The organism is Streptomyces sp. NPDC047028, assembly GCF_040644095.1.
Lineage (GTDB): Bacteria > Actinomycetota > Actinomycetes > Streptomycetales > Streptomycetaceae > Streptomyces.
On sequence record NZ_JBEYVS010000025.1, the window covers coordinates 57672 to 112925 of the forward strand.

53 protein-coding genes and 1 pseudogene (1 of these 54 cut by a window edge) are annotated in these 55254 nt (G+C 73.3%); 22 read left to right on the forward strand and 32 right to left on the reverse strand.

Annotated features, from left to right (window positions below):
- Nucleotides 1–105 precede the first annotated feature (105 nt).
- From ABZ854_RS22330 to ABZ854_RS22340, 3 genes are all read left to right on the forward strand, one after another.
- A complete protein-coding gene (locus ABZ854_RS22330; RefSeq protein WP_361213634.1) occupies nucleotides 106–1347 on the forward strand; it encodes a hypothetical protein in 1242 nt (413 codons plus the stop codon).
- A gap of 71 nt (nucleotides 1348–1418) precedes the next feature.
- The gene (locus ABZ854_RS22335) at nucleotides 1419–2672 is read left to right on the forward strand and encodes an SLC13 family permease (protein ID WP_361213769.1); all 1254 of its coding nucleotides are present in this window, start codon (nucleotides 1419–1421) and stop codon (nucleotides 2670–2672) included.
- A 46-nt stretch (nucleotides 2673–2718) separates the two neighbouring features.
- Nucleotides 2719–3321 carry a universal stress protein gene (locus ABZ854_RS22340; protein ID WP_361213637.1) on the forward strand — a complete coding sequence of 201 codons (603 nt, stop codon included), beginning with the start codon at nucleotides 2719–2721 and terminating at the stop codon, nucleotides 3319–3321.
- 5 nt (nucleotides 3322–3326) lie between these two features.
- Here the strand turns inward: ABZ854_RS22340 and ABZ854_RS22345 are convergent, their stop codons facing one another.
- A complete protein-coding gene (locus ABZ854_RS22345; protein WP_361213640.1) occupies nucleotides 3327–5171 on the reverse strand; it encodes an RICIN domain-containing protein in 1845 nt (614 codons plus the stop codon).
- 307 nt (nucleotides 5172–5478) lie between these two features.
- The gene (locus ABZ854_RS22350; protein WP_361213643.1) at nucleotides 5479–6447 is read right to left on the reverse strand and encodes an aldo/keto reductase; all 969 of its coding nucleotides are present in this window, start codon (nucleotides 6445–6447) and stop codon (nucleotides 5479–5481) included.
- Nucleotides 6448–6650: 203 nt separating this feature from the next.
- Between ABZ854_RS22350 and ABZ854_RS22355 the strand changes: the two genes are divergently transcribed.
- Nucleotides 6651–7445, forward strand: coding sequence for an endo alpha-1,4 polygalactosaminidase (locus tag ABZ854_RS22355; protein WP_361213770.1), 795 nt, complete (start codon nucleotides 6651–6653; stop codon nucleotides 7443–7445).
- Between the two features lie 130 nt (nucleotides 7446–7575).
- Here the strand turns inward: ABZ854_RS22355 and ABZ854_RS22360 are convergent, their stop codons facing one another.
- From ABZ854_RS22360 to ABZ854_RS22370, 3 genes are read right to left on the reverse strand one after another with little or no spacing between them, the layout of a single operon-like run.
- Entirely contained in the window at nucleotides 7576–8070 is a 495-nt protein-coding gene (locus ABZ854_RS22360; RefSeq protein ID WP_361213646.1) for a flavoprotein, read from the reverse strand.
- A 55-nt stretch (nucleotides 8071–8125) separates the two neighbouring features.
- Nucleotides 8126–8326: a ferredoxin gene (locus ABZ854_RS22365; RefSeq protein ID WP_361213648.1), complete on the reverse strand. Its 201-nt coding sequence runs from the start codon at nucleotides 8324–8326 to the stop codon at nucleotides 8126–8128.
- A 12-nt stretch (nucleotides 8327–8338) separates the two neighbouring features.
- Complete coding sequence (locus tag ABZ854_RS22370) at nucleotides 8339–9568, reverse strand: cytochrome P450 (protein WP_361213651.1); 1230 nt, start codon at nucleotides 9566–9568, stop codon at nucleotides 8339–8341.
- A gap of 305 nt (nucleotides 9569–9873) precedes the next feature.
- Between ABZ854_RS22370 and ABZ854_RS22375 the strand changes: the two genes are divergently transcribed.
- Together ABZ854_RS22375 and ABZ854_RS22380 are read left to right on the forward strand one after the other, a co-directional pair.
- The gene (locus ABZ854_RS22375) at nucleotides 9874–10506 is read left to right on the forward strand and encodes a LysE family transporter (protein ID WP_361213654.1); all 633 of its coding nucleotides are present in this window, start codon (nucleotides 9874–9876) and stop codon (nucleotides 10504–10506) included.
- Nucleotides 10507–10606: 100 nt separating this feature from the next.
- A complete protein-coding gene (locus ABZ854_RS22380; protein WP_361213657.1) occupies nucleotides 10607–11056 on the forward strand; it encodes a nitroreductase family deazaflavin-dependent oxidoreductase in 450 nt (149 codons plus the stop codon).
- Nucleotides 11057–11136: 80 nt separating this feature from the next.
- On the opposite strand, the gene ABZ854_RS22385 is transcribed toward ABZ854_RS22380, so the two are convergent.
- The gene (locus ABZ854_RS22385; RefSeq protein ID WP_361213660.1) at nucleotides 11137–12162 is read right to left on the reverse strand and encodes a cation diffusion facilitator family transporter; all 1026 of its coding nucleotides are present in this window, start codon (nucleotides 12160–12162) and stop codon (nucleotides 11137–11139) included.
- Nucleotides 12163–12271: 109 nt separating this feature from the next.
- Between ABZ854_RS22385 and ABZ854_RS22390 the strand changes: the two genes are divergently transcribed.
- The 3 genes from ABZ854_RS22390 (at nucleotide 12272) to ABZ854_RS22400 (ending at nucleotide 14952) form a co-directional block, all read left to right on the forward strand.
- Nucleotides 12272–13285 (forward strand): glutathione S-transferase C-terminal domain-containing protein, encoded by a 1014-nt coding sequence (locus ABZ854_RS22390; RefSeq protein ID WP_361213663.1) that lies wholly within the window; start codon nucleotides 12272–12274, stop codon nucleotides 13283–13285.
- Between the two features lie 72 nt (nucleotides 13286–13357).
- Entirely contained in the window at nucleotides 13358–13663 is a 306-nt protein-coding gene (locus ABZ854_RS22395; RefSeq protein ID WP_361213666.1) for a DUF4235 domain-containing protein, read from the forward strand.
- 257 nt (nucleotides 13664–13920) lie between these two features.
- Nucleotides 13921–14952, forward strand: a complete 1032-nt coding sequence (locus ABZ854_RS22400) for a 7-epi-alpha-eudesmol synthase (protein ID WP_361213669.1) — start codon at nucleotides 13921–13923, stop codon at nucleotides 14950–14952.
- A gap of 75 nt (nucleotides 14953–15027) precedes the next feature.
- On the opposite strand, the gene ABZ854_RS22405 is transcribed toward ABZ854_RS22400, so the two are convergent.
- The 7 genes from ABZ854_RS22405 to ABZ854_RS22435 form a co-directional block, all read right to left on the reverse strand.
- Nucleotides 15028–16266 (reverse strand): cytochrome P450, encoded by a 1239-nt coding sequence (locus tag ABZ854_RS22405; RefSeq protein ID WP_361213672.1) that lies wholly within the window; start codon nucleotides 16264–16266, stop codon nucleotides 15028–15030.
- Nucleotides 16263–16868 (reverse strand): ATP/GTP-binding protein, encoded by a 606-nt coding sequence (locus ABZ854_RS22410; protein ID WP_241740760.1) that lies wholly within the window; start codon nucleotides 16866–16868, stop codon nucleotides 16263–16265. Before ABZ854_RS22410 ends, ABZ854_RS22405 begins: the two co-directional genes overlap by 4 nt.
- Entirely contained in the window at nucleotides 16849–17220 is a 372-nt protein-coding gene (locus ABZ854_RS22415) for a DUF742 domain-containing protein (RefSeq protein WP_129305221.1), read from the reverse strand. The genes ABZ854_RS22410 and ABZ854_RS22415 overlap by 20 nt, the downstream gene beginning before the upstream one ends.
- On the reverse strand, nucleotides 17217–17627 hold the full coding sequence (locus tag ABZ854_RS22420; RefSeq protein ID WP_361213676.1) for a roadblock/LC7 domain-containing protein: 411 nt from the start codon (nucleotides 17625–17627) through the stop codon (nucleotides 17217–17219). Before ABZ854_RS22420 ends, ABZ854_RS22415 begins: the two co-directional genes overlap by 4 nt.
- 5 nt (nucleotides 17628–17632) lie before the next feature.
- Entirely contained in the window at nucleotides 17633–19696 is a 2064-nt protein-coding gene (locus ABZ854_RS22425; protein ID WP_361213679.1) for an ATP-binding protein, read from the reverse strand.
- A 233-nt stretch (nucleotides 19697–19929) separates the two neighbouring features.
- Nucleotides 19930–20778 carry a hypothetical protein gene (locus tag ABZ854_RS22430; RefSeq protein ID WP_361213682.1) on the reverse strand — a complete coding sequence of 283 codons (849 nt, stop codon included), beginning with the start codon at nucleotides 20776–20778 and terminating at the stop codon, nucleotides 19930–19932.
- Nucleotides 20779–20866: 88 nt separating this feature from the next.
- Entirely contained in the window at nucleotides 20867–21814 is a 948-nt protein-coding gene (locus ABZ854_RS22435; RefSeq protein ID WP_361213685.1) for a helix-turn-helix domain-containing protein, read from the reverse strand.
- Between the two features lie 71 nt (nucleotides 21815–21885).
- Between ABZ854_RS22435 and ABZ854_RS22440 the strand changes: the two genes are divergently transcribed.
- Entirely contained in the window at nucleotides 21886–22836 is a 951-nt protein-coding gene (locus tag ABZ854_RS22440; protein WP_361213688.1) for an NADP-dependent oxidoreductase, read from the forward strand.
- A 196-nt stretch (nucleotides 22837–23032) separates the two neighbouring features.
- Complete coding sequence (locus tag ABZ854_RS22445) at nucleotides 23033–23413, forward strand: anti-sigma factor antagonist (protein WP_361213691.1); 381 nt, start codon at nucleotides 23033–23035, stop codon at nucleotides 23411–23413.
- Nucleotides 23414–23444: 31 nt separating this feature from the next.
- Here ABZ854_RS22445 and ABZ854_RS22450 read toward each other — a convergent pair whose 3' ends face one another.
- The 7 genes from ABZ854_RS22450 to ABZ854_RS22480 all read right to left on the reverse strand — a co-directional run bounded on the left by ABZ854_RS22450 (nucleotide 23445) and on the right by ABZ854_RS22480 (nucleotide 28313).
- Entirely contained in the window at nucleotides 23445–24398 is a 954-nt protein-coding gene (locus ABZ854_RS22450; protein ID WP_361213694.1) for a ribose-phosphate pyrophosphokinase, read from the reverse strand.
- 93 nt (nucleotides 24399–24491) lie between these two features.
- Nucleotides 24492–26264: a complex I subunit 5 family protein gene (locus ABZ854_RS22455; RefSeq protein ID WP_361213696.1), complete on the reverse strand. Its 1773-nt coding sequence runs from the start codon at nucleotides 26262–26264 to the stop codon at nucleotides 24492–24494.
- A complete protein-coding gene (locus ABZ854_RS22460; protein WP_361213772.1) occupies nucleotides 26264–26614 on the reverse strand; it encodes a sodium:proton antiporter in 351 nt (116 codons plus the stop codon). Before ABZ854_RS22460 ends, ABZ854_RS22455 begins: the two co-directional genes overlap by 1 nt.
- A gap of 5 nt (nucleotides 26615–26619) precedes the next feature.
- A complete protein-coding gene (locus tag ABZ854_RS22465) occupies nucleotides 26620–27360 on the reverse strand; it encodes an MnhB domain-containing protein (RefSeq protein WP_361213698.1) in 741 nt (246 codons plus the stop codon).
- The gene (locus ABZ854_RS22470) at nucleotides 27357–27617 is read right to left on the reverse strand and encodes a hydrogenase subunit MbhD domain-containing protein (protein WP_361213774.1); all 261 of its coding nucleotides are present in this window, start codon (nucleotides 27615–27617) and stop codon (nucleotides 27357–27359) included. Before ABZ854_RS22470 ends, ABZ854_RS22465 begins: the two co-directional genes overlap by 4 nt.
- 52 nt (nucleotides 27618–27669) lie before the next feature.
- On the reverse strand, nucleotides 27670–28122 hold the full coding sequence (locus tag ABZ854_RS22475; RefSeq protein WP_361213700.1) for an MrpF/PhaF family protein: 453 nt from the start codon (nucleotides 28120–28122) through the stop codon (nucleotides 27670–27672).
- A complete protein-coding gene (locus tag ABZ854_RS22480; protein ID WP_361213702.1) occupies nucleotides 28119–28313 on the reverse strand; it encodes a hypothetical protein in 195 nt (64 codons plus the stop codon). The genes ABZ854_RS22475 and ABZ854_RS22480 overlap by 4 nt, the downstream gene beginning before the upstream one ends.
- Nucleotides 28314–28584: 271 nt before the next feature.
- On the opposite strand from ABZ854_RS22480, the gene ABZ854_RS22485 reads away from it, so the two are divergent.
- Complete coding sequence (locus ABZ854_RS22485; protein ID WP_361213704.1) at nucleotides 28585–29844, forward strand: family 16 glycosylhydrolase; 1260 nt, start codon at nucleotides 28585–28587, stop codon at nucleotides 29842–29844.
- 40 nt (nucleotides 29845–29884) lie between these two features.
- Here ABZ854_RS22485 and ABZ854_RS22490 read toward each other — a convergent pair.
- A pseudogene (locus ABZ854_RS22490) lies at nucleotides 29885–30606 on the reverse strand (DNA topoisomerase IB).
- A gap of 173 nt (nucleotides 30607–30779) precedes the next feature.
- Between ABZ854_RS22490 and ABZ854_RS22495 the strand changes: the two are divergent.
- Together ABZ854_RS22495 and ABZ854_RS22500 are read left to right on the forward strand one after the other, a co-directional pair.
- Nucleotides 30780–31820 (forward strand): PHP domain-containing protein, encoded by a 1041-nt coding sequence (locus ABZ854_RS22495; RefSeq protein WP_361213706.1) that lies wholly within the window; start codon nucleotides 30780–30782, stop codon nucleotides 31818–31820.
- A gap of 40 nt (nucleotides 31821–31860) precedes the next feature.
- Complete coding sequence (locus ABZ854_RS22500) at nucleotides 31861–32517, forward strand: HAD family hydrolase (RefSeq protein ID WP_361213708.1); 657 nt, start codon at nucleotides 31861–31863, stop codon at nucleotides 32515–32517.
- A 293-nt stretch (nucleotides 32518–32810) separates the two neighbouring features.
- Here ABZ854_RS22500 and ABZ854_RS22505 read toward each other — a convergent pair whose 3' ends face one another.
- Nucleotides 32811–33674, reverse strand: a complete 864-nt coding sequence (locus ABZ854_RS22505; protein ID WP_361213710.1) for an alpha/beta fold hydrolase — start codon at nucleotides 33672–33674, stop codon at nucleotides 32811–32813.
- Nucleotides 33675–33872: 198 nt separating this feature from the next.
- Here ABZ854_RS22505 and ABZ854_RS22510 point away from each other — a divergent pair, with 198 nt between their 5' ends.
- Entirely contained in the window at nucleotides 33873–34904 is a 1032-nt protein-coding gene (locus ABZ854_RS22510; protein ID WP_361213712.1) for an SDR family oxidoreductase, read from the forward strand.
- Nucleotides 34905–34963: 59 nt separating this feature from the next.
- Nucleotides 34964–35296 (forward strand): hypothetical protein, encoded by a 333-nt coding sequence (locus tag ABZ854_RS22515; RefSeq protein WP_361213714.1) that lies wholly within the window; start codon nucleotides 34964–34966, stop codon nucleotides 35294–35296.
- Between the two features lie 36 nt (nucleotides 35297–35332).
- Here the strand turns inward: ABZ854_RS22515 and ABZ854_RS22520 are convergent, their stop codons facing one another.
- Nucleotides 35333–36622 (reverse strand): ROK family transcriptional regulator, encoded by a 1290-nt coding sequence (locus tag ABZ854_RS22520; protein ID WP_361213715.1) that lies wholly within the window; start codon nucleotides 36620–36622, stop codon nucleotides 35333–35335.
- Between the two features lie 132 nt (nucleotides 36623–36754).
- Nucleotides 36755–39973, reverse strand: coding sequence for a cytochrome P450 (locus ABZ854_RS22525; RefSeq protein ID WP_361213717.1), 3219 nt, complete (start codon nucleotides 39971–39973; stop codon nucleotides 36755–36757).
- A gap of 209 nt (nucleotides 39974–40182) precedes the next feature.
- On the opposite strand from ABZ854_RS22525, the gene ABZ854_RS22530 reads away from it, so the two are divergent.
- The 5 genes from ABZ854_RS22530 to ABZ854_RS22550 all read left to right on the forward strand — a co-directional run bounded on the left by ABZ854_RS22530 (nucleotide 40183) and on the right by ABZ854_RS22550 (nucleotide 45345).
- A complete protein-coding gene (locus tag ABZ854_RS22530; protein ID WP_361213719.1) occupies nucleotides 40183–40827 on the forward strand; it encodes a PAS domain S-box protein in 645 nt (214 codons plus the stop codon).
- A gap of 127 nt (nucleotides 40828–40954) precedes the next feature.
- Nucleotides 40955–41449, forward strand: coding sequence for an FBP domain-containing protein (locus ABZ854_RS22535; protein WP_361213721.1), 495 nt, complete (start codon nucleotides 40955–40957; stop codon nucleotides 41447–41449).
- A gap of 109 nt (nucleotides 41450–41558) precedes the next feature.
- Nucleotides 41559–42812: an aromatic acid exporter family protein gene (locus ABZ854_RS22540; protein ID WP_361213723.1), complete on the forward strand. Its 1254-nt coding sequence runs from the start codon at nucleotides 41559–41561 to the stop codon at nucleotides 42810–42812.
- Nucleotides 42813–42859: 47 nt separating this feature from the next.
- On the forward strand, nucleotides 42860–43993 hold the full coding sequence (locus tag ABZ854_RS22545; protein ID WP_361213725.1) for a hypothetical protein: 1134 nt from the start codon (nucleotides 42860–42862) through the stop codon (nucleotides 43991–43993).
- A 134-nt stretch (nucleotides 43994–44127) separates the two neighbouring features.
- Nucleotides 44128–45345 (forward strand): lactonase family protein, encoded by a 1218-nt coding sequence (locus ABZ854_RS22550; RefSeq protein WP_361213727.1) that lies wholly within the window; start codon nucleotides 44128–44130, stop codon nucleotides 45343–45345.
- A 115-nt stretch (nucleotides 45346–45460) separates the two neighbouring features.
- On the opposite strand, the gene ABZ854_RS22555 is transcribed toward ABZ854_RS22550, so the two are convergent.
- The gene (locus tag ABZ854_RS22555; RefSeq protein WP_361213729.1) at nucleotides 45461–46066 is read right to left on the reverse strand and encodes a TetR/AcrR family transcriptional regulator; all 606 of its coding nucleotides are present in this window, start codon (nucleotides 46064–46066) and stop codon (nucleotides 45461–45463) included.
- A 121-nt stretch (nucleotides 46067–46187) separates the two neighbouring features.
- On the opposite strand from ABZ854_RS22555, the gene ABZ854_RS22560 reads away from it, so the two are divergent.
- Entirely contained in the window at nucleotides 46188–47759 is a 1572-nt protein-coding gene (locus ABZ854_RS22560) for a cytochrome P450 (RefSeq protein WP_361213731.1), read from the forward strand.
- On the opposite strand, the gene ABZ854_RS22565 is transcribed toward ABZ854_RS22560, so the two are convergent.
- From ABZ854_RS22565 to ABZ854_RS22595, 7 genes are all read right to left on the reverse strand, one after another.
- A complete protein-coding gene (locus ABZ854_RS22565; RefSeq protein WP_361213733.1) occupies nucleotides 47721–48560 on the reverse strand; it encodes a pentapeptide repeat-containing protein in 840 nt (279 codons plus the stop codon). The genes ABZ854_RS22560 and ABZ854_RS22565 overlap by 39 nt on opposite strands.
- Before the next feature lie 82 nt (nucleotides 48561–48642).
- The gene (locus tag ABZ854_RS22570; RefSeq protein WP_361213734.1) at nucleotides 48643–49386 is read right to left on the reverse strand and encodes a PIG-L deacetylase family protein; all 744 of its coding nucleotides are present in this window, start codon (nucleotides 49384–49386) and stop codon (nucleotides 48643–48645) included.
- A 115-nt stretch (nucleotides 49387–49501) separates the two neighbouring features.
- Nucleotides 49502–50527, reverse strand: a complete 1026-nt coding sequence (locus ABZ854_RS22575; RefSeq protein ID WP_361213736.1) for a LacI family DNA-binding transcriptional regulator — start codon at nucleotides 50525–50527, stop codon at nucleotides 49502–49504.
- A gap of 139 nt (nucleotides 50528–50666) precedes the next feature.
- The gene (rhaS, locus tag ABZ854_RS22580) at nucleotides 50667–51746 is read right to left on the reverse strand and encodes a rhamnose ABC transporter substrate-binding protein (RefSeq protein ID WP_361213738.1); all 1080 of its coding nucleotides are present in this window, start codon (nucleotides 51744–51746) and stop codon (nucleotides 50667–50669) included.
- 123 nt (nucleotides 51747–51869) lie between these two features.
- Nucleotides 51870–52829: an ABC transporter permease gene (locus ABZ854_RS22585; protein WP_361213739.1), complete on the reverse strand. Its 960-nt coding sequence runs from the start codon at nucleotides 52827–52829 to the stop codon at nucleotides 51870–51872.
- A complete protein-coding gene (locus tag ABZ854_RS22590) occupies nucleotides 52822–53862 on the reverse strand; it encodes an ABC transporter permease (protein WP_361213741.1) in 1041 nt (346 codons plus the stop codon). The genes ABZ854_RS22585 and ABZ854_RS22590 overlap by 8 nt, the downstream gene beginning before the upstream one ends.
- Nucleotides 53859–55254 carry the 3' portion of a sugar ABC transporter ATP-binding protein gene (locus ABZ854_RS22595; protein WP_361213743.1) on the reverse strand. 176 nt of this gene lie beyond the right edge of the window, so 1396 of the gene's 1572 nt are visible here — the last part of the coding sequence; the start codon falls outside the window, past its right edge; the stop codon is at nucleotides 53859–53861. Before ABZ854_RS22595 ends, ABZ854_RS22590 begins: the two co-directional genes overlap by 4 nt.

Below are 55254 nucleotides of genomic sequence, written 5' to 3' on the forward strand. Positions count from 1 at the left end.
ACACGTCCCGCCGGCCGCGATCTTTCCGCCGTGACGGCTCATCGAACCCCTCGACCACACAGCGAGCGGGCCTCGCGGGGCCTTGACGAGGAGTTCGGGGACAAGATGAGCGGGATTTCACGCAGGCGTGTGCTGACGGCGGGGGCGGCGGCCGGTGTGCTGGGCGCCCTGTCCGCGTGCTCGTCCGGGGGCGGGCTGTCCGTGGGCGCGAAGGACCCGGCGTACGGCCGGGGCACCACGCAGGCGCGGCCGGTCAGGAAGATAGGCGACGGCTCCACCGCGGACACCGGCGCGCAGCCGAACCAGCCGAAGCCGGTCCGGCTGAAGCCGGGCCGGAAGCCGCCGCAGTTCGTGGTGTTCTCCTGGGACGGGGCCGGCGAGCTGAGCAACAAGCTGTTCTCCCGGTTCCGCAAGGTGGCCGCCGACCACCACGCCACGATGACGTTCTTCCTCAGCGGCATCTACACGCTGCCGGAGTCCAAGAAGCACCTGTACCACCCGCCTCAGCACCCGGTCGGCGCGTCCGCGATCGGCTACCTCGCCGACCGGCACATCCACGCCACCCTCCAGCAGGTGCGCGCCGCCTGGCTGGAGGGCCACGAGATCGGCACCCACTTCAACGGGCACTTCTGCGGTGCGACCGGCGTGGGCAGGTGGTCGCCGGCCGACTGGCGCAGCGAGATCGACCAGGCCGTCGACTTCGTCACGCACTGGCGGACCAACACCGGCTTCACCGACCTCGAACCCCTCCCCTTCGACTACCGCAAGGAGCTGACCGGCGGCCGCACCCCCTGCCTGGAGGGGCAGAAGAACCTGCTGCCCACGGCGGCCGCGCTCGGCTGGACGTACGACGCCAGCTCCCCGGGCGGGCTGCAGATCTGGCCGCAGAAGGTGCAGGGCGGCCGGATCTGGGACTTCCCGCTGCAGTCGATCCCGTTCTCCGGGCACTCCTTCCAAGTCCTGTCGATGGACTACAATATGATGTTCAACCAGTCCGGCGGCGACCCGCTCGGCGATCCGGCGAAGTTCGCCTCGTGGCGCTCGCAGGCCCGCGACACCTACCTGGCCGGCTTCCACCGCGCCTACACCACCAACCGGGCGCCGTTCTTCGTCGGCAACCACTTCGAACGCTGGAACGGCGGCATCTACATGGACGCCGTCGAGGAGGCGATCGGCCGGATGGCCGCATACGACGACGTCCGCTTCGTGTCCTTCAAGCAGCTCGTGGCCTGGCTGGAGGCGCAGGACCCGGCGGTGCTGCGCACCCTGCGGACGCTGTCGCCGGGCCAGGCCCCGACGGGCGGCTGGGCGGAGTTCCTGGGCGCGGCGGGCGCCGGGGCGTCGTAGGCGGGTTTCCGGAGTCTGTTTTCATGGGCGGCACCATGAGATCGACCTGATCGACCGGGGAAGGACCCGTCCTGAACAGCTCTGCCGCCGAGGCCCTCTCCGCCGTTCTGCTGGTCGCGGTGCTCGTCTGGGCCGTCGTACGGCCGTTCGGGTGGCCGGAGGCGGTGGCGGCCGCGCCCGCCGCCGGTCTCGTGGTCGCCACCGGCGCGATCTCGCCGGCCCACGCGGGGGCCGAGGCCGCGCGGCTCGGCCCGGTGGTCGGGTTCCTGGCGGCGGTGCTGGTGCTCGCCCACTTCTGCGATGTGGCGGGGCTGTTCCAGTGGTGCGGGGCGTGGACGGCCCGCTGGGCGGCGGGGAGGCCGGTGCGGCTGCTGACGGCGGTGTTCGCGCTGGCGTCGGCGATCACCGCCGTCCTCAGCCTGGACGCCACGGTCGTACTGCTCACGCCGGTGGTCTTCGCCACCGCCGCGCGGACCGGTGTACGGCCCAAGCCGCACGTGTACGCGTGCACGCATCTGTCGAACACGGCGTCGCTGCTGCTGCCGGTGTCCAATCTGACGAACCTGCTCGCGTTCGCGGCGAGCGGGCTGAGCTTCACCCGGTTCGCGGGGCTGATGGTCCTGCCGTGGCTGGCCGCGATCGGCGTGGAGTACGTGGTCTTCCGGCGGTTCTTCGCCCACGACCTGACGGCGGCCGCGCCGGTCGCGAAGGACGCGGGCGAGCCGCCCGCGCCGCCGCTGTTCGCGCTGGTGACCGTCGGCTGCGTGCTGGCCGGTTTCGTGGTGGCGTCGGTGTTCGGGGTGGAGCCGGTGTGGGTCGCGGCGGCGGGCGCGCTGGTGCTGGCCGGGCGGGCGCTGCTGCGAGGGCGGGCGACACCGCTGACGGTGGTGCGGGCGGCGGCGCCGGCCTTCCTGGTGTTCGTCCTGGCGCTGGGCGTCGTGGTGCGGGCCGTCGTCGACAACGGGCTCGCCGGCGTGCTCGGGCATGTGCTGCCGGGCGGCACGGGGCTGCCCGCGCTGCTGGGGACCGCCGCGCTGGCCGCGGTGCTGGCGAACGTCATCAACAATCTGCCGGCCGTGCTGGTGCTGCTGCCGCTGGCGGCGGCGTCCGGGCCGGGCGCGGTGCTCGCGGTGCTGCTCGGGGTGAACATCGGCCCGAACCTGACGTACGCCGGTTCGCTGGCCACGCTGCTGTGGCGGCGGATCGTGCACCAGCACGAACACGGCGTGAACCTCGGGGAGTTCACCCGGCTGGGGCTGGTCGCGGTGCCGTCGTCGCTGGCCGTGGCGGTGGTGGCGCTGTGGGGGTCGCTGCGGGTTTTCTGAGGGGCGGGACTTCGGTGGTGCGAGGCAATTGAGGGAGGCCGACGGGATGCGTGTGATCGCCTGGCTGGTGGAGGGCACCTGGCCCGCCTGTGTGGACGCCGTGCGCGCCCATGCCCGGGACGCGTCCGAGGTGGTGCTGCTGCATGTGACCGGGCCGGAGGTGCCCGGGGTGGCGCACGGGGCGTTCGCGGGGCTGCTCGGCCGCGCGCATCCCGGCGGGCACGCCCCGGGTGAGGGCTGGGGCCGGGATCCCGGGGACCGGCTGGAGGCGCTCGGCGACAGCTCGGCCGCCGACCTGCTGGCGGCGGCGGCCGAGCGGCTGGGGCGGCCGTGCACCCGGCAGGAGCGGTCCGGGCGGGTCGAGCGCGAGGTGGTGGCCGCCGCCGAGGGTGCCGATCTGCTGGTGCTGGCCCGGGACGGCGACCGCTCCCGGCTGGGCCCGCGCAGCCTGGGGCCGGCCGTGCGGTTCGCCGTGGACCACGCGCCCTGTCCGGTGCTGCTGGTCTGGCCCGAACCGGCGCCCGCCCTGGGCACGATCCCGCCCCCGCCGCCGCACCACCCCGGCGAGCGGCCTCCCCACCCCGGTGAGCGACCTCCCCACCCCGGCCGGCCGCCGCACCCACCCGGGCCCCCGCCGCAGCACCCCTGAACCGGTCAGCGGCCCCAGTGTCCGCCGTGACCGCCGCCGAAACCTCCGGTGCCTCCCGAGCCGTCCTGGCCGCCCGGGTAGCAGTAGGCGGGGTAGGTGGCGCAGAAGCCGGAGAGGGAGGGGGACGGTGCCGGCCGCGGGGCCCGGCGGGTCGCCGTCGGGGCGGGCGTCGAGGGTGACGGGCTCGCCGACGGCCGGGGAGCGGCCTTCGGAGTCGGCGTCCGCGACGCCGTAGATCCGCTGTCGGTGTCCCAGTTGACGATCTGCATCCGCAGGTCGGGCTGGGCGGTGTCGACGGTCCAGTGCTGGACGGAGGTGTTGGCGCGGTTCTTCAGGACGAGGGAACCCGAGCCGTCGGTGGCGGCCGGCGTGAGCGCCAGGTCCTGGTCCCAGCGGGGCACGAGGGCGCCCTGCAGCGTGAAGTCGTAGCGGACGCTCCTGACGGCGTGGCCGCTGTCCGCGCAGTCGGCCAGCACGACCGAGTACCCGAGGTGGGAGTCCAGGCACAGGGCGGGTGCGGCGGCGCTGCGCAGACGTCCGTCGGGCTCGTAGACCCACTGCTGGTCCGACGCGGAGGAGCAGGTGGCCAGTTCGGTCTCCGCGCCCTTGACGGCCTTCTTGCCGACGACGGCGACGCACAGCCCGGAGGCGACGTTGTGCAGCCGGCCGCGCAGGGCGCCCTTCGCGGTGCCGTTCGCGCCGGCCCAGGACGGGCCCGGACTGGCCGTGTCCTTGCCGGGCGCCCGGGAGGGCGTGCCGCCGGGGCCTGGTGCGGGGCCGTCGCCGGAGCCCAGCACCGACCACAGGACCAGCGGAAGCACGACGAGGCCGCTGACGGTGGCGACGGCCAGCGCGAGGTTGCGGCGCCGGGGACGGGGGGCGGCCCGACGTGCCGAGCGGTGCGAGGGGCGGGGGGTGGACGCGCCGGGCGGGGCGCCGGGCGCAGCCGGTGACGTGGTCGCCGCTTCTGCCAGGGGCGCGAACGCTTCGCCTCCCCAAGGCAAGGGGACTTCGGGGGCCGGCTCGGGCCGCGGGTCCGGTCCGGCGCTCTCGCCGGCCCGGCCGGGCCGGGACTCCAGGTAGGCGCCGGCGCCCCAGCCGAGGACGGCCTCGGCGAGCGCGAGACCGAGCCCCGACTCGAACCGCGCGAGCTGGTCCCCGGTCCGCCGGCAGTGCCGGCAGCGGGCCAGGTGGTCGTTCAGGTCCGGATCGATGTCGACGCCGCCGCGCCGGAAGGTCACGTCCAGCATGCGCAGATAGCGCAGGCACTCCTGCTCGGGGGCGAGTTCGCGGTGCGCCTGCAGGCATTCCTCGCGCAGCCGTTCCCGGGCCCGCCGCAGTTCGGCCAGGGTGTCCTCCTCGTCCAGGCCCAGCAGTGCGGCGGGGGCGGACAGGGGTTCGGCCTCGACCTCGGTGTGCCAGAGCACGGCGCGGGCGGTCTGCGGCAGCCGCTGGAAGGCCCGGGAGAGCATGCGCCGGCCGGCGGGCGGGAGCAGCCGGGCGGCGGCCCGCTCCCCGGCGGCGGTGGGACGCAGCGCCGGGTGGAGGAGGTTCTGTCGGCCGTCGCCGTCCCATTCGGCGGCGATACGGCGGACGGTGACCAGCAGATGGGGCCGCCAGGCCGCGGACGGCCCGGAATACCTGAGGGACTCGCCGAACAGGCGGGTGAAGGCGGCCGTGGTGAGCATTCCGGCGGCACGGGTGCCGTCGGTGCAGAGCCGGGCGTAGGCGAAGGCCGCCTCCCAGTGCCGGTCGAGGAGTTCGCCGACCGGATGCAGGGCGGGTGCCGTTCCCGTCCACTTCTTCAGCGCGGCACTCAGTTGCTCGTCCGAGGCATCTGCGTCTTTCACGGCTGCATTCCTCCGGGCGCGATACGAATTGGTCCATACCGAGGGGTATGCGACCCGATATTCGGCATCTCTGACGTCCGCCGTCGGCAGCTCTTTCGAGGCGTGGGGGGTGGCGTACGGGAGCGCGATCGCGCACACCTTTGCACAGGCCGGCAGCTTGGAACAAGAGATCCATCGCTTTTCCACAAAACAAACCGCCCGCGTATGTTCGACTAATTGTCAATTAACGCGGTGAGTATGGCGAGCGGTGAATTGCGGACCGGTCCGCGCGGCACCCGGCGTGTGCCGCACGGACCTGGTGAACCGCTCAGTGGCCGCTGACGGCGTGCGGCGTGTACGGCTCCTGGAGTTCCTCGATCTCCTTGTCGCTCAGCTCCAGTTCGACGGCGGCCACCGCGTCCTCGATGTGCTGCGGCCGGGCCGCGCCGACGATCGGGGCGGTCACCGTGGACTGGTGCAGCAGCCAGGCGAGCGCCACCTGGGCCCGCGCCACGCCCCGGTCTCCCGCGATGCGGGTGACCGCTTCCACAATCGCGCGGTCACCCTCCTGGTAGAGCCGTCCGCCGAAGTCGTCGTTGCTGCTGCGGCCGGTGACGGTTCCCCAGTCCCGGGTGAGGCGGCCGCGGGCCAGCGGGCTCCAGGGCAGCACGCCGACGCCCTGGTCCGCGCAGAGCGGCAGCATCTCGCGCTCCTCCTCGCGGTAGAGCAGGTTGTAGTGGTTCTGCATGGAGACGAACTTCGTCCAGCCGTGCCGCTCCGCCGTGTACTGCGCCTTGGAGAATTCCCACGCGTACATCGAACTCGCGCCGATGTAACGCACCTTGCCCGCCTTGACCAGGTCGTGCAGCGCCTCCATGGTCTCCTCGACCGGGGTGACGTGGTCGTAGCGGTGGATCTGGTAGAGGTCGACGTAGTCGGTGCCGAGGCGGCGCAGGCTGTGGTCGATCTCCGTCATGACGGCCTTGCGGGACAGCCCGGCCCCGTTGGGTCCCGGCCGCATCCGGCCGTGCACCTTGGTGGCCAGCACGATCTCGTCGCGGTTCGCGTACTCGCGCAGCGCCTTGCCGACGATCTCCTCGCTGGTCCCGTCGGAGTAGACGTTGGCGGTGTCGAAGAAGGTGATGCCCGCCTCCAGCGCCTGCCGGATCAGCGGGCTGGACGCCGCCTCGTCGAGGGTCCACTCGTGCGTGCCGCGGTCGGGCAGTCCGTAGGTCATGCAGCCCAGACAGATCCGCGAGACGTCCAGGCCCGTCGAACCGAGCTTCACATACTGCATCGTTGCTGCTCCTGCCTTCCAGGCGATGGTCAGTCAGGAGCGTACGTGGTGGCGTGGGGCGGGCTTGACGACGACCGCGCGGGAACGCTTGGATCCGGGGTGTGAGGGAGGAAACGGGCGTCGCCGAACATGTTGCGCGCGGCGGTGGCCGTGTCTCCCGGAGGACCGTCCGCTCCGCGGCGGCCGCCCTGGCCGCGTCCGTCCTGGCCCTCTCCGTCCTGGCCGGCTGTGCCGGGGACGGCGGGGACGGCGCTGGCAGCGGACGCGGCAGTGCCTCGCCGACGCACGCCGCCGTGCGGCTGCCGCCCCGGCACGCCGGGTTCGACTACCAGATCGGCGGCGCCTACTCCCCGCCCCCGGGCGTCCGGATCGTCAGCCGCGACCGCTCCGACTCCCCCGCGCCCGGCCTCTACAACATCTGCTACGTCAACGCCTTCCAGGCCCAGCCAGCCGAGCGGTCCTCCTGGCCGGCCGACCTGCTGCTGCGCGACGCCCACGGCGAGGTCGTCATCGACGAGGACTGGAACGAGCCGCTGCTCGACCTGCGCACCCCGGCCAAGCGCCGGCGCGTGGCAGCACGCGTCGACCGGTGGATCGACGGCTGCGCGGCCAAGGGCTTCGACGCGATCGAGCCGGACAACTACGACAGTTACACCCGCTCCCGTCATCTGCTCACCGCCGCCGACGCGACCGCCCTCATGAGGCTGCTCGTCCGGCACGCGCACGCCCGGCACCTCGCCGTCGGGCAGAAGAACACGGCCGAACTGGCGGGCCGGGCCCGGCGGATCGGGCTGGACTTCGCGGTGACGGAGCAGTGCGGGGCGTACGAGGAGTGCGGGGTGTACGCCGGGGCGTTCGACGATCGGGTGGTGGATGTCGAGTACACCGACGCGGGGTTGCGGAAGGCGCTTCGCTGGGGGGCGCGGATCAGTGTGGTGCGGCGGGATGTGGGCGTTTCCACGCCGGGGAGTTCGGGGTACGTCCGTAGGACTCGGTGAGGTTTCCTCCGGTCGGGCACCGTTGTTCCTTGGGTGCGGCGCCGTTGTGGCATGTCGCGCCCACGCGGCGGAGCCGCATGTCGACACAGCCCCGCGCCCCTTCAGGGCGCTGCCCCGAGGCGGCGTTCCGTCAGTTCAGTAGGTCCAGTGCTTCCTTCCAGGTGGAGTCCGGGTCTTCGGCTATGCGGATGCCCATGGCGCGGAGGCGGGTCAGGGCGGCCTGGTAGGCGGGGTGGGTGGTCAGGGCTTCTGTCACTCGGGGGAGGACGGCGGTCGGGATGTTCAGGCCGGCGGTCTCGCAGAGGGTGGCGACGGCGAGGGTGTCGGCTATGCCCGCCGCCCATTTGTTGATGGTGTTGAAGGTCGCGGGGGCCACGATCACGGCGTCCGGGGCAGGGAAGGGACGCGGGTCGTCCGGGGTGCGCCAGGCCGAGCGGATGGGGCGGCCGGTCTGGGTCCGGACCGCATCGGTGTCGAAGAATCCGTTCATCGCGAGCGGCGTGGCGATGACCCCGACCTCCCAGTTCCGCTCCTGGGCGGCGGTGATCAGTTCGCCGATCCCGGAGGCGGAACCGGCCGCGCAGACGACGACGTAGAGGAAGGGTTTCCCGGCGTGTTCGGTCATCCGGGAACCCTACTCAGGCCTGCCGCGGCCGGTACCGCGGATCCTCCGCGGGCGGTCAGTCGCCGGCCGGGCCGACCGTGATCGCGCTCACCGGGCAGGCACGGGCCGCCTCCCGGACCATGGTCTCGCCCGCGCCGTCCGCGCGGCCGGGGACCAGGGTGCTGTAGCCGTCGTCGTCCTGGGTGAACACGGCGGGCGCGGCGAGCGCGCACTGGCCCGCGCCGATGCAGCGGTCCTTGTCGATGTCGATGTGCATGACGGCAGCCTCTTACCAGGTCACGGGGAGTTCCAGCATCCCCTGGATCGTGTCGCCGGGTTTGAAGGGGATCTCCTCGGGCGGGGCGGCGAGCCGCAGCGAGGGGAAGCGCCGGAGCAGGGTGCCGAGGGCGATCTCCAGTTCGGCGCGGGCCAGGTTCTGGCCCAGGCACTGGTGGATGCCGAAGCCGAAGGCGACGTGGTGGCGGGCCGGGCGGTGGAAGTCCAGGGCGTCGGGTTCGGCGTACTGGTCCGTGTCGCGGTTGATCACCGAGGTGCTGAAGAGGACGCCTTCTCCGGCCCGGATCGTGGTGCCGTCCACCTCGACGTCCTCCAGGGCGACGCGGGCGAGGCCCTCCGCGATGGACAACATGCGCATCAACTCCTCGACGGCGTCGGGCAGCAGCGCCGGGTCGGCGCGCAACTCGGCCAGCCGGTCGGGGTGCTGGAGGAGCGTGAAGGTGCCGAGGGAGATCATGTTGGCGGTCGTCTCGTGCCCCGCGACGAGCAGGATGACGGCCAGCGAGACGAGTTCGGTCCGCTCCAGCAGGCCGTCGCGGTACTGCCGGTGGACGAGGCCGTCGAGGATGCCGTCGCCGGTCGCCCCGCTCGCGGCCTTGCGGTCGACGAGGTCGCCGAGATAGGCGTCCAGCCGCTCCCGGGCCCGTTGGGTGTCGGCGGCCGTGGGACCGCGCAGCAGCCGCCGGGACTGCTCCTCGAAGAACTCGTGGTCGGCGTACGGCACGCCGAGCAGATCGCAGATGACCATGGACGGCACGGGCAGCGCGAACGCGGAGACCAGCTCGGCGGGCGGCCCCTGCTCGGCCATCCTGTCCAGCAGTCCGTCGACGATCCGCTGGATGGCGGGCCGCAGTTCCGTGGCGCGCTTGAGGGTGAACGACGGGATCATCATCCGCCGCTGGGTACGGTGTTCGGGGTCGTCGGCGCCGAGGAGGGCCACCCTGCGGTCCCGTACGGCCGCGAACCGGGCGGTCGGCGAGGGGAAGCCGGCCCGGCGCCGGTCGCTGGACAGGCGGGGGTCGGACAGCAGCGCGCGGGCGGCGGCGTGGCCGGTGACGAGCCAGACCTCGCGGCCGTCGTAGAGGGTGACGCGGGACAGGGCCCGGCCGTCGCGCATCGGGGCGTAGGCGGTCGGCGGGTGGTAGGGGCAGGTGCGGTCCTGGGGGAAGGCGACGGGTTCGGCCGGGATCGCCGGACCGGTGGTGTCCGTCAGTTCCGTCATGGAAAGACCTCGCAGACGTTGGTGCGTCGTGCCGATGGTGCCTCGTACTGATCTTCATTAGATGCCCCGGGCATCTATGGGGCGACGGCAACTTCGGCCAGATCGGTGATCCGCGGGATCTGGCCGAAGACGAGGGGTGCGAGGGGCGGTTCCACGCCGAAAATCCGGTTGCCCCGGGGGCGGCGCGGGCCGCAGGATCTGTCCATGTTCCGCACCGCCACCCCGCTGCCGCCGTCCGCCGTCTGCCTCGCGCCGCGGCTTCAGCAGCAGCCGGGCCGTCCCGTCAGGCCCGGTCCCGCGCGACCGTGACGGCCGCGCTCACGGCGGGCCTGCTCGCCGGGTACGGCATCGCCGTGCCGGTCGGCGCCGTCGGGACGTACCTGGTGTCCCTGACCGCGCGCACCTCGCTGCGCACCGGCGCCTGCGCCGCCCTGGGCGTCGCGAGCGCCGACGGTCTCTACGCCCTCCTCGCCACCGTCGGCGGCTCGGCCCTCGCGGCCGCGCTGCGCCCGGTGCTGGCCCCGCTGCGCCTGGCCTCGGCGCTGGTCCTGGCGGCCCTGGCGGTGTGGGGCGCGGCCGGTGCACTGCGGCAGTACCGCGCGCGCCGGCCGGCGACCCGGGCGGAGCGGCCGGTTCCGAGCGCCGCTCGCGCGTATCTCGGCCTTCTCGGTGTCACCCTGCTCAATCCCGTCACGGTCGTGTACTTCGCCGCGCTGGTCGTCGGCACCAGCACCGCGGAGGCCGTACGGCCGCTGGACCGGGCCGTGTTCGTCCTGGCCGCCCTCGCCGCCTCCGCGAGCTGGCAGCTGTTCCTGGCCTGCGGCGGGGCGCTCCTCGGTCGCGCGCTCACCGGGCGGCGGGGCCGGCTGGTGACGGCGCTGCTGTCGAGCGGCGTGATCCTGACCCTGGCGGTCCGCATGGCGGTGGCACCGGGGTGATGGGGTGCCCTGGATGAATCGGGGCGCGGCCGGTGTTGGATGAAGCTGGACGTCAGCCGTTGACACGTCGGCGGAGCCGGCAGGAGAAGGGACGGATGCCATGCCTCTCGAGGGCGAGTACGAGCCGAGCCCGACGCAGTGGGTGCGTGAGCAGGTCGAGCTGTACGAGGGTTCCGGCGGCACCAAGGGGACGACCCTGCGCGACACCGGGCTGCCGGTGATCGTGCTGACCACGCGGGGCGCGCGGAGCGGGAAGATCCGCAAGACTCCGCTGATGCGGGTCGAGCACGGGGGACGCTACGCGGCGGTGGCCTCGGTGGGCGGGGCGCCCAAGCACCCGGTGTGGTACTTCAACGTGACGGCCGATCCGCGGGTGGAGTTGCAGGACGGGCCGGTCAAGCGGGACATGAGGGCCCGGGAGGTCACCGGCGCGGAGAAGGCCGCCTGGTGGGAGCGGGCGGTGGCCGCGTTCCCGTCGTACGCCGACTACCAGGAGAAGACGTCGCGGGACATCCCGGTGTTCGTGCTGGAGCCGGTCGACGGGAGCTGATTTCCGGCCGGGAACCGGCAGGTTTTAGAAATATCTGTGTTCCGTGCGCATGACCGGGCTCCGGGTTGGGCACGCGTGCGTCAGGCCCCGCCGCGTTCCCCCGTCGCGGCGGGGCTCTCCCGTGCCTCCCCGGCGGGCCGGTCGGTCACGTCGAGGAAGACCTGGTTCGCGGCCGGCAGGTCGTGGGCGAGGGACCGCTTGATCCGTACGGCGACCTCCTCGACGCGCTCGCTGTCCAGGCCGGGCACCAGGTCGATACGGGCGGCCACCAGGGTGGCGTCCAGGCCCATTTTCATGGTGAACAGCGCCTCGACGCTGTCGATCTCGGGCTGTCGCTCCAGGTGCTCCTGGATCCGGCGGGCCAGCTCCGGGTCGGCGGCCTCGCCGATGAGCTGGTCGCGGGCCTCGCGGCCGAGCCGGTAGGCGACGTACACCAGCAGCGCGCCGATCGCGAGCGAGGCGGAGGCCTCCCAGGCGACCTGGCCGGTCACCATGTGCAGGGCCATGCCGATGAGGGCGAAGGTGACGCCGAGGACCGCGCTGCCGTCCTCGGCGACCACCGTGCGCAGCGCCGGATCGCGCAGGGCCTTGCGGCCGCCGCCCTGGCGCACCTGGTGCAGCGCCCGCAGCAGGGAGGCGCCCTCGGCGAGGAGGGCCACGCCGAGGACGATCAGGGCGGCGACGTACCCGGTGAACGTCTCGCTGGTGTCCTCCCGGAGCGCTTCGAAGCCCTGGAAGAAGGAGAAGCAGCCGCCCATGACGAAGATGCCGACGGCGGCGAGGAGCGACCAGAAGAAGCGCTCCTTGCCGTAGCCGAAGGGGTGCCGTTCGTCGGCGGGCCGGCGGCTGCGGCGCAGCGCGGCCAGCAGGAAGATCTCGTTGAAGCTGTCGGCGACCGAGTGGGCGGCCTCCGACAGCAGCGCCGGCGAGCCGGCGAACACGCCGCCGAAGGCCTTGGCGGCGGCGATCAGCAGATTGGCGCCGAGGGCGACGTAGACGGTGAGGCGGGTGTGCCGGTCGCCCTGAGAGGGCCGGCTGCCGCCGGGGGCGGTGGGGGCGTCATCGGGCGCGTCGGCCCGCTCCTGTTCCGAGGGTGTCCGGGTCACTCCCGCCGACTGCCCCCGAGCGGGTGGATCACACGGTGCCGGCGGCGGAAATCGGGGAACGCGTTGTGCCAGGGCGTCCATCACGCGGGACGTGCGGCGAGGAGGAGACATGGGTGGCGACGGGAACAGCGCGTACGGCCACAAGGCGTTCAAGCGGTCCAGGAGCCACTTCAGGGACCGGATCACCGCGGACGGCCGGGACGGCTGGCCGGTGGAGGCGGGCCGTTACCGGCTGGTGGTCTCCCGCGCCTGTCCGTGGGCGAGCCGGGCGGTGGTCTCGCGCCGGCTGCTGGGCCTGGAGGACGCCCTGTCCATGGCGATCGCCGACCCGGTCCAGGACGACCGCAGCTGGCGGTTCACCCTGGACCCGGACGGCCGGGACCCGGTGCTCGGCATCCGCTACCTCGCCGAGGCGTACGACGCACGGGAGACCGGCTACCCGGGCGGGGTGAGCGTGCCGGCGGTCGTCGACGTCCCCAGCGGGCGGCTCGTGACCAACGACTACCCTCAGATCACCCTGGACCTGGCCACCGAGTGGACCGCCCTGCACCGTCCCGGCGCGCCGGACCTGTATCCGGCCGGCCGCCGGGACGAGATCGACGAGGTGATGGCGGGCGTCTACGAGGACGTGAACAACGGCGTGTACCGGGCCGGGTTCGCCACCCACCAGGCGGAGTACGAGGCGGCCTGTACGGCGGTCTTCCGGCGTCTGGAGTGGCTCGCCGAGCGGCTGGCCGGGCAGCGCTACCTCGTCGGGGACACCCTCACCGAGGCGGACATCCGGCTGTTCACCACGCTGGTCCGGTTCGACCCCGTCTACCACGGCCATTTCAAGTGCAACCGCTGGAAGCTGGCGGAAAACCCGGTGCTCTGGGCGTACGCGCGGGACCTGTTCCAGACGCCCGGCTTCGGCGACACCGTGGACTTCGACCACATCAAGCGGCACTACTACCAGGTGCACAGCGGCATCAACCCCACCGGCATCGTGCCGCTCGGTCCGGATCTCGCCGGCTGGACGGCCCCGCACCACCGGGAGGAGCTCGGCGGCCGCCCCTTCGGCGACGGCACTCCGCCCGGCCCGGTACGGCCCGCGGAGGAGGTCCCGCCCGCCGGCCGTCCCTGATCCCGCATCCGGCCGGAATCCGGCCCGAAAGGACTCGCATCCGACCCGCTCCCCCGACCCGAGGAGATCCCCGTGGGCAAGAAGAACAAGAAGAAGCTCCCCTTCGCCTACAAGCCCGTCGGCTTCGTGCTCAGCTGGACCGGCGGCACACTGGCCGGGCTGGCGTTCCAGAAGGCGTGGAAGGTGATCCGGCACGAGGACGACGCGCCGGACGCGCTGGACGAAGACCGCGGCTGGGGCGAGATCCTGCTCGCGGCGGCCGTCCAGGGCGCCATCTTCGCGGTGGTCCGCAGCGCCGTGGACCGCACCGGCGCCAAGGCGATCGCCCGGTCGACGGGCGTGTGGCCGGCCACGGACGGGAAGGGCGGCCGCGACTGACCCGCGTTCAGCGTGTCTGCCGGCCGGGCAGGGTCTCGTGAGCCCGGCCGGGATGGCGCTCGCGCGGGTCAAGGGGCGCGGGAGTGTACGCGTCTGACGGGGTGTCGGCAGTAACACACGTCACTTCCGGCTCACGCGTAGATCATTTACGGCCTGGGCAGCCTCGTACCGCTTTCCGGCTCAACTTTCGAGCCACGAAACGCAGTTCGAGTGCAGGGACGGGGGGACTCTGCGTTCCGCCTCCCGAAAGGACACGCATGCCTCAGGACGTCCGGTTCGACCTGCCGTTCGAGACGCCCGTCAGCGCGCACCTGGAGTACGCGCGCTCGCGCCACCTGCGCTGGATCTGGGACATGGGCCTGGTGCGCAGTCAGGCCGGGTTCGACGAGTACCAGTCGTGGGACCTGCCGCAGGCCGCCGCGCGGACCTATCCGCACGCCTCGGCCGAGGACATGGTCGTGCTGATGAACTGGTTCTCGCTGGCCTTCCTCTTCGACGACCAGTTCGACGCGAACCGGCCCGACCGGGCGGACCGGATCGCGGAGGTGGCGCGGGAGCTGATCGTGACACCTCTGCGTCCGGCGGGCAGCCGGCCCCGCGTGGTCTGCCCGATCACGCTGGCCTGGGCGGAGGTCTGGGAGCATCTCAGCGCGGGCATGTCCCTGACCTGGCAGACCCGGTTCGCGGCGTCGTGGGGGCGGTTCCTGGTGGCCCACTGCGAGGAGGTAGACCTGGCCGCCCGCGGGCTCGCCGGCAAACTGGACCTGGCGGAGTACACGGTGTTCCGGCGCCGTACCGTCGGCATCCACCACAGCATCGACGCGGGCGAGCGCAGCCGCCGCTTCGAGGTGCCGGCCCAGGTGCAGGCCCATCCCCTGATGGAGCGGATGCGGGACCTGGCCGCGGACACCATCGGGTTCATGAACGACATCCACTCCTTCGAGCGGGAGCGGCGCAGGGGCGACGGCCACAATCTGATAGCCGTGCTCCACCGGGCGCGCGGCGGTTCCTGGCAGGACGCCGCGGACGAGGCGTACCGGATGACGACCGAGTGCCTGCGCGAGTACGTGGAGCTGGAGGCGCGGGTGCCGCGCATGTGCGACGAGCTCGGGCTGGACGAGGCCGGCCGGGACGAGGTGCGCCTCGGTGTGGAGGCCATCCAGCACTGGATCAACGGCAACTACGAGTGGGCGCTGACCTCGGGGCGGTACGCGGCGGCCAAGGAGGGGCCGGCGGTGGCGGCCGAACTGGCGGGCCAGGGTTCGGTGGACGACCTGCTCGCGGTGTGACGGACGGGAACCGGGCCGCCGTTCACACCGAACGGCGGCCCCCCGCCTGCCGGGCGGGGGGCCGGACGGTCCGGTTCAGGCGGCGAACTCCACCGGCAGGCTGTCCAGCCGGGACTCCCAGGTGGACGCCGACGAGGTGAGGTCCTCCGGCGCGACGGTGAGGCGCAGGCCGGGCAGCCGGTGCAGCAGGACGTCCACGGCGATCTCGATGATGGCCTGGCCGAGGCTCTGCCCCGGGCACTCGTGCGGGCCCCCGCTGAACGCCAGGTGGGAGTGGTTGCCGGCCACGGAGACGCCCGTGTCGGGCCGGATCTGCGGGTCCACGTTGCCGGCCGCGAGACCGAGGACCAGCAGGTCGCCCTCCTTCACCGGGCAGCCGCCCAGTTCCAGGTCGGAGGTGGCGAACCGGCCCGGCAGCACGGCGAGCGGCGGCGCGTTCCACAGGACCTCCTCCACCACGGAGGCCATGTTGAGCTGTCCGCTGATCAGCCCCGAACGCCGGTCGGGGTCGGTGAGGATGAGCTGCAGCGTGCGGACCAGCAGGTTGCTCGTCGTGGCGTGGGCCGTGATCAGGACCAGGCGCAGGTGGCTGACCAGTTCGTCCTCGTCCAGGGCCGCCGCGTGCTCGATGAGCCCCGAGGCGAAGTCGGACCCGGGTTCCGCCCGTTTGCGTGCGGCGAGTTCACCCAGTACGGCCATGATCTTCTCGTTGTGCGCGAGGGCGTCCGCGCCGCCCTTGAGGACGAGGTTGCTGGACTCGGCGAGCGCCCGGCCCTCGCTCTCGGCCAGCCCGAAGACCCGGGTGAGGACCAGCATCGGCAGGTGCTCGGCGAAGTCGGCGACCAGGTCGGCCCGGCCGGCGTCGGCGAAGGCGTCGATCTGCTTGTTCGCGAAGTGGGTGACGTGCCGTCGGACGCCACGCGCCGCGACCGCCTGGAGGTTGTCGGTGACCGCGCCGCGCAGCCGGCGGTGCGGCTCGCCGTCCTGGGAGACGCAGTCGGGCCGCCAGCCCAGCATCGGGATCAGCGGTGAGGTCTCCGCGACGCGGCCCTCCGTGAAGTCCCGCCAGATCCGTGCGTCCCGGCTGAACTGCAGGGGGTTGTCCAGGACCCGCCGGTTCTCCCGGTAGCCGAGCACCAGCCAGGCCGGGATGTCGCCCTCCAGCAGGACGGGGGCGACGGGGCCGTGCTCCACCCGCAGCCGCGCGTAGATGGCGTGCGGGTCGCTCTCCGACTCGGGGCCGTACAGCCGGGTGGCGCCCGCGCCGTGCGCGACGGGGCAGCCGCCCGGGGCCTCGGGGTCGTGCGCGTTCATCGAGACTCCTGGGCGACGGCGGAGCGTTCCTGCAGATGGCGGATCAGGGCGACGAGGACGTCGCGGCTGGAGGCGCGGTCGCGGGCGTCGCAGCGCACGACCGGCGTGTGCGGGGCGATGTCGAGGGCGTCGCGGATCTCCTCGATCGGATGCTCCTTGGAGTCGGGGAACATGTTCAGCGCGATGACGAAGGGCACGTTCTGCCGCTCCATCTCCTCGATCGCGCGGAAGCTGGAGGCCAGGCGCCGGGTGTCGACGAGGACGACCGCGCCGAGCGCGCCCTTGAACAGGCCGTTCCACAGGAACCAGAACCGTTCCTGCCCGGGGGTGCCGAACAGGTACAGCATCAGCGTGTCGTTGAGGGAGATCTTGCCGAAGTCCAGGCTGACGGTGGTCTCGGCCTTGTCGGCGACGCCGACGAGGTGGTCGGTGCCGACGGTGGCCTGGGTCAGGGTCTCCTCGGTGGTGAGCGGCTTGATGTCGCTGACGGCGCGGACCATGGTGGTCTTCCCGGTGCCGAACCCGCCGGCGATCATCACCTTGACCGAGCGGATGCCTCCGGCGGCGGGGCGGCCGGGTTGGTCAAAGCCTTTCAAGTCCACTGAGTACCTCCTGGAGGAGCGCGAGGTCCGGACCGCGGCCCGCGTCGTGCGCCGGAATCGGATCATGGGCTTCGATACGGCCTGCGTCCAGCAGATCCGCCAGCAGCACCGCGAGGATGTGGAAGGGCAGTCCGAGGTGGGCGCCGAGTTCGGCGACCGACAGCGGATCGCGGCAGTGCCGGATGATCTCCTCGTGCTCGTACTGCATGCCCGGTAAGGGTGCCGTGCGGGAGATGATGAGGGTCGCCACGTCGAGGGTCGACGCCGGCCCGTCCGGTCCGCTGCGGCCCTTGGTGAGGACGTAGTAGCGGGTGAGACCGGACGGGTCCGTGGGCCGGCGGGGAGCACTCATCCAGAGTGCTCCTCCAGGCGCGGGGTGGTGCCGAGCAGCTCACCCATGCGCCGGGACAGGTCCCTCATCTGATGGCCCAGCAGCCCCTGGTCGAGTCCTTCGCGGGCGAGGACGCCGAGGTACGTCTCCACCCCGGCCCGTACGACGAAGAGGTGGCCGCCGTCGACCTCGATCATCGCCAGCCGCAGCTGGCCCGCGTACTTGGGGAACTGCTCGGCGACCGGCTGGGCCAGGGCCTGCAGGCCCGCCACCACGGCCGCGAAGCGGTCCACGTCGTCGGGGTCCTCGGCGCCGAAGGAGGTGATGGCCTTGCCGTCGCTGGAGGCCACGAGGGCGAAGCGGATCTCCGGGATGCTCTCCACCAGATCGCGGAGCGCCCAGCTCACGTCGGTTGCCTGTTGCGTCATGGGGACTAGTCGCTCTCTTCAGTGCGGTGCTCGGTGGCGGCGCGTGCGCCGGCGGCCGCGGTGCCGTCCGGGGTCGCGGGTGCCACGACGTCTTCCTGTCCGGGGCGCGGGCCGCTCAGCGGTCCGGGCCCGGCCTGCGGTGCGCCCGCGTCCCCTACGGCGGGGCTGCCCGCGCCGTGGGGTTCGCGGCCGAGCGCCGTCGCTCCGCCCGAGGGCATGTCCGCGGGTGCCTCGGCGGAGTGCGCCCCGGCGCCCGGCGGCAGGTCGGGGGCCGCCGCCACGAAGCCGTCGGCCGCGACAGCGTTGTCCGCCGGACGGCCGGACGGACCGGCCGTGGAGCGCGTCGGCCGTCCGCTGTCGCCGCCTCGCGGGTGCTCGCCTCCGCCGTCACCTCCGTCGCCGTCCGCCGGGTCCCCGGCATCGTCGCGGCCCGCTGTCGCGAAGGCCGCGAGGCCGGTGAAGGAGGCCTCCGGGGGGACCGCGGGGTGGGCGGCCGTCTCGGGGCGGGAGGCGGTGACGGGCCGCGCAGCGTCGCGCCGCCGGGTGCTGCGGCGGCGGGGCAGGCCGCCCGGGGTGGTGTCCACGGCCGTCTCGGCCCCGGACTCCTCCGTGAGGAGTTCTTCCGCCGGGGGCGCGCTCGCGGCCGGGGCGGTGGAGAGGGCCGGCGCGGCGGGCGCGACCGCGGGGGCGGCGGGCGCGGGCATCGGGCTGAAGTACTTGTGCGGGACCACGACCACCACGGAGGTACCGAGCCAGGGCGAGTCGGCGAAGGTGACGCGGATGCCGTAGCGGCGGGCCAGGATGCCGACGACGCGGAGGCCGATGGTGGCGTCCTCGGAGATGCCGCCGAGGCCGGGTCCGGCGGCGGCGCCCGCGAGGGACTGTTCCGCCTCGCGCTTCTTCTCCTCGCTCAGGCCCTTGCCGGAGTCCTGGATCTCGATGCCGACGCCGTTGGGCACCTCCTTGCCGGAGACGATCACCGGCTCGGTCGGCGGGGAGTAGCGGGCGGCGTTGTCCAGGAGGTGCGCGAAGATCAGCGTGAGCTGGTCCACGAGCCCGCCGTCGACGCCGAGTTCGGGCAGGTGCCGTACCTCGACGCGGTCGAAGTCCTTGATCCGGCCGATGCCGCCGCGCACCACGTCCAGCAGCCGCTGCGGATCCTGCCACTGGCGGCCGGGACGGTCCGAGCCGCCGAGCACGCCGATGCTGGCGGCGAGACAGTCGGCGGGGCCGATCTCCTGGTCCAGTTCCATCAGCCCCTGGGCGACCGCGGGGAGGCGGCCGTGCTCGCCCTGCATCTCGTGCAGCCGGCCGCGGAGTTTGCTGGTGAGGACGTGGATGCGGTTGCCGATGCCGATCACGGCCTGCTCGGCGGAGGTGGAGCGGTTGAACTCCTCCTCGACGCCCATCAGGGAGGTCCGCAGGATCCGGCGCAGTCCGGCCTGGAGTTCCCGGCCGGTCCCGGCGCCCTGCTCCAGGGCGGGCAGCAGGTCGTCGACTGCGTCGCCGGCGCGCAACCGGGCCAGGGCCTCGGGCAGTTGCTCGTCCGCGAGGCGGGTCACCGCGGCGAGTTCCCGGACGGCCCGCTCCTGCCAGGCGCGTTCGCCGTCGGTGAGCCGTTCCTCGTAGGAGGCGGCGCGGTCGGCGAGGGTGGCCTCGTAGGACCGGGCCTCCTCGGCGAGCCGGGCCTCGTGCCCCGTCGCCTGCTCGGCGAGCCGGGTGTCGAACGCGTGCGTCTCCTCGGCCAGCCGGTCCTCCAGGGCGGCACGCTCGGCGGAGAACTTCCGTTCCAGCCCGGCGACATGCTGCTGCCAGCGCTGGGCGTGCTCCACCTGTTCGGTGCGGAACGCCGCCTCGGCGCCGCGCAGTCGGCCCTTGGTCCTGATCAGCAGTCGTACGCACACGGAGCCCGCCGCGGTGAGGGCGGCGCCGGCGACGGCGGCGGCGACGCGTTCGCCGCTCATGAATGTCGCGGCGACCGTCCCACCTCCTAAGGCGAGCGGCATCAGCCACCAGCTGTACCAGGCGACAGGGGCCCGCGCCGCCGGTGGCGGAGTGGCGAGTTCCATCAGCATCCTTCGTAGCGACACGAGCGAATGGGGGGTGTACCGGGGACCGCACTCATGAGTACGCACCGCGGACGGACCCGTGGGGAGGTCACATCAACTCGCGGTGACAGCCTGGAGCTTATCGGGTTCTCACCCGAATGGATCAACCTCACCTCTCGCATTGACGTGAGGGCTCGGTCACGCTCCGCTCGTTGTCAAGAAGTCGACATAGGTGCATGTCGTCGGCAAACGGGTCACTCGCAGCCGGCGTCGCGCTTCGCCTGCGGCCAGGCCTCCACCGTGCCACCCGTCCGCACGTAGGCGGTGTTCCGGTCGCCGGTCAGCCACAGCCGCAGACCCCGGTAGTGGTATCCGGTGTCCCGGGCTCCGGCCGGCATCGGGACGTGGTCGCGGTACGGCGCCGTGAGCAGTCCGGCACGGTCGAGGACGCCGTCGGGATCGCGGACGTAGGTCCGGCCGCCCAGGTCGAGGAAGCGGGCCGACTGCCACCCGCAGTGCTCCGGACCCGCCGAGCTGCTGAGCCTGCCGACCGGCACCCGCCTGCCGTGCGCGTCCGTCCACACCTGCCACCCCTCGGCGACCGCGTACCGCGCGGGGAGTTCGGCCGGGTCGCAGGAAGCGTGGGTCTCCGGGCCCCAACCGGGCCTGCCCGGCTGGTCCTTGGCCACCACGACGGCCACCTTGGTACGGCCGCCGACGTCGAAGGAGTACAGCACCCGGTCCGCCTCGGCGCGCTCCACGCGGTAGCCGTCGCCGGGCTGCTGAGGCTGGAACATGTCGAAGTACAGCCTCAGTCCGTCCTCGGGCGTCGCGCCGCCGTCGGAGCGGGCCCAGCCGTCGGGGCCGCCGCCCTCGAAGATCCGGCCGTCGCACTCCAGCGCCCGGCCGGCGGCCCCGGACGCCAGGCGCCGCGAGCGGGTGCTGCCGTCGTCCGCGCCCCGGGTGGAGACGTGGAGCGGACCGCTGTACGGCGCGGCAGGGGGCGTGCCCTCGAGCACCAGCGGGGCGCCGCCCCCGCCACCACCGCATCCGACCGCCGTCACGGCCAGCAGCGCGGCCCCGGCCGCCGTTCTCCCGCGCATGTCCCGCTCCCGTCCCCGGCCCTCCCACTCGCGGAGGCCGTCGTGCTCTTTCGTCGCACTCCTGCGACACCGGGGCCCTCCGGAACGTTCAGCGGGCCTCCTGGAAGGTGCGCCGGTACGCCTGCGGGGACACCCCGATCGCGGCATGCAGGTGCTGGCGCAGCGAGGCGCCGGTGGCGAAGCCGACCTGGCCGGCGATCTGGTCCACCGTCAGGTCGCTGGACTCCAGCAGGTCGCGGGCGCGGGCGACGCGCTGCTGGATCAGCCAGCGGCCGGGGCTGAGGCCCACCTCGTCGCCGAAGCGGCGGGCGAAGGTGCGCCGGCTCATCCGGGCGTGGGCGGCGAGGTCGTCGAGGGTGAGGGGTTCGCCGAGGCGTTCCAGGGCCCAGCCGCGGGTCGCCGCCGTGCTCGCGGCGGCGAACTCGGGCACCGGCTGCATGATGTACTGCGCCTGGCCGCCGTCCCGGAACGGCGGGACCACGCAGCAGCGGGCCACGAAGTTCGCCAGCGCGCTCCCGTGGTCCGTGCGCACCAGGTGCAGGCAGATGTCGACGCCGGAGGCGGCGCCCGCCGAGGTGAGGAACCGGCCGTCCTCGACGAAGAGCACGTCGGGGTCGAGGGCGACGCGCGGGAAGGCGCGGCGGAAGCGCTCGGAGACGGCCCAGTGGGTGGTGGCGCGGCGCCCGTCGAGCAGTCCGGCGGCGGCGAGCACGAACGCGCCGGTGCAGATGGAGACCACCCGCGCGTGCTCCGGGATCCGCGCGAGCGCCGCGGCGACAGGGCCGGACAGCTCGGCCGGGATGCGGTCCGGCGGCATGGCCGCGACGACCACGGTGTCCGCGGTCCGAAGAACCTCGGGACCGTGGTCGGCCGTGATGGAGAAGTCGGCGCTGGTGCGCACCGGCCGGCCGTCGACCGTGCAGGTCAGCACCTCGTACCGGCCGTCGGCCGCGCCGAGGATGCGGCTGGGGATGCCCAGCTCGAAGGGGTAGACGCCGTCGAGGGCCAGGACCACGACCCGTTCCACACGCTGCATGGCACGATTCTATCGGATGCTGGCCTTCATGCCATTGCCCGGCCGGTCCGCCCCCGGCAGGCTGGGTGACCATGAGCGATGAGAACACGATGCGAGCTGTCAGCCAGGACGTCCTCGGCGGTCCCGAGGTCCTCAAGGAAGTACGGGTGCCCCGGCCGGTGCCGAGGGCGAACGAGGTGCTGGTCCGGGTGCGGGCCGCCGGGGTCAACCCGACCGACTGGAAGCACCGGGCCCTCGGTGTCTTCCTGGGCGAACCGCCGTTCGTCCTGGGCTGGGACGTCTCGGGCGAGGTGGCCGCGACCGGGATGGGCGTGGCCGCGTTCCGGCCGGGCGACGAGGTCTTCGGCATGGTGCCCTACCCGTACGGCCACGGCACGCACGCCGAGTACGTGACCGTGCCCGCCCGCGCCCTGACGCACAAGCCGGCCTCCGTCGACCACGTCCAGGCAGGCGCGCTGCCGCTGGTGTCCCTGACCGCGTGGCAGGCGCTGACCGAGCACGCGGACGTGCGGCCGGGGCAGCGGGTGCTGATCCACGCGGCGGCCGGCGGGGTCGGTCACGTGGCCGTGCAGATCGCCAAGGCGCGCGGCGCGTACGTGATCGGCACGGCGAGTGCGGGCAAGCACGACTTCCTGCACGAGATCGGCGTGGACGAGCCGGTCGACTACCGGACGACGGACGTCACCGAGACGGTCCGGGACGTCGACGTCGTCCTCGACACCCTGGGCGGCGAGACGTCCGTACGGTCCCTGCGCGTGCTGCGGCCGGGCGGGGTGGTGGTGTCGATCCTGCCGCACGGCTCCGCGGAGTTCCCCGAGGAGGCCGAACGGCTCGGGGTGCGGGCGGTGCGGATGCTGGTGGACGCCGACCGGACCGGGATGGAGCGCGTCGCGGAACTGGTGGAGTCCGGGAAGCTGCGCGCGACGATCGCGGGGACCTTCCCGCTGGCCGACGCGGCGAAGGCGCACGAGCTGGGCGAGACGGGCCGGACGGCGGGCAAGCTGGTGCTGACGGTGGACTGAGCCCCCGGCCTCCCCGGCTCCCGGCCTCCCGGCCTCGCCGGGCGGTCGCGGCGGCGCCCTGGCCCGTGACTTTCGCGGAGGACACGAGCGAAACTCGAAGACATATGTCAATCGAACATGCTCAAATTCCTTCTATCGAGGGTAACTTGACGGGCGAGGAAGCGTTTTCCCGGCGCGGGTGGGAGGTGATGCCGTCGTGCGACAGGAGCCCGCACCGCTCACCCGGTTCGTGCGCGTGCGCCGGGAGCGCGGGCACACGGTGCTGGAGCTCAGGGGCGAGATCGACATCGCCGCTGCGACGGAGATCATCCCCGTCCTGGACCGGCTCACCGGTGTGCCCGGAGTCCGGCTCGTCATCGACCTGCGGGGCGTCACGTTCTTCGACTGCTCGGGGCTGCGCCTGCTGTACCGGGCCCGCGGCCGGGTCCGGGACGGCGGCGGGCAGCTGTACCTGGTGTGCACCCATCCGCTGACCCTGCGCGTGTTCCGGGTGACGGGTCTGTCGCGGCTGCTGCCCCCGCACCCGACGCCGGAGGCGGCCCTGGAGCAGTCCGGGGCCGCGTCCGGCACGCTGTGACGCCGCTACCGCTCGCGTGGCTCGTCGGCCGTCACTGGTCGCGCGGCTCGTCGAACAGGGCGCTGACGGACTCTCCGTTGTGGATGCGGCGCACGGCCTCGGCGAGCGCCGGGGCGATGGACAGGATCCGCAGCTTGTCGGTGTGCTCCGCCACCGGCACGGGCACGGTGTTGGTGCACACGATCTCCAGCACGTCCGGCTGCTCGCTGAGCCGTTTGAGGGCGCCGGCCGCGAACAGGCCGTGCGTGCACGCCACCCGGATCGAACGCGGGCCCAACGCCCGGAGCCGGTCCAGGAGTTCGATGACGGTGCTGCCCTTGGCGATCTCGTCGTCCAGCACGATGACGTCCCGGCCGGTGACGTCGCCGATGACGGAGCTGATGCTCACCCGGTCGTCCGCGAACCGCTGCTTGGCGCCGGCCGCGACCTGGGCGCCGATCAGCCGGGCGAAGGCGGCGGCCTCCTTGGCGTTGCCGAGGTCCGGGGAGACGACCGTGGTGCGGGTCAGGTCGTACTGCCTGAAGTGCGCGGCGAGTTCACGCAACGCGTGCAGGTGGTCCACCGGGACCGAGAAGAAGCCGTGGACCTGCGGGGCGTGCAGGGTCATGGCGAGGACCCGGCCCGCGCCGGCGGACACCATGAGGTCCGCGACCAGCCGCCCGCCCAGCGAGATGCGCGGCGCGTCCTTCTTGTCGGAGCGCGCGTAGGAGTAGTGCGGCATGACGACGGTGATCCGCGCCGCCGAGGCACCCCGGGCGGCGTCGCACATCAGCAGCAGCTCCACCAGGTGCTCCTGCACGGGCTTGACCAGCGGCTGGATCAGGAAGACGTCCCGTTCCCGGCAGTTGGCCTGGAGCTGCACCTCCAGGCAGTCGTTGGCGAACCGGCTGACCCGGGTCGGGCTGAGCGGCACTCCGAGGTGGGCACAGACCTCCTCGGCCAGTTCGGGGTGGGCACTGCCACTGAACACGGCGATGTCTCGCACGGTCCACTCCTCGGACGATTCGGCAAGGGGCTGCGCCGATCATGCTACTGACGGCGCTCAGCCACCGCGGCCCGGGCCTGCCCCATGGCCTCGTCAGTTGCCCAGTGCCCCCGGCAGGGCCAGCGCGCCCAACACCGTCGCGCCGACCAGCAGCCACGCCACGTAGTCCCCGACGTGCCCGGACTGCAGCCGTCTGAGGGGGGCCGTCCAGTCGGGGGCGGAGGTCCGGCCCGTGCGGGTGACGGCGAGCGCCGCGAGGCCCACCGCCAGCAGGGCGGAGAGCAGGCCCAGCAGGACGCCGTGCGCGGTCCAGTGCGCGGCTCCGGGGGCGCCCCCGGAGCCGGCCTCGTTGACCGACCGGGCCACCAGCTCGCCGAAGCCCGGGATCACGCCGACGGCGACGGCGGCGGCCAGCAGCACCGCGGGCACCGCGTGCATGGTGTCCGGGACACGGCTCAGCAGACCGCGGGTCTCCGGCTCCTCGTCGGAGCCGCTCGTCTCGAACTCCCCGGCGTCCTCGGGGCGCGGTCCGAGACCCAGGAACACCCGGGCGGTGACCCGCAGCACGGCCCCCGCGGTCACCGCGGACGCGGCCACGTACAGGACGGTGAGGGGGCCGCCGACCGCCTCCTCGGTGACCGCCTTGCCCAGGGCCGTCCCGAAGGGTGGCAGCCCGGCGAGGCCGAGCCCGCCGAGCGCGAACATCACCGCCACCCCGCGCAGCTCCCGGGCCCTGCCGTGCAACGTGTGCTCGTCGACGCTGCCCAGGCGGTCGAGCAGGATGCCCGCGCAGGCGAACAGCGCGGCCTTCACCCCGGCGTGCCCGAGGATGTACAGGGCGACCCCGTCGTCGCCCTCGGGGGTGAGCACACCGAGCCCGACGAGGAACATCCCGGTGTGCGCGACCGTCGAGTACGCGAGCAGCCGTTTGATGTGCCGCTGGTACCAGCACATGGCGGCGCCGACCGCGGCGGTGAGCACGCCGAGGGTGACCATGCCCCGCTCCAGATCGGCCGCCGGGATTCCGCCGGGGCCGGCGAAGACGGTGCCGTACACCCGCCAGACGCCGTAGGCACCGAGTTCGGTCATCACTCCTGACAGCAGCATGCACACCGGGGTGGGGGCGACGGCGTGCGCGTCGGGGAGCCAGAAGTGGAAGGGTACGGCCGCCGCCTTCACCAGCAGTCCGACGAGGACCAGCACGAAGGAGGCGAGGACGAGCGCGTCCGGTCCGTGGCCGTGCACGGCCGCGGTGTCCAGGCCGCGGCCGATCTTCGTCATCGCCAGTTCGCCGGTCCGGGCGTACAGCAGCCCGATGCCCATCAGCAGGGCGTACGCGCCGAGCGAGTTGATCACACCGAAGGTCAGCGCACCCTGCACGGCCTTCGGGTCGTCGATGCGGTAGCCGGTGAGGGCGTAGGCGACCACGCTCATCAGCTCGAAGAAGACGAACGCGTTGAACAGGTCGCCCGCGATCGCGAAGCCGCACATGGCGGCCTGGAAGACCAGCAGCAGCGCGGGGAAGGAACCGGAGTGGCCGCGCGGCGGCTCGTCGAAGTAGTGCCAGGAGTAGACGAGCGCGGCCAGCGTGAGCAGGGAGACGAGGGCGGCCATGCCGAGTGCCGGGCCGTCCCCGACGAGCACGATGCCGACGCTCTCGCCGTTCTGAGGCGTCCAGCCGCCGACCCATTCGAGCATCGGCGGGGAGGAGTTCAGCAGCAGGACGAGCGCGAGGACGGCCGTGGCGGCGGAGACGACGCAGCCGGCTGTCTCGGCGGCGGCGCGGGGCAGGTGCCGCCCGGCGGCGACCAGCAGGGCGGCGCCGAGCAGCGGGACCGCGACGAGCAGCGGGAGGAGGCGGTCCATCAGCCGCGCAGCTCCCGCAGCTCGTCGGGGTCGACCGTGCCGTGCCGCTTGGCGATCTGCAGAACGAGGGCGAGCAGCAGCGCGGTGACGGTGGCGCCGACGACGATGTCGGTGAGGGTGAGGGCCTGGACGACGGGGTCGACGACGGGCCGCGAACCGGGCTTGATGTCGGAGAACACCGGCGCGGTGCCGCCGGCGCGGTAGCCGACCGCCAGCAGCAGGACGTAGGTGGCCGACTGGCACACGGCCAGGCAGCCGACGGCGTGGATCAGGTTGCGGCTGGTGGCGAGGCCGTAGGCGCCGGCCAGGAAGACGTAGGCGGCGACCAGGTAGGGCAGGACGTGCGTCACGGCGGTCAACTCCCGTGCTCCTCCTCGATCTCGACGGCCTGGTCCAGGAACCCGGCGAGCAGCACGACGACCGCGCTCGCCACCTCCATGCCGATGGCCGCGTTCAGCAGGGGGACGATGCCGCCGGAGGACAGCGTGTTGAACGTGCCGTACGGCAGCAGCGTGTTGGCCAGGAACGCGGTGCCGGCCAGGATTCCGGCGAGGCCCAGCACGAGGTAGGCGCTGACGGACAGCGCGTCGGCGGCCTCGTACGTGCCGAGGGGTCGGACGCGTTCCAGGGCGCCGTAATCGGCGCCGAGGTACAGCAGGTGCAGGGCGGTGGCGGCGACGACCCCGCCCTGGAAGCCGCCGCCGGGGCTGAGCTGGCCGTGGGCGACCACGTAGAGGCCGGTGAGCAGGGCGACGGGCAGCACGAGCAGGGCGTAGCGGCGCACCGGGCGGGCCGGCTCGGCGGGTTCGGGCGACGCCCGGTGCTCGTCGCGGGCCTGGCGCAGCAGGACCACGCAGCCGAGGATCGAGGCGAACAGGATGCTCATCTCGCCGAGGGTGTCGTAGGCGCGCTGGTCGAAGTTGACGGAGGCGACGGTGTTGGCGGTGTGCCGGGCGAGGGCGGCGTGCACGGCCCGCGCCCCGTAGGGATGGTGGGTCCCGCCGAAGGACGGCAGGTCCAGGCAGGCCGCGACGAGCAGCGCGGCGAGCCCGGCGCCGCCGAAGGCGAGCAGCCACATCCTGAGGCGCCGGCTCATTCGGCACCGTCCTTCGTACGGCCGCGGCGGCGGACCTTGCGCACCGACAGCATGATCAGCAGCGGGGTCAGGGCGGAGCCCACGGCGAGTTGCGAGAGACCGACGTCGGGAGCCTGGAGGACGGTGAAGAGCACGGCCAGGACGATGCCCAGCACGCTGAGCACGAGGGCCTGGCGGGCCGGTTCGCGGGTGGCGACGGCCGCGGTCGCGGAGACGGCCACCAGCAGCAACGCCACCACGATGACGGCGTCGGCCACGCCGCCGTCGGAACCGGCGGACGCGGCGGCCATGAGCGCCGGATGCGGCAGGTCAGCCACGGCGCACCCCCTGGAACCCGCCCGACATGGCCCGGGAGGCGATGACGTTGCCGCCGATCAGCAGGGCGCCGATCACCAGCAGTTTCACCATCGCCCGGCCGGGGCCGGTGGCGACGCACAGCGCGATGACGACGACGGCGCCCGCCCCGGCGGCCGCCCAGGTCAGCGTCCACGCGTGGGGCCGTTCGCCGGCGAGGTCCCCGGCGAGGGTGCGGGCGAAGACCAGCGTGCCCACCGGGCCCAGCAGGGCCATCAGCAGGGCGAGGTCGACGTACGAGGTCCGCTGGTAGCCCTGCGAGAGCAGCAGCAGGCCCGGACACACCACGGAGGTGGTCAGGTTCTGGGCGACGAGGCGGCGCGGGAGGGGTCCGGTGGCCACGCCCCACAGCGCGGCCGCCCCTCCCCCGCCCAGGACGACGGCCGCCGCCACGAGCCAGCCGTTCACCGCCACGTCACCGCCCGCCGGCCGGCCCGCGCGAGCAGCGCTCCCACGGCGGCGGAACTCGCGCCGACGACCCATTCCAGGGTGTAGACGGTGGAGATGAACACCAGCCAGATCAGGAGGAGTACGGCCCACCAGGCCAGCAGTTCGCCGGCCGCGAGGAGGGCCCCGCGCAGTGCCGTACGTCCGCTCATCCGCCACCTCCTCGGACCGCTCCGCTCGTCGCGTGTGCGGTGGTTCGTCCGCTTCCCCGCCCGGGCATCCAAGCACCCCCCGGCCCCCACGAGGGCGGGGGCACGCGGGCCCGAGCGAGGAGTGCCCCGGGAGCGTGAACGGAAACCGTGTGACGGCCACGGTGGCCGACCGGCCGTCAGCAGCAGGTACGGACCAGCCTCTTGACGCCTTCTTATCTCACTCCTTAAATCAAGAGGCGTCCCCATCGCCCCCCACCTGAGACGGAGAGCCATGGCATCCCCACGCCTGCTCCGCAGATGCCTGTACGCCGCCCTGTCCGCCGCACTGGTCGGCGCCGCCACCGTCGGCCCCGCCCGGGCGGCCACCGCCCCGGCGGACACCGCCCGGCCGGCGGCCGGCACCGCCGCGACCGTCACCACGTTCTCCGACACCTTCGACGGGCCGGCCGGCTCCGCGGTCGACGGCTCGAAGTGGACGCTGGAGACCGGCGACAACGTCAACAACCACGAACGCGAGTACTACACCTCCGGTACGAGGAACGCCGCCCTGGACGGCCAGGGCCACCTCGTCATCACGGCCCGGAAGGAGAATCCGGCCGGCTACCGGTGCTGGTACGGCACCTGCCAGTACACGTCGGCCCGGCTGAACACGGCGGGGAAGTTCGAGGCCCGGTACGGGCACGTCGAGGCACGCATGAAGATCCCGCGCGGGCAGGGCATGTGGCCCGCGTTCTGGATGCTCGGCACCCCGGTCGACTGGCCGGACTCCGGGGAGATCGACGTGATGGAGAACGTCGGCTTCGAACCCTCGACCGTGCACGGCACCATCCACGGCCCGGGCTACTCCGGTTCGGGCGGCATAGGCGCCGCCTACAGTCTCCCGGGCGGCCAGTCCTTCGCGGACGCCTTCCACACCTTCGCCGTCGACTGGGCGCCCGGCTCCATCACCTGGTCGGTGGACGGCACGGTCTACGAGCGGCGCACGCCCGCCGACCTGGGCGGCAAGACCTGGGTCTACGACAACAAGCCGTTCTTCCTCATCCTGAACCTGGCCGTCGGCGGCTACTGGCCGGGCGACCCGGACGGCTCCACGCAGTTCCCGCAGCAGCTGGTGGTCGACTCCGTGTCCGTGACGACCAGCACCACCGCGGCCGGCGTCCCGATCCGGGGCCTGGCCGGCAAGTGCGTGGACGTGGCCGGCGCCAACCCCGCCAACGGCACACCGGTCCAGTTGTACGACTGCAACGGCACGGCGGCCCAGCAGTGGACCGTCGGCCCCGACGGCACGATCCGCGCGCTCGGCAAGTGCCTGGGCGTCACGGGCAACGGCACCGCCGACGGCTCGACGGTCCAGCTGTGGGACTGCACCGGCGGCCCCAACCAGAAGTGGGCGGTCTCCCCCGCGCACGACATCGTCAACCCGCAGGCGAACAAGTGCCTCGACGTCACCGGGAACAACTCCGCGAACGGCACCCGGCTCCAGATCTGGACCTGCACGGGCGGCACCAACCAGAAGTGGACGGTGGGCTGAGCGGCACCCGGTCGTCCGGCGCGGTCGGCCGGCGCCCGGCTCAGCGGGCGCCGTCGAGGAGGTCCAGTACGGCGGCCTCGACGGCGCCCTCAGTGGCGGGGCGCCCGAACTCCCCGTGTTCGCCCAAGCGGTTGAGCACGGGGGCGATCGTCACACCCTGCTCGAACAGTTCGAAGACCTTTGGGTCGATGCAGGAGGACCGGCACACCGCGGGCGTGTTCCCGAGGTAGTGGCTCACCTCGCGCACGGCACGGGTGGTCTGCCGGTGGCGCGCGGTCTTCGTCGCGCGGCCGCCCCGGGCGGTCACGGCGACCGCGACGGAGGCGAGCACGGTCGCGTGCCAGGTGCGGAAGTCCTTGGCGGTGACGTCGGTGCCCGAGAGCCGGCGCAGCGCCTCGTCGAGGTCGCCGCCGTGCAGGTCGTGCCAGGCGCCGTGCTCCCAGTAGGCGAGGAACCGGTCACCGCGGCGCGGGCGATCTGTACGTGCTCGTGCTTGGCCTTGTCCTGCTCGGCCCGGAACCGCTCGTGGTACAGGTACTGGCGGCGGCCGGCCGCGTCGGTCCCGACGGCCTGGAGGTGGCCGTTGGGCCAGGGGCAGATCCACACCTCGCGCCAGGCGGGCGGGATGGTGAGGGCCCGGATGCGGGCGAGCGCCGCGGGGGCGGTCACCGGGGCGCCGGTGGGGTCGCGGTAGCGGAAGCCTCGGCCGCCGGGGGTGCGGGTGAGGCCGGGTTGTTCGCAGTTGCTGGTGCGGAGTCTCACCGACCTCGGCCGGGGTGGCATGGGCGAGCCTCCTTGGACGGTCGCGTGAACGCGGATGCCTTAGGTACCCGGGGGTAGAGGGGTCAAACTGGAGCGTCGTCGGCTAAGGGCCGTGGGGGCTGGTCGCGCCGTTCCCCGCGCCCCTTCGGGGCGCCTGGGTGAACCTTGGTTGTATGGAGCCCGTCGTCGCGCTGGAGCGGATTGCGTTTTTGTTGGAGCGGTCCTTGGCGCCGACCTATCGGGTGCGGGCGTTTCGTACCGCTTCCCGGGTGGTGCGGGAGCTGTCCGGCGAGGAGGTGGCCTCGCGCGCGGCGGACGGGTCGCTGGAGGCGTTGAAGGGGGTCGGGCCGAAGACGGCTCAGGTGGTGCGGGAGGCGCTGGCCGGAGAGGTGCCGGGGTATCTGCGGAAGCTGGAGGAGGAGGCGGGGGCGCCGGTGACGTCGGGGCCCGGTGCGGAGCTGCGGGCGCTGTTGCGCGGGGACTGCCACACGCACTCGGACTGGTCCGACGGGGGCAGTCCGATCGAGGAGATGGGGTGGGCGGCGGCCCGGCTCGGGCACGAGTGGACCGTTCTCACCGACCACTCGCCGCGGCTGACGGTGGCCCGCGGGCTGTCCCCCGAGCGGCTGCGCGAGCAGCTGGACGTGGTGGCGGAGCTGAACGCGGCCTGGGCGCCGTTCCGGCTGCTGACCGGGATCGAGTGCGACATCCTCGACGACGGCGGCCTGGACCAGGAGCCGGAGCTGCTGGAGCGGCTCGACGTGGTCGTCGTCTCGGTGCACTCCAAGCTGCGGATGGACGCGCGGTCGATGACCCGCCGGATGGTGGCCGCCGTGCGGAACCCGCACGCCGACGTCCTCGGCCACTGCACCGGGCGCCTGGTCACCGGGCGTGGGCGGCCCGAGTCGGAGTTCGACGCGGACGAGGTGTTCGCCGCCTGCGCGGAGTCCGGCACGGCCGTGGAGATCAACAGCCGGCCCGAACGGCTCGACCCGCCGCGCCGGCTGCTGCGCCGGGCCGTGGAGGCGGGGGTCCTGTTCTCGGTCGACACCGACGCGCACGCGCCCGGGCAGCTGGACTGGCAGATCCTCGGCTGCGCGCGGGCGGAGGAGTGCGGGGTGCCCGCCGAACGGGTGGTGACCACCTGGTCGGCCGAGGAACTGCTGGCCTGGACCCGTGAGGGCCGTACGCCGGAACGCGTGGCCCGTGCGTGACGTGGTACCCGGCCCCGCGGGACTTGAGAAAGGAACGCGGATGGACCGTGCCGCCGTCTTCGACGTCGACGGAACGCTCGTCGACACCAATCACCTTCACGTCGTCACCTGGTGGGAGGCGTTCCGCCAGGCCGGCCACGACGTGCCGATGCACGCGATCCACCGGGCCGTGGGTCTCGGCTCCACGGATCTGGTCGCCCACCTGCTCGGGGACGACCGGGACACGGATCGGGACGCGGAGCTGAGCGCCGCGCACAAGGCGCTGTACGGCCAGTACTTCGACCGGCTGCCCGCTCTGCCGGGGGCCGCGGAGCTGCTGCGCCGGCTGCACCGGGACGGCTGGACGGTGGTGCTGGCCACCTCCGCGAGCGGGGCCGAGCTGGGCGCGCTGCGCCGGGCGATCGACGCGGACGAGGCGATCACCGACACCGCGAGCGCCGACGACGTCGCCGAGGGAAAGCCGGCCGCGGAGCCCGTGGAGCACGCGCTGGAGCTGGCCGGGGTGCCCGCCTCCCGGGCGGTGTTCGTCGGGGACACCGTGTGGGACATGCGGGCGGGCAGCAAGGCCGGGGTGCGCTGCCTGGGGCTGCTGTGCGGCGGTATCCCGCGCGCCGACCTGACGGATGCCGGGGCGGAGGCGGTCTACGACGACCCCGCCGGCCTGCTCGCCCGCCTCGGGGAGAGTCCGCTGGTGTGAGCCGCGCGGAACGGGTGACCCGGATCATGCCGGGTCAGGAACACAGCGGGATGGTTCTTCGTTGAAGAAGACGTGGGTGCGGAGGGAACAGTGTCCTCGGGCCTCGTCCTTCGCCCGCGGGGACGATCGTTCGGCTGAAGCCCCGTGGAGCCCCTCGCCGGAGGCGACCGCCGTCCGCACCCGCCCCCGTGACCGCCCCGGTCGTGATTCCCCCGTCGCGACCGGGGCCCTGTTCGTGCCGCCCGCGCCTTTCCGCCGGACGCGCCTTCACGCCGCCTGCGCCCCTTGCTCCCTTAGGCCGCCTGTGCCAGCCCGCTCTCGGCCGACGCGGCGTCGAGGAACTCCCGCAGGTCCTCGGTGAGCCGTTCCGCGTGGGTGGCGAACAGACCGTGGCCGGCGTTCTCGTACACCTTCAGGGTGCCGTCGGGCACCAGACGGGCGATGCGCTCCCCGGTGAGGGCGAGAGGCGCCGAGGTGTCGTGGGTGCCGTGCACGACCAGCACCGGTACCGCCACGCCGGGCAGCTCCGCGGTGAGGTCGAGGGAGGCCACGACGGCCCGGATGCCCAGGGCGGCCCTCGGGGTGGCCACCAGGCAGCGGTCGATCAGGTACCGGGTGTAGGCCTCGGACACCTCGATGCCGGGCAGGCCGACGGCGAAGAAGTCGTCCGCCGAAGCCGTGAACCAGCCCGCCCGGTCCCGCCGGAAGGCGGCCTCGTCGGCCCGGACCAGCGCCGGGTCGATACCGTCCGGGACGCCCGGCGAGCGGACGATCCCGGGGCTCACCCCGGAGACGAGGGCGACGCGGTCCACCCGTGCGGTGCCGTTCCGGGTCAGGCAGCGGACGACCTCGGCGGTGCCCACGGAGTGCCCGATCAGCGTGACGCCGTGCAGGTCGAGGTGGTCCAGCAGGCCCTGCAGGTCGTCGGCGAGGGTGTCGAGGTCGTAGCCGAGCCAGGTGTCCTCGGAGCGGCCGTGGCCCCGCCGGTCCAGTGCCACGCAGCGGTATCCGGCCTCAGCCAGGGGGAGCATCTGGTACTCCCACATCTCGTAGCCCAGGTACGCGCTGCTGACGAAGACGGCGACCGGCCCGGTCTCGGGGCCGTGGTCGACGTAGTGCAGGCGGGCGCCGTCGACGGGGCTGTCGTAGAACGGCATGGCGGCCTCCTCGGGGTCCGGCTGTTGTCCGACGGGATGTCCGTCGATCTCCGTGACACCGATGTTTCCCGAGTCCGGTCCGCGGGTCGATTACCTCCCACGTCATGCCGGACGGGTGGGGCTCGCGGGGGCGCGTGTGCACGTGGGGCGGCCGGGTACCCGGCCGGTCCACCGAAGCCCCGCGGAGAGGAGCCCGAGGTGAGTGGTGCAACGGGCAGCAGGGTCGTCGTGACGGGCGCCACCGGCAATGTCGGGACCAGCGTGGTGCGCCTGCTGGCGGAGGACCCCGGGATCAAGTCGGTGCGGGGCATCGCCCGGCGCACGCCCGAGTGGTCACCCGCGAAGACCGAGTGGTCGGCGGCGGACCTCGCCTCCGACCAGGCCAATCTGGCCGAGCGGTTCGAGGGCGCGGACGCGGTGGTCCATCTGGCCTGGGCGTTCCAGCCGACGCACGATCCGGCGACCACCTGGCGGACCAATGTGCTGGGCGGGATCCGGGTGTTCGAGGCGGTCGCCGCGGCCCGGGTGCCGGTGCTGGTGCACGCCTCGTCGGTCGGGGCGTACTCGCCGGGTCCGAAGGACCGGCCGGTGGACGAGTCGTGGCCGACGCACGGCTGGCCGGACGCCGCGTACTGCCGGGAGAAGGCCTATCTGGAGCGCACACTGGACGTCTTCGAGCGCGACCACCCCGAGGTGCGGGTGGTGCGGATGCGCCCGGCGTTCCTGTTCAAGTGGGAGTCGGCGAGCGAGCAGCGCCGCATCTTCGGCGGCCGCTTCCTGCCGGGCCCGCTGGCCCGGCCCGAGCTGCTGCCGTTCCTCCCGGACGTCCCCGGGCTGCGGGTGCAGGCCCTGCACACGGACGACGCCGCCGAGGCGTACCGCCTCGCGGTGCACACGGAGACCGCCCGGGGCGCGTACAACCTCGCCGCCGATCCCCCGGTGGACGCCACGATGCTCGGCGAGATGCTCGGCACCCGCCCGGTCCGGCTCCCCCGCACGGCGGCCCGGGCGGCGATCGCCGCCGCCTGGGGGCTGCATCTTCTGCCGGCCTCGCCGCACCTCTTCGACGCGGTGCTGCGGGTGCCGCTGATGGACTGCGCCCGGGCCCGCGCCGAACTGGACTGGCGGCCCCGCCGCACAGCCGACGAGGTGCTGCGTGAGTTCCTGGACGGGCTCCAGCAGGGCGGCGGGATGGACACGGAGCCGATGCGGGGACGCAAGGTCGGCTGAGCACACGTGAGGCCGTCAGGTCCAGTCAGGTCCAGTGAGGGCCAGTGAGGGAGAACGCCATGACCGAAGAGGGACCGCGCGAGCCGGGCCCGCACGCGGCTCCGATCCCCCGGGATCTGCCCGACCAGCAGGCCGGCCCGCACGAGGACCCGTGGGACGCGTCCTCCGGGCGACCGGCCGCGGGACGGGGGAAGCCTGATGCGGCGGACGACGGCACGCGGGCCGGGGTCGGGTCCGGTACGGAAACAGGCGGCGGTGCGCAATCCTGCGCCGAGGAGACCGGTGACGCGGACGTCCCCGGGACCGACGTGGCCGGTACTGGTCCCCGGGGTGCGCCCCACGCGGGCACGGTCCACGCCGAGCACCCGGTCCCGGACGAGCCGACGGCCTGAACTTCCCGACTCCGCCCCGGAGTTGTGGCGCCCCCGTCAGCGGGGCGTCCGCTCCTCCAGCGCGGTGCGCCAGGCGGGGTGCCGGTCCTGCGGGGCCGGTTCGTGGCGGTGGCCGCCCCGGCCGAAGAAGTCGGCCAGGGGAAGGATCGCGGCGCCGACGGTGACCGCGTCCGGGCCGAGCCGGCCGAGGTCGATGGTGACCTTGTGGGCCGGGTACGCGAGGGCGTACGTCGTCGCGTGCCGGCGTACGGCCGGCAGGAAGCGGGTGCCGAGCTGGAGTCCGGCCCAGCCGCCGATCAGGATCCGCTCCGGCTGGAAGAGGTTGATCAGGTCGGACAGGCCGGCGCCCAGGTACTCGGCGGTCTCCTCCAGTACGGCGAGGGCGACCGGGTCGGCGGTCCCGCCCTCCGGCGGGTAGGCGGCGGCGAGCATCGCGGTGAGCGCGGTCTCCTCTTCGGCGTCGGCGGGGGGCCGTCCGCCCTCCTCCCGCCAGCGCGCGAGCAGGGACTCCGCGCCCGCGTAGGCCTCCAGGCAGCCCGGCGCACCACAGCGGCACCGCCGGCCCCGCACCCGGACGGTGAGGTGCCCCCACTCGACGGCCCGGCCGTGCTCCACCTCGGGCGTGACCAGGCAGGCGCCGACGCCGGAGCCGAACAGCACGACGACCGCGTTGCGGGCGCCGCGTCCGGCGCCGAACCACATCTCGGCCTGGCCGAGCGTCTTGGCGCCGTTGTCGATGAAGTACGTGGCCCCCTCGGGGAGGGGGGAGGCCGCGCGGAGCAGTTCCTCCAGCGGGACCGCGTCCCAGCCGATGGTCTGGCCGTGCACGACGGCGCCCCGCTCCGCCGTGTGCTCGACGATGCCGGGGACGCCGACGCCGACGCCCAGCAGCCGCTCGGGCGCGGCCTGTTCGGCGCGCAGGACCTCGGCGATGCCGTCGCGGATGTGACCGACGACCACGTCGACGTCGTAGCCCTGCGGGGTCAGCGGGTGTTCGGCGCGGGCCAGTTCGGTGAGGGCCAGGTCGAACAGCTCGACGCGGACCCGGGTTTCGCCGACGTCGACGCCGATCATCTGGCCGCTGTGCGGGGCGACGCGCAGCAGAGTGCGGGGCCGGCCGCCGTCGGACTCGACGCTGCCCGCCTCCTCGACCAGGCCGTCGGCGACCAGGTCCGCGACCACGTTGCTGACCGAGCCCGAGCTGAGACCGGTCGCCGGACCCAGCTCGAAGCGGCTGAGCGGGCCGTCGAAGTACAGCCGTTGCAGCACGGCCGTCCGGTTGCCCCGCCTGAGGTCGCGTACCGTGCGCCCGTTCCGCCCCGCCATGTGGCTCCCTTCACGAACCCTGCCCGACCTGCAACATACTCCTTCGGGCAGCCGGAAGCGACATTTTCCCAACCCTTATTTCACGCTATGAGCTAAGCGGGGCACCCCACGGTCCGTCGCCGGGGGCCCGGGTCACCCCGCCGCGTACACGTCCTCGACGTACCGCCCGTCCGCCACCAGCGCGTCGAGCCACTGCCCGGCCGCGGCCGCGTCGGCGCCGGGGGTGCGCTCCCGGTACAGGGTACGGAACGCCTCGCGCACGCCGGGCGCCATACGGGCGCCGTCGCCGCAGACGTACACCCGGGCGCCGGCGCCGAGCAGGCGCCAGACCTCGTCGGCCTCGGCGGCGATGCGGTGCTGGACGAACAGGGCGCCGTTGTCGGGGGCGGCGCTGAAGGCGGGGCGCAGGGACACGGCTCCGGCGACCTCGGCGGCCCGGAGTTCGCCGGCGTGCAGGAAGTCGGCGTCGGGGGCGTCGCAGCCGAAGTAGAGCAGGGCGGGGGGCAGTCGGTCGCCGCGCGCGATGGCGGCCGTACGGTCGGCGACGGCTCCCCGGAACGGCGCGAGGCCGGTGCCGGCGGCGACCATGACGACGGGTGTGGAGCCGTCGGTGCGGAAGGCGTCCCGGCAGGGCTGCACGCGGGCGTAGACCGTGTCGCCCGGGCGCAGTCCGGCCAGGTGGCCGGAACCGGTGCCGCGGTAGCGGCCGTTGCCCGAGCGGGCCGGCGCGTCCAGGACCGAGACCATGAGGTCGGCGTGGTCCGGGTCCTGGGCGGGGGACGAGGAGATGGAGTAGTGGCGGGGCCGCAGCGGGGTGAGCAGTTCGAGGAGCCGGGGCCAGTCCAGGGCGCCGCGCAGGGCGGGGTGGTCCTCGGCGATCTCCAGCAGGGTGCGCGGATCGTCGCCGGTCAGGGCGCTCAGGGCGGCCCGCTCGGGCGGGCAGGGGTTGGCCGCGGCGAGCAGTTCCTTCTGCCGTGCGGTGGGGCGCTCCTGCAACTCGACGTGATGGGTGAGGAGTTGACGTACCGCCAGTGGGCGGTCGACGGCGAGGCCGTCGCGGCGCGAGCGGGTGGCCCGGATGTCGAGGACGGTGTCCGGGTCGACGCCGAGGGCGGCGGCGGCGCGGTCGACGAGGTCCGGGGCGTTCACGGGCAGCACGGTCAGGTGGTCGGCGGTGCGGTAGGTGACGCCGTCGGGCAGGGCGATCCGCAGGAACCGCTTGGTGCGCGGGTGTCCGGGGGCGGTGAGGTCGCGGGCCTCGGTGACGGTCATCGGGACCAGTCCGTGCCGTCGGGCGAGGGCGTCCAGCGGGCCGCCGGTGACGGCCCGTACCTCATAGGCGGCCGTCGGCCGGTCCCGCGGTTCCCGCTCGTGTACGGCGTCCGGGTCGCCGTACTCCTGGAGGAGCCGGGCGCGCAGCCCCGCGGTGAAGGCGCGGACGGTGCCGGTGAGGTCGCCGGAGGCGTCGGCGGCGGCCCGGTCGGTCAGTCGGGTGGCTCCGAGTTCGGCGAGGCGGGCGTCGATGCGGGTGGGGACGTGCTGATAGGTGGCGGCCCAGGTGCGGTCGCCTACGCCGAGGACGGCGTAGGCGACGCCGGTCAGGTCGGGGGTGCCGTCCAGCCAGGCGGTGAAGGCGGTGGCGTCGTCGGTGGGACGCCCGTTGTAGGAGGCGGCGGTGATGATCACGGGCCGGTCGGTGGGCAACCCGCCCGCGTAAGTGTCCAGCGCGGCCACCTCGGTGGCGCAGCCGACGGCGGCGGCCTCGTCGGCGAGTCCGGCGGCGAAGTCGCGGCAGGTGCCGTAGTTGCTGCCGTGCAGGAACAGGGCGGCGGTGCCGGGGCGGACCCGGGACGGCAGGGCGCCGGGATCGGGGGCGCCGGTGCCGGCGGGTGCGGTCGCGGTGCCGGGCAGCGGTGCGTGGACCCGGTCGGCGCCGGTGCGCGGGGTAAGGGTCAGGGTGAAGCCCTCGGGCTTGAGGGTGAGGGTCTCCTTGACGGTGAGCGCGTAGTCGGCGTGGTCGTGCAGCCGGTAGCGGTGGACGAGCATCGCGAGCAGCATGGTGGCCTCGTGCAGCGCGAACTGCCGTCCGATGCACGCGCGTTCACCGGTGCCGAAGGGCTTGTAGGCGTGCACGGGGCGGGCCGCCTCGGCCTCGGGCGTGAAGCGGGAGGGGTCGAACAGCTCGGGGTTGTCGCCCCACACCGGCTGCCGGTGCAGCATCGGGGCGAACACGCTGACGGCCTGCCCGGCGCGCAGCGGCAGCCGTCCGCCGAGCACGGTGTCCTCGCGGGCGTGCCGGCCGAAGGTGGCGGCCGTCGGCCACAGCCGCAGCGCCTCGCTGAGGACCTGCCGGGTGTAGGTGAGCCGGCCGATGTCCTCGTACGCCGGGTCGGGGTCGGCGGCGTCGCCCCACAGGGCGTCGGCCTCGCGCTGGACGAGCCGCAGCGCGGTGGGGTGCTTGGCGAGGTAGTGGAGGGCGAAGGACATCGCGCCGGAGGTGGTCTCGTGGCCGGCGATGAGGAAGGTGATGACCTGGTTGCGGATGTTGGCGGCGTCGAGGGTGGTGCCGTCGGCGGGGTGCCGGGCGGTGAGCATCAGCCCGAGCAGGTCGTCCGTGCCGCTCCGGCGGGTGCTGGTGCGGGCGGCGACGACCTCGTCGACGACACCGGCGAGGAAGTCCGCGTCCGCGCGGAAGGCGGCGTCGGCGGCCGAGTGGTCGCTGCCCGGGGCGCGGCCCAGGCGGTGCATGCTCCACTGCAGGCAGCGGACCATCGACCGGACGAAGGGGTGCGGTTCGTCGCGTTCGAAGGAGCCGAAGTCGTAGCCGAAGCCGGCCAGGCCGATGGTGTCGAGGGTCATGCGGGTCATGTCGTCCGCGACGTCGACGGGCCGTCCGGCGTGGGCCGCGCGGTCCCAGGCGTCGATGAGCCGGCGGGCCACCGTCAGCATCACCGGGTGGTAGGTGCGCATCGAGCCGAGCGCGAAGGCCGGCATGAGGATGTCGTGCGCCTTGGCCCAGTTCGGTTCGTCGTTGTACGCGGTGAACAGGCCGTCGGCGGTGAAGGCACGCACGTTCTCCAGCGCGGGTCCGACGTGCTTGGCGAACCGGGACTCGTCGGCGAGCTCGCTCACCAGGTCCACGTCGGCGACGAAGACGACGTCCCGCCCGTGCAGCCGTCGCACCAGCACCGGGCCGTGGGCGCGCATCAGCCCCATGACCTGCTGCATCGGGGTCCGGCCGGGACCGGTGGCGGTGATGTCGACGACAGGGATGTCGGAGACGGGGTTGTCGGCGGCGGTGACGCCGGGGCGGGGACCGGCGGTTCGGGTGGCGCTCGCGGTGGGGTGCATGGCGCGACAACTGCCTTTCGCGGTACGGGAGTACTGCGCTCCAGCCTGGCCCACCGGGGACCGCGCCCCGCACCGGAGCACTACACGATCGTGCAGTGGGAAGTCACGGCGCGGCCTTGTCGGTCTCCGCGCCTCGTGCCCCTGCCGGCCGGGTTTGGCGCTGACCTGGACGTTCGTCTTGGATGAGAGGCGCACATCGGGAGGTGCGAATGGACGCGGAGCGGGCCGGGGCCGTGGTGTGGCGCAACCGTGCGCTGACGCTGTTCGACCGGGTGGCGGTGCCGGTCGCGGTCTGCGACGTACGCGGCCGGGTGATCCTGGCGAATCCAGAGATGGCCGCGGAGTGCGGTACGACGCCGGGGCGGCTGCGGGACCGGGACGTGCTGGAACTGTTCCGGCCGCAGGACGCCACGCAGGTGGAGCGGATCACCGAGGCGCTGCGGCTGCGGCACCGCTCGCGGTACGAGGTGTCGGTGCGCTGGCGGTCGGCCGACGGCACCGAGCGGTTCGGGGAGCTGACGGCTGATCCGGTCAGCGACGCGGTGGACGACACGCCGGCCCTGCTGGTGATGCTCCGGGCGCGGGGCGAGTGCGCGCGCCCGGACCCGGAGCCGGCGCGGGTCACGCCCGTGGAGGGCCGGGTGCTGGCGCTGCTGGCGGGCGGTGCCACCACGGCCCGGGCCGCCCGCGAGCTGGGGCTCAGCACGGACGGGGTCACCTATCACCTGCGCCGGCTGTCGGCCCGCTGGAACGCGGCCAACCGCACGGAGCTGGTGGCGCGCGCGTACGCGCTGGGAGTGCTGACGCCGGGCGTGTGGCCGCCGGAGGCGAGGGGCGTACCAGGCCAGGAGTAGCCGTCGGTGGGTACACCCTCGGCAAAATCAATGGCCGTATCGCCATGCCGCTACGTACGCTAGCTGAAAACCTAGATGCCCTAGGTTCTGGATCCTTCCGGTACCGCCTGCCCTGAAAGGGACTCCCATGAAGCCGCTCACCGAGCAGGCCCTCCGCGCGTCGTTCGACAACTGCTCCAAGGGCGAAGCCAAACGGCTGGCGGTCCCCCGCGACCTCGCCGAGCGCCCCTGGGAGCATTTGGACTTCCTCGGCTGGCGCGATCCCGGGGCACCCGACCGCAGCTACCTGGTCACCGAGCGGGACGGCCGGACGGTAGGCATCGCCATGCGCCACCCGGCCTCGCAGCGCGGCTTCCTGCACCGCAGCATGTGCTCGCTGTGCCTGACGACCCACCCCGGCGGCGGGGTCTCCCTGATGACCGCGCGCAAGGCGGGCGCGGCGGGCCGCGAGGGCAACTCGGTCGGCGTGTACATGTGCACCGACCTGGCGTGTTCCCTGTACGTGCGCGGCAGGAAGGTGCCCGAGTCCGGCCTGCGCATCGAGGAGAGCCTGACCCTGGAGCAGCAGATCGCCCGGATGACGGGGAACCTGTCGGCCTTCGTCGACAAGCTGTACGCCTGAGGCGGTACAAGCCTTCGTCCCGTACAAGCCTCCGCCGTGCGAGCCGCTGCCGTACAAGTCCTCTTTCGGCCACGTTCGACGTCCGTACGGAACGGGAACAGGCCAGGGGATGCGCGACGTACAGAAGTGGGACAGGGGACTGCGGCGCCTGGTGCGACGCCACCGGGAGCCGGTGGTCGTCCAGAGCCTGCGGTCGGCGACTGCGGCCACCATCGCCTACATCCTCGCGGTACGCCTGAGCCCCGAGCCGGCCCCGCTGACCGCGCCCCTGACCGCCCTGCTGGTCGTCCAGGTGACCCTGTACGCCAGCCTCACCAACGGCATCCGCCGGGTGAATGCGGTGGTGGCCGGTGTGCTCGTCGCCATCGCGTTCAGCCTGCTGGTGGGGCTGACCTGGTGGAGTCTGGCGCTGCTGATCGTGGCCGCGCTGGGCGTGGGCCACCTGGTCCGGGTCGACGAGTACGTGGCCGAGGTGGCGATCAGCGCCATGCTGGTGCTCGGCGTCACCGCCCACGGTTTCACCGCGTGGGCGCGCATCGTGGAGACGCTGATCGGCGCGGTCGTCGGCATGGGCATCAACCTGCTGCTTCCGCCGCCGGTGTGGGTGGACCAGGCCGGGGAGTCCATCGAGGACCTGGCGCGCCGGGTACGGCAGTTGATGCTGCGGATGGGTGAGGAGGCCGCGGGCGGCATCCCGTGGCAGCGGGCGGCCGAGCGGCTGCACGAGGCCCGGCGTCTCGACAACGCCGTCACCGAGGTCGACGCGGCCCTGCGGCAGGCCGAGGAGAGCCTGCGGCTCAACCCGCGCGTGAAGGACAGCCTGCTGCACCGGGTGGTGCTGCGCACCGGCCTCGACACCGTCGAGATCTGCACGGTCGTGCTGCGGGTGCTCGCCCGCTCCTTCACCGACCTCGCGAAGGCGAGCGGCCCCGAGCAGCTGTTCCCGCCCCGCGTCGGGGAGACCGTGCAGCAGCTGCTGTCCGAGATCGCCGACGCGATCGTCAGCTTCGCGGTGCTGGTCACCACCGATCTGAGCGCCAGCGCCGAGTCGGCGGAGGAGCGGCTGAGCGCCGAACTGCACACGGCGGCCGGCACCCGGGACCGGCTGGCCCAGCTGTTCCTGGAGGAGATCCGGGCGGACGCGACGAACTGGCAGCTGATGGGGGCCGTCCTCACGGAGGTGAACCGGATCATCGACGAGCTGGACACCGAGCACCGCAGCCGCCGTCTGCTGGAGGAACTGGACCGCGTGGCCCGGGACCAGCGGACGGCGCGGCCGTGGCTGGCCCGGCTGCGCGAGCGCCTCGGCGTACAGGAGCGGCTGTGGCGGAACCGCACGGGCCTCGACGGACGTTCTTGGTGAGGGAGTGCCGGCCCGGGGCCGGCACCGCGAGGCGAGGAGCGGGGCCGATGGCCGACGGCGGGGTACGGATCGACGGGAACACACTGCGGCTGCCGGGCGGGGTGGCGGTGCGGTTCGTGCGGACCCTGCGGCTGCCCGAGTCGGGGACGCACGCGCTGCCGCCGGGCCTCGGCGAGTTCCCGGTGCGGCGGGTCGCGGACTACGGCGACCGGGTCCCCGAGCAGTTGCGGGCGCGCGGCGGCGTGATGCTGCCGGTGTACCTGCGCGAGGCGATGTGGCTGAGTTTCAGCGGTACGACGGAGCCGGCCGCCCTGCAGGTGGGGGCGGGCAAGGTGTGCGCGGTGTCCGGCGAGCCGTGGAGCGGCAGGCTCTCCCGCCGCCCGCAGAACTACCTCGTCCTGCCGCGGCAGCCCTGGCTGGACGGCATCAACTCCGGCAAGGGGACGGTCCGTCAGTTCGTAGCGGTCCCGCTGGGCCTGGGCGCCACGGTGGAGGGGCAGGTCACCGGCGAGGAGGTGTGGGGCGGGGTGCAGTTGCAGGCGTTCGGGCTGCGGGAGGACCGCCTCGCCGAGTGGCGGCGCCTGGAGGACGCCCGGCGCGCGCGGATGCGCTCGACGGGCCCCGTCGGCCTCTACGGGGCACCGGCGCCCGGCGGGATGCCGACAGCCGGGGCGATGCCCGCACCCGGGGCGATGCCCCCGCCGGGGGCCGCCGCCGGGTACGGAGCGGCCCCGGCTTTCGGAGCGGCCCCCGCTCCCGGCGCGGCGCCGCCGCCCGGGGCCGCGGCCCCGCGGAGCGCGCCGGCCATGGGGCTGGGCGTGGGCGGGTCGATGCGCCAGGAGGTGTACCGGGACGACCGCCCGCTCAGACACTGGTCGAAGGAGCCCTCCGGACGGGTGTTCGTGCATCTGGTCACGCCTCCGGAGTGGCGCCGCATCACCGGCGAGCCGGCACCGCCGTCCCCGGTGGACCGGGCGGCGTACACCCGGGCGGGCCTGCCCTGGTACGACTACTACGACCAGGATGCGGAGGACCTCGCGCCGGCGGACACCCTGGGCGCGGTCAAGCCGGTCGGCGACTGGCTCGGGGACGACCTGGACCCCTGGCATCAGCCTTCGCCGGGCCAGGTGAAGCCGCTGAAGGACGCGCCGGGCCGGCCCGTGGAGGACGGGGACTGGTGACCGCCCGGCCTCGTTCGGCGCTCACCTCATCCCGTTGCGCAGGCCGCAACGCCCGTTGCCGGTCTTGCTTTTCACCATAGGTCCAGGCCAAGGTGTCGGTCACGGGGCCGACCGACGACGACCTGAGGTGTGGCATGGACACGGACGGACGCGCGGACCGGCGGGGCTGGAGCAGGCGCCGGTTCGTCGCCGCCGCGGCGGGTACGGCCGCCGTGGTGGCGGTCCCGGCGCCCGCGGCCCCGCCCGGGGAGCCCGGCGCGCCGGCCGCGCGCAAGCGGCCGGAGCAGCGGCCCGCCTCCGCGGGGCGCCCGCGCCCCCTGTATCTCGGCACCTACACCTCCGTGGAGGGCGGCGGCACCGGCATCGGGCTGGCCTCGTACGACCCGGCCACGGGCCGGATCACCGGCTCGGGCACGCTGACCGGGGTCGCCGACCCGTCGTACCTGGCGCTCCACCCGGACGGCCGCACGCTGTACGCGGTGGACGAGCGCCAGGACGGCGCGGTGACCGCCGTACGGCTCGCCGACCGGCGGATCCTCGGCTCCCGGAGCACCGGCGGGGCGGGCCCCTGCCATCTGTCGGTGCACCCCGGCGGCCGCTGGCTGCTGAGCGCCGACTACGGGTCGGGCAGCGTGGCCGTCCATCCGATCGACGCCTCGGGCGCGATCGGGGAACGCACCGACCTGGTCACCCACACCACTCCCCCACCGGGCCCCGGCCAGCAGGGCCCGCACGCCCACCAGTTCCTCACCGGCCCCGACGGCGGTCACGTCCTCGCCGTCGACCTGGGCACCGACACCGTCTACACGTACCGCCTCGACCAGCGCGACGGCACCCTGGCCGAGGTGTCCCGGGCGCGCACCCGGCCCGGCGCCGGGCCGCGCCATCTGACGTTCCACCCGGGCGGCCGGTACGCGTACCTGGCCAACGAGGTCGACGACACGGTCTCCGTCTGCGGCTACGACGGGACCACCGGCCGGCTGACGATCGGCGAGCCCCAGTCCTCCGGTTCGTCGGGCGGCACCAACTACCCGGCGCAGTTCGTGGTGACGGCGGACGGCGCTTACGCGTTCCTCGCCAGCCGCGGCGACAACACCGTGGCGCGGTACGCGATCGAGGCGGGGGGCGCGCGGCTGCGCCTGCTCGGCACGGTGCCCGTCGCCGGGGACTTCCCGCGGCAGCTCGCCCTGTCGCCCGACGGACGGTTGCTGTTCACGGCGAACCAGCGGTCGGGCACGGTCAGTGTGTTCCACGTCGGCTCCGGCACGGGTGAGCTGCGGCTTGCGGGTGAGCTGCGGCTTGCGGGTGAGCCGTTCGCGTCGCCGGTCGCGGTGTGTGCGCTGCCGATGTAACGCCGGCGCCGGCAGGGTCGTCGGTCCCGTGCGGCAGCGCTGTGGCTGGGGGCGCCCCCGCGGCGGAGCCGCAGATCGGCACAGCGCCGCGCCCCTACGGGGCGCGCCCGGAGCCCTACTCGATGACGCCCAGCAGGGCTCTGGCGCACAGGTCGCGGACCTGCTCCCGGGTCTGTTCGCCGTCGCGGAGCCATTCCAGGCAGACGGCGGTGGTGAAGGCGAGCCAGCCGCGTACGGCGAGCCGGACGTGGGAGCTGTGCTCGGCGAGAGGGCCGAACTCGGGGTCGGCCGCGAGGGCGGCGAGGATCTGGCGTTCCTGTGCGGCCAGGGCACGCCGGTAGACCCGGCGCACGGCCTGGTCGCCGGCCGCGTCGGCTCGGTGGAAGGCGCGGAAACCGTGCGCGTGGGCCTGCACGTAGGCCAGGTAGGTGTCGAGGCCGGCGGTGAGCTGTTCGCGCACCGGCACCCCGGGCACGGCCGCCGTCATGCGCAGCATCCGCTCGCTCTCGCGCTCCACGACCGCCGCGAAGAAGTCCCGCTTCGTCGGGAAGTAGTGGTACAGCAGCCCGCGGGAGACCCCGGCGATCTCGGCGACCTGCTCGATCCACACGTCGTCGTACGGGCTCTCGGAGAACAGTTTCGCGCCGACCGACAGCAGTTGCTCGCGGCGCTCCGCCGTGCTGAGTCTGCGCCGGGTGCGCTCCCCCTGGTTGGCGGGCATGGCGTCACTTTACTTGACGCGGGTTCAACCACCGGACCACACTGAAACCCGCTATTGAACTCACGTACAACACGGGTGGGCCACCCGCACCACCGTCCGCTGGACCAAAGGGGATCTCGTCATGGCGGAACCGACGGAGACCGGGCTGCCGAAGGGGTTCCGGGGCGCCGAGCAAGGCTGGCCCGAGCTGCACCGCATCCCGCATCCGCCGCGCCGCCTGCCGCTGCTCGGTGATGTGATCGGCGTGGACCGGCGCCGCCCGCTGCAGGACACGATGCGCTTCGGACGCGCGCTGGGCCCGATCTTCCGGCGCCGGGCGTTCGGGAACGAGTTCGTGTTCCTGTGGGGTTCGAAGCTCGCCGCGGACCTCGCCGACGAGTCGCGGTTCGCCAAGCACGTCGGCCTCGGCGTCGCCAATCTGCGTCCGCTCGCCGGGGACGGGCTGTTCACGGCGTACAACCACGAGCCGAACTGGCAGCTGGCGCACGACGTGCTGGCGCCCGGCTTCAGCCGGGAGGCCATGGCGGCCTACCACGGCATGATGCTGTCGGTCGCGGGGCGGCTGACCGCCCGCTGGGACCGAGAGTCGGCCGCCGGGCGCACGGTGGACGTCGCGGGAGACATGACCAAGCTGACCCTGGAGACGATCGCCCGCACCGGGTTCGGGCACGACTTCGGCTCCTTCGAGCGGGATCGTCCGCACCCGTTCGTGACCGCCATGGTGGGCACGCTGACCTATGCGCAGCGGCTCAACAGCGTGCCCGCGCCGCTGGCGCCGCTGATGCTGCGCGGGGCGGCCCGGCGGAACGCGGCCGACCGCGCCCACCTCAACCGCATCGTCGACGAGGTGGTGGCGGCCCGGCGCGCCTCCGGCGGCGGAGAGGGGGACCTGCTCGACCGCATGCTGGAGACGGCCCACCCCGAGACGGGGGAGCGGCTGTCACCGGAGAACGTCCGCAAGCAGGTGATCACGTTCCTCGTGGCCGGCCACGAGACGACCTCGGGCGCGCTGTCCTTCGCCCTGTACTACCTGGCCCGGCATCCGGAGGTGGCCGCCCGCGCCCGCGCCGAGGTGGAGCAGGTCTGGGGCGACTCCCCCGCCCCCGGCTACGACCAGGTGGCCAAGCTGCGCTACGTCCGCCGTGTGCTGGACGAGTCGCTGCGGCTGTGGCCGACCGCGCCCGCCTTCGCCCGAGAGGCCCGCGAGGACACGGTGCTGGCCGGGGAGCACCCGATGCGGCGGGGCGCCTGGGCGATGGTGGTGCTGCCGCTGCTGCACCGGGACCCGGAGGTGTGGGGCGAGGACGCCGACCGGTTCGATCCGGACCGCTTCGAGGCGAAGGCAGCGCGGTCCCGTCCCGCGCACACCTTCAAGCCGTTCGGGACCGGGGCGCGGGCCTGCATCGGCCGCCAGTTCGCCCTGCACGAGGCGACCCTGGTCCTCGGCCTGCTGCTGCGCCGCTACGACATCGCCGCCGACCCCGCCTACCGCCTGCGGGTCACCGAACGCCTGACAGTGATGCCGGAGGGCCTGCGGCTGTCGTTGGACCGCCGGACGCGCCCCGAAGGGGCGCGAGGAACTGCGCGACAAGCCACAACGGCGTTGCAGACGAACAACGACCTCTCGCGGCGCTCACCCACAGCGGAGCGCCCCTCAGCCGCCCGCTGCCCAGCGCACCGGGGCACGGACTGACGTGGGCAGCCGCGTGCCGGCGCTGCCGCGGGCGGAGTCGACCTGCGGCTGGGTGAGGAAGAACGCACCGGTCAGGTCGGCGTCGGTGAGGTCGGCGTCCCGCAGGTCGGCGCCGATCATCTCCGCTCCGCGCAGGTCGGCGCCGGTGAGGTCGGCCGCGATGAGGCAGGCGCCGCGCAGGCTCGCGCCCCGCAGGTCGGCGCCCCTGAGGCGGGCCCCCATCAGGTCGGCGCCCCGGCGGTCCTTGCCCTTGCCCTTCTTTCCGCCGGCGCCGGCCCGGACCAGCTCGCCGGCGCGCAGCAACAGCACGTTGACCTCCTGCCGGTGAGCGGCCACGTCGAGCCCGGCCAGTTCCCCGGGCGGGAGCAGGGTCAGGCGCTCGGTCTCCGCCAGCGCGCGGCGCAGACCGGCGTGGACGGGGCGGGCGGCGGGCAGGCCCAGCGCCTCGGTCAGGTACCACAGCAGTTCGTGCAGTTGCCGGACGACCGGGAACACGTCGAACATCGCGCGGGCGTGCTCCTTGGTCCCGGTGCGCCAGTCCTGTCCGCCGAAGGTGACCTGGGCGACCTTCTGGCCCGCGCCGAAGCAGTCGTACACCGTGCAGCCGGTGAATCCCTTCGTGCGCAGCTCGGTGTGGATGCCGCAGCGGTGGTCCCCCTGGAGATTGGGGCAGGGCTTGCCCGCGGGCTTGTCGAGCGCGAAGTCCGAGGAGGCACCGAAGGGCAGGGCGACGCAGCACAGCCCGAAGCAGCGGGCGCAGTCCCCGCGCAGCTCGGAGAGGCCGGCTATCTGATCAGGCATGGGACCAGCCTACCGGGCGCATTCCCCCGCAAAAGCCCCGGGAGCGGTGGCCGACGGCCGGGACAGCCGGCGGCCCGGGCGGTCAGCGGCTGAACACCTCGAACGTCACCGCCGGTGTGCCGCCGAAGCGTTCCCCGGCGGCGGTGGCGTTGCCGGTGAGGAACTCCCGGGCGTACGTCTGAGGGTCCTGGTCGGTCAACGCCTCGATGTAGGTGCGGTGTTCGAGCAGCGAGCGGACCGCTCGCTCCAGACCGGGCGTGGCGTCCACCGCGTGGGTGGGGGTGCTGGAGCCGGCGACCGCGACCCGGCGGACGCCGTCCCAGGGGTCGAGGCCCTGCTCGATCAGTTCCGGGAAGATCCAGCGGTTGCCGGCGTCCCCCGCGGCGTCCAGGGTGGCGCGGCCGACGGCGACGTGGTCGGGGGTGTTCCAGTAGACCCCGCCCCAGGTGTCGCGGTGGTTGAGGGTGATGACGAGTTCGGGCCGGTGGCGGCGGATCGCGGCGGCGATGTCGCGGCGCAGCGCGGGCCCGTACTCGACGACCCCGTCCCGGTGGTCCAGGAACTCCACCGAGGTGACGCCGACGACGGCCGCGCTCGCCCGCTGCTCCCGCTCGCGCAGGGGGCCGCAGGTGGCGGGGTCGAGGGTGTCGATGCCGGCCTCGCCGCGGGTGGCGAGCACGTACGAGACCTCGCGTCCGGCGTCGGTCCAGGCGGCGACGGCCGCCGCGCACCCGTACTCCAGGTCGTCGGGGTGCGCGACCACGGCGAGGGCGCGCTGCCAGTCGTCGGGCAGGGGTTTCAGCTGGGTGCTCACCGGCTCCGTCATGGAACCGAGCCTATGCGGCAGGGCCCCGCACGCAACCGCGTTTCCGGGCCGCCCGCCGGGGCCGGGGCCGGCGCGGCCGGTGCTGGAGCGGTAGATACCGGGCGGCCGGTGCCGGTCAGCGCGCCGTCAGGCTGGAGCGCCGTACGACCAGTTCCGGCTGGAGGACGACCCGCCGGTGCTCGTGCGGCTGTGTGCCCTCGCCCTGCTCGGTCTCCTCCAGGAGGAGCTCGGCGGCCAGGGAGCCCAAGGTGACGGCGGGCTGCCGTACGGAGGTCAGCGGTACGGCCGCCGCGGCGGCGAACTCGATGTCGTCGTAGCCGACGATGGCCAGGTCGTCCGGGACGACCACCCCGGCCGCGTACAGGGCCTGGAGGACACCGAGGGCGAGGAGGTCGTTGGCGCAGAAGACGGCGGTGGGCCGGTCGGCGAGGCCGAGCAGGCGGGCGCCCGCGTCCCGGCCGGCGGCCACGTCGAGGCGTTCGGTGGGCAGTTCGCGCAGGGCGCCGGGGCCGAGCCCGGCCTCCGCGAGGGCCTGCAGGGCGCCGGTGCGGCGGTCGCGGACCTGGTTGAGGCCGGGCGGGCCGCTGACGTAGGCGAGGGACCGGTGCCCGGCGTCAACGAGGTGGCGGACGGCCAGAGCGCCGCCGGTGACGTCGTCGACGGAGACCGAGCACTCGGTGGTGCCCTCGGACACCCGGTCGACCAGCACGAAGGGGATGTCGTGCCGGCGGAAGGCGTCGATGTTGCGGCCGGTGGCGTCGGCGGGGGTGAGCAGCACGCCCCGCACCCGCTGTTCGGCGAAGAGTGCCAGGTACTCGGCCTCCTCGGCGGCGTTCTGCGCGCTGTTGCAGACCATCACGCCGAGCCCGGCGGCGCGAGCGGCGCGCTCGGCGCCGCGCGCCACGTCGACGAAGAAGGGGTTGCCCATGTCCAGCACGAGCAGGCCCATGATCCGGCTGCGGCCCGCGCGCAGCTGGCGGGCCGACTCGCTGCGGACGTAACCGAGCCGGTCGATGGCGGCCAGGACCCGGCCGCGGGTCTCGCCGGCGACGGTGTCCGGGCGGTTGATGACGTTCGACACCGTGCCCACCGACACGCCGGCGGCGCGGGCGACGTCCTTGATACCCACCGACTGGGCCATCGGGTTCCAGACCTCCAGCAGGGACGAGGGGCGGGCGGTGGGAAGGCCCTCTCGGGGCCGGAAGGGCCTTCACATTACCGTCATGACGGGCAGGGCTGCCGCGGCTGGGCGAGGTGGAACACGTCGTACCGCCCCGGGGTCAGAAGTCGAACCGGTCGATGTTCTTGGCGTCGAAGACGGTGGGCTTGCCCAGGTTGATGACACCGTCCTTGCCGAGTGTGTAGCTGGTCGAGCCGGCCTTGAAGGTCTCGCCCTCCTTGCCGGTGATCTGCCCGGACGCCAGGGCGACGGCGGTACGCGCGGCCAGGTCGCCGAGCTTCGCCGGGTCCCACAGCTCGAAGGCGTCGACGGTGCCGTTCTTGACGTACTTGCGCATGTCGTCGGGGGTGCCGAGCCCGGTCAGCTTGACCTTGCCCTTGTACTTGGAGCCGGACAGGTACTGGGCGGCCGCCTTGATGCCGACGGTGGTCGGGGAGATGATCCCCTTCAGGTCCGGGTGCTCCTGGAGCAGGCCCTGGGTCTGCTGGAAGGAGGCCTGCGCGTCGTCGTTGCCGTAGGCGATCTTGACGAGCTTGACGTTCTTGTACTTGGGGTCCTTCAGCTCGTCCTTCATGTAGCCGATCCAGGTGTTCTGGTTCGTCGCGGTCTGCGCGGCGGACAGGATGGCGATCTCGCCCTTGTACCCGATCTGCTCGGCCATCAGCCGTACCTCGGTACGGCCCAGGTCCTCGGCGGAGGCCTGCGACACGAAGGCGTTGCGGCAGCCGGGGTTGGTGTCGGAGTCGTAGGTGACGACCTTGATGCCGTTCTTCATGGCCTGCTTCAGCGCGGTGCACAGCGCGCCCGGGTCCTGCGCGGAGACGGCCATGGCGTCGACCTGCTGCTGGGTGAGGGTGTTGACGTAGCTCACCTGCCCGCTGGTGTCGGTGGCGCTGGAGGGACCGACCTCCTTGTACGACTCCCCCAGTTCGGCGAGTGCCTTCTGCCCGCCCTTGTCGGCCGTGGTGAAGTAAGGGTTGTTGACCTGCTTCGGCAGAAACCCGACGGTCAGCCCCTTCTTGATGGCGGCGCCCGGATCGGCTTTCCCGGCACTGACGGCGGCCCCGCCGTCGTCCTTGACGTCGCTCTTGGTGGTACCGCCGCAGGCGGTGAGGGCGAGGGCGAGAGAGGTCACGGCGACGAGGGCGAGACAGGTACGACGAACGAACGCGGTGCGCATACGGAGGGTCCTTCACAACGAGGGTGGGTGAAAGCGTTCCTGAAGGGGCGCGGGGCTGTTTCGATGTGCGGCTCCGCCGCGCGGGCGCGACCAGCCACGACGGCCCCGCAGCCGGCGACCGGCCTACCCGGCGGCGCCGACAACCTGCCGAGCCACGCGGGGCCCCAGCACGGACACGACCAACAGCACGCCGGTGACGACAATCTGCGACTGCGCGGAAACGTTCAGCAGACTCATCACGTTCTGCAAGGCCCCCAGCAGGAACACCCCGGCGATCGCACCCCCCAGCGTCCCCTTCCCCCCGTCGAAGTCGATCCCGCCCAGCAACACCGCGGCGACGACGGAGAGTTCGAGGCCCGTGGCGTTGTCGTAGCGGGCGCTCGCGTAGTGCAGGGCCCAGAAGACGCCGGTCAGGGCGGACATGAACCCGGTGGCGACGAACAGCAGCAGCTTGGTGCGCCTGACCCGGATCCCGGCGAACCGCGCCGCCTCCTCGCTCGCGCCGACCGCGAACAGCGACCGGCCGAACGGGGTGGCGTGCAGGACGACGACGGCCACGGCGAGCAGCACCAGGAAGGGCAGGAAGGCCTGGGGCAGGAACGTGTCGCCGAGCCGGCCGGCCGCGAAGTCCAGGTACTGGGTGGGGAAGTCGGTGACCGCGTCGGAGCCGAGGACGATCTGGGCGATGCCCCGGTAGGCGGCGAGGGTGCCGATGGTGACGGCGAGGGAGGGCAGCCCGAGCCGGGTCACCAGCAGGCCGTTGACCAGCCCGCAGCAGATCCCGAGCAGCAGGCACAGCGGGATGATCGTCTCGATGGCCAGGCCCGCGTTCCACAGTCTGCCCATGACCGCTCCGGACAGGCCCGCCGTGGAGGCGACGGACAGGTCGATCTCGCCGGCGACGACCAGCAGGGTCATCGGCAGGGCGATCAGCGCGATGGGGAGGGCGTTGCCGAGGAGGAAGGACAGGTTGAGGGCGTTGCCGAAGCCGTCCACGAAGCCGAAGGACAGCAGGAGCAGGACGATCAGTAGCGCGCCGACCACCGTGTCCCAGCGGATGGCGCGGGTCAGCGAGTCAGGCATGGCGGGCGTTCCTCTTCTTCAGGGCCTGGGCCACGCGCAGGACGACGATCCGGTCGGCCGCGATGGCGAGGAGGAGCAGGATGCCGTTGATGGCGAGCACCCAGACGGAGCTGACGCCGAGGGCGGGCAGCACGCTGTTCACGGAGGTGAGCAGCAGGGCGCCGAGCGCGGCGCCGTAGACGCTGCCGGAGCCGCCGGTGAAGACGACACCGCCGACGACGACGGCGCTGACGACGGTGAGTTCGTAGCCGTTGCCGGTGCCGGAGTCGACGTTGCCGAACCGGGCCAGGTAGAGCGCGCCGGCGAGGCCGGCGAGGCCGCCGCAGAAGGTGTAGGCGGCCAGGATCCGCTTGCGCACCGGGATGCCGGCGAGGCGGGCGGCCTCAGGGTTTGAGCCGAGGGCGTACAACTCGCGTCCGCTGCCGAAGTGTTTGAGGTAGTAGGCGGTGGCGATCAGCACGGCCAGCGCGATCAGGGCGAGGTACGGCACAGCGGTCAGGCCGCCGGAGCCGAAGTCCACGAAGGAGCCGGGCAGGTCGGCCGCGGTGATCTGGCGGGAGCCGACCCAGATGGAGTCGATGCCGCGGATGATGTAGAGGGTGCCGAGGGTGACGACGAGCGCGGGTACCTGGCCGAGGCTGACGAGCAGGCCGTTGAGGAGTCCGGAGGCGACCCCGAGGAGGACGGCGAGGAGGACGGCGACGACGGGGTTGCCGCCGCCGTGCAGCCAGGTGCCGGCGGCGAAGGCGCTGATGCCGAGGGTGGAGCCGACGGACAGGTCGACGTTGCGGGTGATGACGACCAGGGACTGGCCGGTGGCGACCAGCACCAGGATGGTCGCGTTCAGCAGCAGGTCCTTGATGCCCTGTTCGGACAGGAACTGGCTGTTGCCGAGCTGGGTGACGACGATCATCACCAGGAAGACGACCAGGATGGCGAGTTCGCGCATCCTGAAGACGCGGTCGACGAGCCGGGTCCCGCTCGATCGGGGTGCCTCGGCGGGCGGAGCGTGATCGGGTGCGGTGACCGTCATGCGGCGGTCCCCCCGGTGACTGCGGTCCCGCCAGTGGCTGCGGTCCCCCCGGTGGCTGTGGTCCTCCCGGTGGCTGCGGCCGTCACGGTTTCCTCCGTGGCTCTGGAGCGTGGCAGTTCGGCGGTGATCCGGCCCTCGTGCATGACCAGCACGCGGTCGGCCATGCCGAGGATCTCGGGCAGGTCGGAGGAGATCATCAGGACGGCGACGCCGTCGGCCGCCAGCTCGCCGAGGAGCCGGTGCACCTCGGCCTTGGTGCCGACGTCGATGCCGCGCGTGGGCTCGTCGACGATCAGCACCTTGGGGCCGGTGGCGAGCCACTTCGCGAGGACGACCTTCTGCTGGTTGCCGCCGGACAGCGTGGCGACGGTGTCGGCGATCCGGGCGTACTTCACCTGGAGCCGCACGGCCCAGTCCAGGGAGCGGCTGCGCTCGGCGCCGCGGTCCATCAGTCCGGCCTTCGCGGTCGTGCGCAGTCCGGTGAGGCCGATGTTCCGCTCGATGGACATGTGCATCACCAGGCCCTGGGCGCGCCGGTCCTCGGGGACGAGGGCTAGCCCCGCGGCCATCGCGGTGGACGGGGCTCCGTTGGTGAGCCGACGGCCGTCGACCTCGACCTCGCCGGCGTCCCGGCGGTCGACGCCGAACACGGCCCGGGCGACCTCGGTGCGGCCGGCGCCGACCAGTCCGGCGAGGCCCACGATCTCGCCGTGGCGCACCTCGAAGGAGACGTCGGTGAAGACGCCCTCGCGGGTCAGCCGCCGGACGCTGAGGGCGACGTCGCCTGTCTCGACCGGCTTCTTCGGATAGAGCTCGGCGAGGTCGCGGCCGACCATGCGGCGCACCAGGTCGTCCTCGGTCATGCCCTCGAGCGGCTCGCTCGCGATCCAGGCGCCGTCCCGCAGGGTGGTGACCCGCGCGCAGATCTGGAAGATCTCCTCCAGGCGGTGCGAGATGAACAGCACGGCGGCGCCCTGGTCGCGCAGGGTGCGGACGACGCCGAAGAGGCGGGCGACCTCGCTGCCGGTCAGGGCGGCCGTCGGTTCGTCCATGATCAGGACCCGGGCGTCGAACGAGAGCGCCTTGGCGATCTCCACGATCTGCTGGTCCGCGATGGACAGCCCGCGGGCCGGGCGGTCGGGGTCGAGGTCGACGCCGAGCCGCTTCATCAGGGCTGCCGTCGCCGAGCGTGTGGCCTTGTGGTCGATCCTGCCGAAGGCACGCCGGGGCTGACGGCCCATGAACATGTTCTCGGCGATCGACAGGTCGGGGAAGAGCGTCGGCTCCTGGTAGATCACGGCGATCCCGGCGTCGCGGGCGTCACCGGGTCCGTGGAAGACGACGGGCCGGCCGTCGAGCAGCACCTGTCCGGTGTCCGGGCGGTGCACCCCG

Bases quoted from the DNA above. Each gene is read 5' to 3' on its own strand.
- ABZ854_RS22555 (WP_361213729.1), bottom strand. From the start codon at position 46,066: ATGCCCGCCAACCAGGGGGAGCGCACCCGGCGCAGACTCAGCACGGCG.
- ABZ854_RS22340 (WP_361213637.1), top strand. From the start codon at position 2,719: ATGCGTGTGATCGCCTGGCTGGTGGAGGGCACCTGGCCCGCCTGTGTG.
- ABZ854_RS22435 (WP_361213685.1), bottom strand. From the start codon at position 21,814: ATGCAGCGTGTGGAACGGGTCGTGGTCCTGGCCCTCGACGGCGTCTAC.
- ABZ854_RS22590 (WP_361213741.1), bottom strand. From the start codon at position 53,862: ATGACGGTCACCGCACCCGATCACGCTCCGCCCGCCGAGGCACCCCGA.
- ABZ854_RS22550 (WP_361213727.1), top strand. From the start codon at position 44,128: ATGGACACGGACGGACGCGCGGACCGGCGGGGCTGGAGCAGGCGCCGG.
- ABZ854_RS22455 (WP_361213696.1), bottom strand. From the start codon at position 26,264: ATGGACCGCCTCCTCCCGCTGCTCGTCGCGGTCCCGCTGCTCGGCGCC.
- ABZ854_RS22520 (WP_361213715.1), bottom strand. From the start codon at position 36,622: ATGGCGGGGCGGAACGGGCGCACGGTACGCGACCTCAGGCGGGGCAAC.
- ABZ854_RS22430 (WP_361213682.1), bottom strand. From the start codon at position 20,778: ATGCGCGGGAGAACGGCGGCCGGGGCCGCGCTGCTGGCCGTGACGGCG.
- ABZ854_RS22465 (WP_361213698.1), bottom strand. From the start codon at position 27,360: ATGAGCCGGCGCCTCAGGATGTGGCTGCTCGCCTTCGGCGGCGCCGGG.
- ABZ854_RS22495 (WP_361213706.1), top strand. From the start codon at position 30,780: ATGGAGCCCGTCGTCGCGCTGGAGCGGATTGCGTTTTTGTTGGAGCGG.
- ABZ854_RS22515 (WP_361213714.1), top strand. From the start codon at position 34,964: ATGACCGAAGAGGGACCGCGCGAGCCGGGCCCGCACGCGGCTCCGATC.
- ABZ854_RS22570 (WP_361213734.1), bottom strand. From the start codon at position 49,386: ATGACGGAGCCGGTGAGCACCCAGCTGAAACCCCTGCCCGACGACTGG.
- ABZ854_RS22390 (WP_361213663.1), top strand. From the start codon at position 12,272: ATGGGTGGCGACGGGAACAGCGCGTACGGCCACAAGGCGTTCAAGCGG.
- ABZ854_RS22405 (WP_361213672.1), bottom strand. From the start codon at position 16,266: ATGAACGCGCACGACCCCGAGGCCCCGGGCGGCTGCCCCGTCGCGCAC.
- ABZ854_RS22565 (WP_361213733.1), bottom strand. From the start codon at position 48,560: ATGCCTGATCAGATAGCCGGCCTCTCCGAGCTGCGCGGGGACTGCGCC.
- ABZ854_RS22380 (WP_361213657.1), top strand. From the start codon at position 10,607: ATGCCTCTCGAGGGCGAGTACGAGCCGAGCCCGACGCAGTGGGTGCGT.
- ABZ854_RS22485 (WP_361213704.1), top strand. From the start codon at position 28,585: ATGGCATCCCCACGCCTGCTCCGCAGATGCCTGTACGCCGCCCTGTCC.
- ABZ854_RS22535 (WP_361213721.1), top strand. From the start codon at position 40,955: ATGAAGCCGCTCACCGAGCAGGCCCTCCGCGCGTCGTTCGACAACTGC.
- ABZ854_RS22370 (WP_361213651.1), bottom strand. From the start codon at position 9,568: ATGACGGAACTGACGGACACCACCGGTCCGGCGATCCCGGCCGAACCC.
- ABZ854_RS22540 (WP_361213723.1), top strand. From the start codon at position 41,559: ATGCGCGACGTACAGAAGTGGGACAGGGGACTGCGGCGCCTGGTGCGA.
- ABZ854_RS22575 (WP_361213736.1), bottom strand. From the start codon at position 50,527: ATGGCCCAGTCGGTGGGTATCAAGGACGTCGCCCGCGCCGCCGGCGTG.
- ABZ854_RS22425 (WP_361213679.1), bottom strand. From the start codon at position 19,696: ATGGAACTCGCCACTCCGCCACCGGCGGCGCGGGCCCCTGTCGCCTGG.
- rhaS (WP_361213738.1), bottom strand. From the start codon at position 51,746: ATGCGCACCGCGTTCGTTCGTCGTACCTGTCTCGCCCTCGTCGCCGTG.
- ABZ854_RS22525 (WP_361213717.1), bottom strand. From the start codon at position 39,973: ATGCACCCCACCGCGAGCGCCACCCGAACCGCCGGTCCCCGCCCCGGC.
- ABZ854_RS22505 (WP_361213710.1), bottom strand. From the start codon at position 33,674: ATGCCGTTCTACGACAGCCCCGTCGACGGCGCCCGCCTGCACTACGTC.
- ABZ854_RS22500 (WP_361213708.1), top strand. From the start codon at position 31,861: ATGGACCGTGCCGCCGTCTTCGACGTCGACGGAACGCTCGTCGACACC.
- ABZ854_RS22420 (WP_361213676.1), bottom strand. From the start codon at position 17,627: ATGACGCAACAGGCAACCGACGTGAGCTGGGCGCTCCGCGATCTGGTG.
- ABZ854_RS22530 (WP_361213719.1), top strand. From the start codon at position 40,183: ATGGACGCGGAGCGGGCCGGGGCCGTGGTGTGGCGCAACCGTGCGCTG.
- ABZ854_RS22350 (WP_361213643.1), bottom strand. From the start codon at position 6,447: ATGCAGTATGTGAAGCTCGGTTCGACGGGCCTGGACGTCTCGCGGATC.
- ABZ854_RS22365 (WP_361213648.1), bottom strand. From the start codon at position 8,326: ATGCACATCGACATCGACAAGGACCGCTGCATCGGCGCGGGCCAGTGC.
- ABZ854_RS22415 (WP_129305221.1), bottom strand. From the start codon at position 17,220: ATGAGTGCTCCCCGCCGGCCCACGGACCCGTCCGGTCTCACCCGCTAC.
- ABZ854_RS22400 (WP_361213669.1), top strand. From the start codon at position 13,921: ATGCCTCAGGACGTCCGGTTCGACCTGCCGTTCGAGACGCCCGTCAGC.
- ABZ854_RS22480 (WP_361213702.1), bottom strand. From the start codon at position 28,313: ATGAGCGGACGTACGGCACTGCGCGGGGCCCTCCTCGCGGCCGGCGAA.
- ABZ854_RS22330 (WP_361213634.1), top strand. From the start codon at position 106: ATGAGCGGGATTTCACGCAGGCGTGTGCTGACGGCGGGGGCGGCGGCC.
- ABZ854_RS22545 (WP_361213725.1), top strand. From the start codon at position 42,860: ATGGCCGACGGCGGGGTACGGATCGACGGGAACACACTGCGGCTGCCG.
- ABZ854_RS22560 (WP_361213731.1), top strand. From the start codon at position 46,188: ATGGCGGAACCGACGGAGACCGGGCTGCCGAAGGGGTTCCGGGGCGCC.
- ABZ854_RS22360 (WP_361213646.1), bottom strand. From the start codon at position 8,070: ATGACCGAACACGCCGGGAAACCCTTCCTCTACGTCGTCGTCTGCGCG.
- ABZ854_RS22585 (WP_361213739.1), bottom strand. From the start codon at position 52,829: ATGCCTGACTCGCTGACCCGCGCCATCCGCTGGGACACGGTGGTCGGC.
- ABZ854_RS22440 (WP_361213688.1), top strand. From the start codon at position 21,886: ATGAGCGATGAGAACACGATGCGAGCTGTCAGCCAGGACGTCCTCGGC.